Origin of the sequence: Cryptosporangium sp. NPDC051539, assembly GCF_044454545.1 — a bacterium.
Classification (GTDB): Bacteria; Actinomycetota; Actinomycetes; order Mycobacteriales; family Cryptosporangiaceae; genus Cryptosporangium.
In genome coordinates, this window is sequence record NZ_JBITDV010000021.1 from 1 (window position 1) to 55,011 (window position 55,011).

At 68.8% G+C, this 55,011-nt stretch carries 47 protein-coding genes, 28 tRNA genes and 3 pseudogenes; 20 read left to right on the forward strand and 58 right to left on the reverse strand.

All coding sequences use genetic code 11. The annotated features are described in order from the left end of the window. Window positions 1-245 precede the first annotated feature (245 nt). The 3 genes and pseudogenes from ACIBZJ_RS41160 to ACIBZJ_RS41170 all read right to left on the reverse strand — a co-directional run bounded on the left by ACIBZJ_RS41160 (window position 246) and on the right by ACIBZJ_RS41170 (window position 2,754). Window positions 246-1,694 carry an IS1380 family transposase gene (locus ACIBZJ_RS41160; RefSeq protein WP_395939072.1) on the reverse strand — a complete coding sequence of 483 codons (1,449 nt, stop codon included), beginning with the start codon at window positions 1,692-1,694 and terminating at the stop codon, window positions 246-248. A gap of 384 nt (window positions 1,695-2,078) precedes the next feature. After that, the gene (locus ACIBZJ_RS41165) at window positions 2,079-2,396 is read right to left on the reverse strand and encodes a helix-turn-helix domain-containing protein (protein WP_395939073.1); all 318 of its coding nucleotides are present in this window, start codon (window positions 2,394-2,396) and stop codon (window positions 2,079-2,081) included. Then, window positions 2,393-2,754, reverse strand: a pseudogene (locus tag ACIBZJ_RS41170) (type II toxin-antitoxin system RelE/ParE family toxin). Before ACIBZJ_RS41170 ends, ACIBZJ_RS41165 begins: the two are co-directional and overlap by 4 nt. Before the next feature lie 482 nt (window positions 2,755-3,236). On the opposite strand from ACIBZJ_RS41170, the pseudogene ACIBZJ_RS41175 reads away from it, so the two are divergent. Beyond that, window positions 3,237-3,601 (forward strand): annotated as a pseudogene (locus ACIBZJ_RS41175) (ABC transporter permease); the annotation flags it as partial. 105 nt (window positions 3,602-3,706) lie between these two features. Next, entirely contained in the window at window positions 3,707-5,665 is a 1,959-nt protein-coding gene (locus ACIBZJ_RS41180) for an NACHT domain-containing protein (protein WP_395939074.1), read from the forward strand. A gap of 405 nt (window positions 5,666-6,070) precedes the next feature. On the opposite strand, the gene ACIBZJ_RS41185 is transcribed toward ACIBZJ_RS41180, so the two are convergent. Genes ACIBZJ_RS41185 through ACIBZJ_RS41200 form a run of 4 tightly spaced genes read right to left on the reverse strand, consistent with a single transcriptional unit; the run spans window position 6,071 to window position 11,334 of the window. Next, window positions 6,071-8,041 (reverse strand): acetoacetate--CoA ligase, encoded by a 1,971-nt coding sequence (locus ACIBZJ_RS41185; RefSeq protein ID WP_395939169.1) that lies wholly within the window; start codon window positions 8,039-8,041, stop codon window positions 6,071-6,073. A gap of 32 nt (window positions 8,042-8,073) precedes the next feature. Beyond that, complete coding sequence (locus tag ACIBZJ_RS41190) at window positions 8,074-9,486, reverse strand: amidohydrolase family protein (protein ID WP_395939075.1); 1,413 nt, start codon at window positions 9,484-9,486, stop codon at window positions 8,074-8,076. After that, the gene (locus ACIBZJ_RS41195) at window positions 9,486-10,454 is read right to left on the reverse strand and encodes a VOC family protein (RefSeq protein ID WP_395939076.1); all 969 of its coding nucleotides are present in this window, start codon (window positions 10,452-10,454) and stop codon (window positions 9,486-9,488) included. The genes ACIBZJ_RS41190 and ACIBZJ_RS41195 overlap by 1 nt, the downstream gene beginning before the upstream one ends. A 22-nt stretch (window positions 10,455-10,476) precedes the next feature. Beyond that, the gene (locus ACIBZJ_RS41200) at window positions 10,477-11,334 is read right to left on the reverse strand and encodes a fumarylacetoacetate hydrolase family protein (protein ID WP_395939077.1); all 858 of its coding nucleotides are present in this window, start codon (window positions 11,332-11,334) and stop codon (window positions 10,477-10,479) included. Window positions 11,335-11,480: 146 nt separating this feature from the next. Between ACIBZJ_RS41200 and ACIBZJ_RS41205 the strand changes: the two genes are divergently transcribed. From ACIBZJ_RS41205 to ACIBZJ_RS41220, 4 genes are all read left to right on the forward strand, one after another. Further along, the gene (locus ACIBZJ_RS41205; RefSeq protein WP_395939078.1) at window positions 11,481-12,215 is read left to right on the forward strand and encodes a FadR/GntR family transcriptional regulator; all 735 of its coding nucleotides are present in this window, start codon (window positions 11,481-11,483) and stop codon (window positions 12,213-12,215) included. Window positions 12,216-12,446: 231 nt separating this feature from the next. Beyond that, window positions 12,447-13,157, forward strand: a complete 711-nt coding sequence (locus tag ACIBZJ_RS41210) for a fumarylacetoacetate hydrolase family protein (RefSeq protein WP_395939079.1) — start codon at window positions 12,447-12,449, stop codon at window positions 13,155-13,157. A 17-nt stretch (window positions 13,158-13,174) separates the two neighbouring features. Beyond that, window positions 13,175-14,695, forward strand: coding sequence for an AMP-binding protein (locus ACIBZJ_RS41215; RefSeq protein WP_395939170.1), 1,521 nt, complete (start codon window positions 13,175-13,177; stop codon window positions 14,693-14,695). Between the two features lie 213 nt (window positions 14,696-14,908). Next, complete coding sequence (locus ACIBZJ_RS41220; protein WP_395939171.1) at window positions 14,909-15,598, forward strand: SDR family NAD(P)-dependent oxidoreductase; 690 nt, start codon at window positions 14,909-14,911, stop codon at window positions 15,596-15,598. A gap of 263 nt (window positions 15,599-15,861) precedes the next feature. Here the strand turns inward: ACIBZJ_RS41220 and ACIBZJ_RS41225 are convergent, their stop codons facing one another. Next, window positions 15,862-19,377: a TIR domain-containing protein gene (locus tag ACIBZJ_RS41225; protein ID WP_395939080.1), complete on the reverse strand. Its 3,516-nt coding sequence runs from the start codon at window positions 19,375-19,377 to the stop codon at window positions 15,862-15,864. 337 nt (window positions 19,378-19,714) lie between these two features. Here ACIBZJ_RS41225 and ACIBZJ_RS41230 point away from each other — a divergent pair, with 337 nt between their 5' ends. Continuing rightward, the gene (locus tag ACIBZJ_RS41230) at window positions 19,715-20,422 is read left to right on the forward strand and encodes a class I SAM-dependent methyltransferase (protein ID WP_395939081.1); all 708 of its coding nucleotides are present in this window, start codon (window positions 19,715-19,717) and stop codon (window positions 20,420-20,422) included. Between the two features lie 232 nt (window positions 20,423-20,654). Here the strand turns inward: ACIBZJ_RS41230 and ACIBZJ_RS41235 are convergent, their stop codons facing one another. The 3 genes from ACIBZJ_RS41235 to ACIBZJ_RS41245 all read right to left on the reverse strand — a co-directional run bounded on the left by ACIBZJ_RS41235 (window position 20,655) and on the right by ACIBZJ_RS41245 (window position 22,409). After that, window positions 20,655-21,455, reverse strand: coding sequence for a serine hydrolase domain-containing protein (locus ACIBZJ_RS41235; protein ID WP_395939082.1), 801 nt, complete (start codon window positions 21,453-21,455; stop codon window positions 20,655-20,657). Between the two features lie 47 nt (window positions 21,456-21,502). Then, window positions 21,503-21,880, reverse strand: a complete 378-nt coding sequence (locus tag ACIBZJ_RS41240; RefSeq protein WP_395939083.1) for a hypothetical protein — start codon at window positions 21,878-21,880, stop codon at window positions 21,503-21,505. Between the two features lie 397 nt (window positions 21,881-22,277). After that, on the reverse strand, window positions 22,278-22,409 hold the full coding sequence (locus ACIBZJ_RS41245) for a hypothetical protein (protein ID WP_395933060.1): 132 nt from the start codon (window positions 22,407-22,409) through the stop codon (window positions 22,278-22,280). Window positions 22,410-22,700: 291 nt separating this feature from the next. Between ACIBZJ_RS41245 and ACIBZJ_RS41250 the strand changes: the two genes are divergently transcribed. Next, window positions 22,701-23,426 carry a DUF5995 family protein gene (locus tag ACIBZJ_RS41250; RefSeq protein WP_395939084.1) on the forward strand — a complete coding sequence of 242 codons (726 nt, stop codon included), beginning with the start codon at window positions 22,701-22,703 and terminating at the stop codon, window positions 23,424-23,426. A 221-nt stretch (window positions 23,427-23,647) separates the two neighbouring features. Here ACIBZJ_RS41250 and ACIBZJ_RS41255 read toward each other — a convergent pair whose 3' ends face one another. Together ACIBZJ_RS41255 and ACIBZJ_RS41260 are read right to left on the reverse strand one after the other, a co-directional pair. Then, window positions 23,648-24,127 (reverse strand): hypothetical protein, encoded by a 480-nt coding sequence (locus ACIBZJ_RS41255; RefSeq protein ID WP_395939085.1) that lies wholly within the window; start codon window positions 24,125-24,127, stop codon window positions 23,648-23,650. A gap of 301 nt (window positions 24,128-24,428) precedes the next feature. Continuing rightward, window positions 24,429-26,090 carry a GGDEF domain-containing protein gene (locus ACIBZJ_RS41260; RefSeq protein WP_395939086.1) on the reverse strand — a complete coding sequence of 554 codons (1,662 nt, stop codon included), beginning with the start codon at window positions 26,088-26,090 and terminating at the stop codon, window positions 24,429-24,431. A gap of 573 nt (window positions 26,091-26,663) precedes the next feature. Here ACIBZJ_RS41260 and ACIBZJ_RS41265 point away from each other — a divergent pair. Beyond that, the gene (locus ACIBZJ_RS41265) at window positions 26,664-29,444 is read left to right on the forward strand and encodes a helix-turn-helix transcriptional regulator (protein ID WP_395939087.1); all 2,781 of its coding nucleotides are present in this window, start codon (window positions 26,664-26,666) and stop codon (window positions 29,442-29,444) included. An 80-nt stretch (window positions 29,445-29,524) separates the two neighbouring features. Here ACIBZJ_RS41265 and ACIBZJ_RS41270 read toward each other — a convergent pair whose 3' ends face one another. Further along, a complete protein-coding gene (locus tag ACIBZJ_RS41270) occupies window positions 29,525-31,909 on the reverse strand; it encodes a WD40 repeat domain-containing serine/threonine protein kinase (RefSeq protein WP_395939088.1) in 2,385 nt (794 codons plus the stop codon). A 402-nt stretch (window positions 31,910-32,311) separates the two neighbouring features. Between ACIBZJ_RS41270 and ACIBZJ_RS41275 the strand changes: the two genes are divergently transcribed. Continuing rightward, window positions 32,312-32,908: a hypothetical protein gene (locus ACIBZJ_RS41275; protein ID WP_395939089.1), complete on the forward strand. Its 597-nt coding sequence runs from the start codon at window positions 32,312-32,314 to the stop codon at window positions 32,906-32,908. 125 nt (window positions 32,909-33,033) lie between these two features. Here ACIBZJ_RS41275 and ACIBZJ_RS41280 read toward each other — a convergent pair whose 3' ends face one another. The 31 genes from ACIBZJ_RS41280 to ACIBZJ_RS41430 all read right to left on the reverse strand — a co-directional run bounded on the left by ACIBZJ_RS41280 (window position 33,034) and on the right by ACIBZJ_RS41430 (window position 37,964). After that, window positions 33,034-33,171, reverse strand: coding sequence for a WD40 repeat domain-containing protein (locus ACIBZJ_RS41280; protein ID WP_395939090.1), 138 nt, complete (start codon window positions 33,169-33,171; stop codon window positions 33,034-33,036). Between the two features lie 248 nt (window positions 33,172-33,419). Then, a tRNA-Cys gene (locus ACIBZJ_RS41285) sits at window positions 33,420-33,508 on the reverse strand. Between the two features lie 5 nt (window positions 33,509-33,513). Further along, window positions 33,514-33,587, reverse strand: a tRNA-Arg gene (locus ACIBZJ_RS41290). A gap of 13 nt (window positions 33,588-33,600) precedes the next feature. Continuing rightward, a tRNA-Tyr gene (locus tag ACIBZJ_RS41295) sits at window positions 33,601-33,682 on the reverse strand. 1 nt (window position 33,683) lies between these two features. Continuing rightward, window positions 33,684-33,758 (reverse strand) — tRNA-His (locus ACIBZJ_RS41300). Window position 33,759: 1 nt separating this feature from the next. Continuing rightward, window positions 33,760-33,833: transfer RNA gene (locus ACIBZJ_RS41305), tRNA-Val, on the reverse strand. Window positions 33,834-33,876: 43 nt separating this feature from the next. Then, window positions 33,877-33,949 (reverse strand) — tRNA-Asn (locus tag ACIBZJ_RS41310). Window positions 33,950-33,954: 5 nt separating this feature from the next. Continuing rightward, a tRNA-Glu gene (locus tag ACIBZJ_RS41315) sits at window positions 33,955-34,026 on the reverse strand. 15 nt (window positions 34,027-34,041) lie between these two features. Further along, window positions 34,042-34,114: transfer RNA gene (locus tag ACIBZJ_RS41320), tRNA-Val, on the reverse strand. Between the two features lies 1 nt (window position 34,115). Further along, window positions 34,116-34,192 (reverse strand) — tRNA-Met (locus ACIBZJ_RS41325). A gap of 18 nt (window positions 34,193-34,210) precedes the next feature. Next, window positions 34,211-34,283, reverse strand: a tRNA-Lys gene (locus tag ACIBZJ_RS41330). A 22-nt stretch (window positions 34,284-34,305) separates the two neighbouring features. Continuing rightward, window positions 34,306-34,378 (reverse strand) — tRNA-Lys (locus tag ACIBZJ_RS41335). Window position 34,379: 1 nt separating this feature from the next. Further along, window positions 34,380-34,466, reverse strand: a tRNA-Ser gene (locus ACIBZJ_RS41340). Between the two features lie 4 nt (window positions 34,467-34,470). Beyond that, window positions 34,471-34,544 (reverse strand) — tRNA-Pro (locus ACIBZJ_RS41345). 15 nt (window positions 34,545-34,559) lie between these two features. Continuing rightward, a tRNA-Arg gene (locus ACIBZJ_RS41350) sits at window positions 34,560-34,631 on the reverse strand. 5 nt (window positions 34,632-34,636) lie between these two features. Beyond that, window positions 34,637-34,710: transfer RNA gene (locus tag ACIBZJ_RS41355), tRNA-Ile, on the reverse strand. An 11-nt stretch (window positions 34,711-34,721) separates the two neighbouring features. Continuing rightward, window positions 34,722-34,807: transfer RNA gene (locus ACIBZJ_RS41360), tRNA-Ser, on the reverse strand. A 24-nt stretch (window positions 34,808-34,831) separates the two neighbouring features. Further along, a tRNA-Asp gene (locus tag ACIBZJ_RS41365) sits at window positions 34,832-34,905 on the reverse strand. Window positions 34,906-34,918: 13 nt separating this feature from the next. Beyond that, window positions 34,919-34,991, reverse strand: a tRNA-Ala gene (locus tag ACIBZJ_RS41370). A gap of 31 nt (window positions 34,992-35,022) precedes the next feature. Further along, a tRNA-Leu gene (locus ACIBZJ_RS41375) sits at window positions 35,023-35,095 on the reverse strand. 14 nt (window positions 35,096-35,109) lie between these two features. Then, window positions 35,110-35,186: transfer RNA gene (locus tag ACIBZJ_RS41380), tRNA-Thr, on the reverse strand. 14 nt (window positions 35,187-35,200) lie between these two features. Further along, a tRNA-Leu gene (locus tag ACIBZJ_RS41385) sits at window positions 35,201-35,273 on the reverse strand. A 121-nt stretch (window positions 35,274-35,394) separates the two neighbouring features. Further along, window positions 35,395-35,835 carry an HNH endonuclease gene (locus tag ACIBZJ_RS41390; RefSeq protein ID WP_395939091.1) on the reverse strand — a complete coding sequence of 147 codons (441 nt, stop codon included), beginning with the start codon at window positions 35,833-35,835 and terminating at the stop codon, window positions 35,395-35,397. Window positions 35,836-35,875: 40 nt separating this feature from the next. After that, window positions 35,876-35,948, reverse strand: a tRNA-Gly gene (locus tag ACIBZJ_RS41395). 16 nt (window positions 35,949-35,964) lie between these two features. Continuing rightward, window positions 35,965-36,038: transfer RNA gene (locus ACIBZJ_RS41400), tRNA-Thr, on the reverse strand. A gap of 175 nt (window positions 36,039-36,213) precedes the next feature. After that, window positions 36,214-36,286, reverse strand: a tRNA-Gln gene (locus ACIBZJ_RS41405). Between the two features lie 66 nt (window positions 36,287-36,352). Continuing rightward, window positions 36,353-36,426 (reverse strand) — tRNA-Arg (locus ACIBZJ_RS41410). Window positions 36,427-36,436: 10 nt separating this feature from the next. Further along, window positions 36,437-36,509 (reverse strand) — tRNA-Ala (locus ACIBZJ_RS41415). 5 nt (window positions 36,510-36,514) lie between these two features. Further along, window positions 36,515-36,586: transfer RNA gene (locus ACIBZJ_RS41420), tRNA-Pro, on the reverse strand. Between the two features lie 158 nt (window positions 36,587-36,744). After that, window positions 36,745-36,818: transfer RNA gene (locus ACIBZJ_RS41425), tRNA-Trp, on the reverse strand. A 519-nt stretch (window positions 36,819-37,337) separates the two neighbouring features. Then, window positions 37,338-37,964 carry an NAD(P)-dependent oxidoreductase gene (locus ACIBZJ_RS41430; RefSeq protein ID WP_395939092.1) on the reverse strand — a complete coding sequence of 209 codons (627 nt, stop codon included), beginning with the start codon at window positions 37,962-37,964 and terminating at the stop codon, window positions 37,338-37,340. Window positions 37,965-38,024: 60 nt separating this feature from the next. On the opposite strand from ACIBZJ_RS41430, the gene ACIBZJ_RS41435 reads away from it, so the two are divergent. Further along, a complete protein-coding gene (locus ACIBZJ_RS41435) occupies window positions 38,025-38,165 on the forward strand; it encodes a hypothetical protein (RefSeq protein ID WP_395939093.1) in 141 nt (46 codons plus the stop codon). 109 nt (window positions 38,166-38,274) lie between these two features. After that, window positions 38,275-38,940: a TetR/AcrR family transcriptional regulator gene (locus ACIBZJ_RS41440; RefSeq protein WP_395939094.1), complete on the forward strand. Its 666-nt coding sequence runs from the start codon at window positions 38,275-38,277 to the stop codon at window positions 38,938-38,940. Between the two features lie 382 nt (window positions 38,941-39,322). On the opposite strand, the gene ACIBZJ_RS41445 is transcribed toward ACIBZJ_RS41440, so the two are convergent. Continuing rightward, window positions 39,323-39,859 (reverse strand): helix-turn-helix domain-containing protein, encoded by a 537-nt coding sequence (locus ACIBZJ_RS41445; RefSeq protein ID WP_395939095.1) that lies wholly within the window; start codon window positions 39,857-39,859, stop codon window positions 39,323-39,325. Between the two features lie 63 nt (window positions 39,860-39,922). Here ACIBZJ_RS41445 and ACIBZJ_RS41450 point away from each other — a divergent pair, with 63 nt between their 5' ends. Then, window positions 39,923-40,849 (forward strand): alpha/beta hydrolase, encoded by a 927-nt coding sequence (locus ACIBZJ_RS41450; RefSeq protein ID WP_395939172.1) that lies wholly within the window; start codon window positions 39,923-39,925, stop codon window positions 40,847-40,849. After that, window positions 40,846-41,658: a CPBP family intramembrane glutamic endopeptidase gene (locus ACIBZJ_RS41455; RefSeq protein ID WP_395939096.1), complete on the forward strand. Its 813-nt coding sequence runs from the start codon at window positions 40,846-40,848 to the stop codon at window positions 41,656-41,658. The genes ACIBZJ_RS41450 and ACIBZJ_RS41455 overlap by 4 nt, the downstream gene beginning before the upstream one ends. Window positions 41,659-41,786: 128 nt before the next feature. Here ACIBZJ_RS41455 and ACIBZJ_RS41460 read toward each other — a convergent pair whose 3' ends face one another. Further along, window positions 41,787-42,014: a peptidoglycan-binding protein gene (locus tag ACIBZJ_RS41460; RefSeq protein WP_395939097.1), complete on the reverse strand. Its 228-nt coding sequence runs from the start codon at window positions 42,012-42,014 to the stop codon at window positions 41,787-41,789. Between the two features lie 191 nt (window positions 42,015-42,205). Beyond that, window positions 42,206-42,949, reverse strand: a complete 744-nt coding sequence (locus ACIBZJ_RS41465) for an SDR family oxidoreductase (RefSeq protein WP_395939098.1) — start codon at window positions 42,947-42,949, stop codon at window positions 42,206-42,208. A 19-nt stretch (window positions 42,950-42,968) separates the two neighbouring features. Here ACIBZJ_RS41465 and ACIBZJ_RS41470 point away from each other — a divergent pair. Both ACIBZJ_RS41470 and ACIBZJ_RS41475 read left to right on the forward strand, forming a co-directional pair. After that, window positions 42,969-43,178: pseudogene (locus ACIBZJ_RS41470) on the forward strand (hypothetical protein); the annotation flags it as partial. Window positions 43,179-43,191: 13 nt separating this feature from the next. Next, on the forward strand, window positions 43,192-43,389 hold the full coding sequence (locus ACIBZJ_RS41475; protein WP_395939099.1) for a hypothetical protein: 198 nt from the start codon (window positions 43,192-43,194) through the stop codon (window positions 43,387-43,389). Between the two features lie 23 nt (window positions 43,390-43,412). On the opposite strand, the gene ACIBZJ_RS41480 is transcribed toward ACIBZJ_RS41475, so the two are convergent. From ACIBZJ_RS41480 to ACIBZJ_RS41495, 4 genes are all read right to left on the reverse strand, one after another. After that, window positions 43,413-43,784: a siderophore-interacting protein gene (locus ACIBZJ_RS41480; protein WP_395939100.1), complete on the reverse strand. Its 372-nt coding sequence runs from the start codon at window positions 43,782-43,784 to the stop codon at window positions 43,413-43,415. Between the two features lie 78 nt (window positions 43,785-43,862). Further along, window positions 43,863-44,759 (reverse strand): RNA polymerase sigma-70 factor, encoded by an 897-nt coding sequence (locus ACIBZJ_RS41485; RefSeq protein ID WP_395939101.1) that lies wholly within the window; start codon window positions 44,757-44,759, stop codon window positions 43,863-43,865. Window positions 44,760-44,860: 101 nt separating this feature from the next. Then, entirely contained in the window at window positions 44,861-45,538 is a 678-nt protein-coding gene (locus ACIBZJ_RS41490) for a DUF998 domain-containing protein (RefSeq protein ID WP_395939102.1), read from the reverse strand. Window positions 45,539-45,552: 14 nt separating this feature from the next. Further along, complete coding sequence (locus ACIBZJ_RS41495; protein ID WP_395939103.1) at window positions 45,553-46,605, reverse strand: medium chain dehydrogenase/reductase family protein; 1,053 nt, start codon at window positions 46,603-46,605, stop codon at window positions 45,553-45,555. Between the two features lie 133 nt (window positions 46,606-46,738). Between ACIBZJ_RS41495 and ACIBZJ_RS41500 the strand changes: the two genes are divergently transcribed. Then, entirely contained in the window at window positions 46,739-47,467 is a 729-nt protein-coding gene (locus ACIBZJ_RS41500; RefSeq protein WP_395939104.1) for a TetR/AcrR family transcriptional regulator, read from the forward strand. A 247-nt stretch (window positions 47,468-47,714) separates the two neighbouring features. Here the strand turns inward: ACIBZJ_RS41500 and ACIBZJ_RS41505 are convergent, their stop codons facing one another. After that, complete coding sequence (locus tag ACIBZJ_RS41505) at window positions 47,715-48,068, reverse strand: cupin domain-containing protein (RefSeq protein WP_395939105.1); 354 nt, start codon at window positions 48,066-48,068, stop codon at window positions 47,715-47,717. 51 nt (window positions 48,069-48,119) lie between these two features. Here ACIBZJ_RS41505 and ACIBZJ_RS41510 point away from each other — a divergent pair, with 51 nt between their 5' ends. Next, window positions 48,120-49,091 carry a GlxA family transcriptional regulator gene (locus tag ACIBZJ_RS41510; protein WP_395939106.1) on the forward strand — a complete coding sequence of 324 codons (972 nt, stop codon included), beginning with the start codon at window positions 48,120-48,122 and terminating at the stop codon, window positions 49,089-49,091. A gap of 175 nt (window positions 49,092-49,266) precedes the next feature. Here the strand turns inward: ACIBZJ_RS41510 and ACIBZJ_RS41515 are convergent, their stop codons facing one another. Further along, on the reverse strand, window positions 49,267-49,398 hold the full coding sequence (locus ACIBZJ_RS41515; RefSeq protein ID WP_395933060.1) for a hypothetical protein: 132 nt from the start codon (window positions 49,396-49,398) through the stop codon (window positions 49,267-49,269). A 739-nt stretch (window positions 49,399-50,137) separates the two neighbouring features. Here ACIBZJ_RS41515 and ACIBZJ_RS41520 point away from each other — a divergent pair. Both ACIBZJ_RS41520 and ACIBZJ_RS41525 read left to right on the forward strand, forming a co-directional pair. Next, complete coding sequence (locus ACIBZJ_RS41520) at window positions 50,138-50,563, forward strand: hypothetical protein (protein WP_395939107.1); 426 nt, start codon at window positions 50,138-50,140, stop codon at window positions 50,561-50,563. A gap of 43 nt (window positions 50,564-50,606) precedes the next feature. Continuing rightward, window positions 50,607-50,798, forward strand: a complete 192-nt coding sequence (locus ACIBZJ_RS41525) for a hypothetical protein (protein ID WP_395939108.1) — start codon at window positions 50,607-50,609, stop codon at window positions 50,796-50,798. 368 nt (window positions 50,799-51,166) lie between these two features. On the opposite strand, the gene ACIBZJ_RS41530 is transcribed toward ACIBZJ_RS41525, so the two are convergent. The 4 genes from ACIBZJ_RS41530 to ACIBZJ_RS41545 all read right to left on the reverse strand — a co-directional run bounded on the left by ACIBZJ_RS41530 (window position 51,167) and on the right by ACIBZJ_RS41545 (window position 54,963). Beyond that, window positions 51,167-52,051: a type II CAAX prenyl endopeptidase Rce1 family protein gene (locus tag ACIBZJ_RS41530; RefSeq protein ID WP_395939109.1), complete on the reverse strand. Its 885-nt coding sequence runs from the start codon at window positions 52,049-52,051 to the stop codon at window positions 51,167-51,169. Window positions 52,052-52,120: 69 nt separating this feature from the next. Continuing rightward, the gene (locus ACIBZJ_RS41535) at window positions 52,121-52,525 is read right to left on the reverse strand and encodes a DUF4260 domain-containing protein (RefSeq protein ID WP_395939110.1); all 405 of its coding nucleotides are present in this window, start codon (window positions 52,523-52,525) and stop codon (window positions 52,121-52,123) included. 13 nt (window positions 52,526-52,538) lie between these two features. Then, window positions 52,539-53,399, reverse strand: coding sequence for an alpha/beta fold hydrolase (locus tag ACIBZJ_RS41540; protein ID WP_395939111.1), 861 nt, complete (start codon window positions 53,397-53,399; stop codon window positions 52,539-52,541). A 79-nt stretch (window positions 53,400-53,478) separates the two neighbouring features. Next, window positions 53,479-54,963 carry an FAD-dependent oxidoreductase gene (locus ACIBZJ_RS41545; protein ID WP_395939173.1) on the reverse strand — a complete coding sequence of 495 codons (1,485 nt, stop codon included), beginning with the start codon at window positions 54,961-54,963 and terminating at the stop codon, window positions 53,479-53,481. Between the last annotated feature and the right edge of the window lie 48 nt (window positions 54,964-55,011).

Genomic DNA, 55,011 nt, shown 5'->3' on the forward strand with positions numbered 1-55,011 from the left:
CGCCAGCACCCCAACCAAACCGGCCGTGACGATCATCCCAGCGACCAAGCCTCACCGGGTCAAACGGACACCAAGACCCTAAGTCACCGGTATTGGTACTAGCCTCGGTCATTCGCTAAGCGGCTGATCGAGTGGTTCTGGTCGTCGTTGTGTGGTGAGGACTGCTGGTCGGTCGGTGGTCATGCCGGTGGCCCGGCGCGTGGCCGGGTTCTCCTGGGCGTGTTCGTCGTGGCGCGGGGTGAGGGTCAGCCGGCGGGTCGGGGTAACGCGTTCAGTCGTGTGAATGCTCTGGTCAGGTCGTCGGTCCAGGGCCAGTGTTCGGCGATGGCCAGTCGGGTCTGCCGGGCGGTGCGGGTGATGCGGGCGGCGATGTGGAGCAGCCGGTAGCGCAGTTTCTTCGGTTCGGCGCGGGCGAGGTCTGCGTTCAGGAGCAGTGTGCGGGTCCAGGCGAGCAGGTCGATGCCGGTCAGTGCCAGCTGGAGCCAGGCCTGATTGATCGCGAACACGCGGGAGGGGAACCGGCCGAAGCCGGTGTCTTTGCCGATGCGGATGCGGTCCTCGACACGGGCGTGGGCGCGGTGGCGGGCCTCCAAAAATTGGATGCTGCCCTGGCCGGGTGGGGTGTCGGTGGCCACGAGTTGGTGCCGCCAGCCTTCGATGGTGTCGAAGATCGACAGTTGCGCGCCGGGATGCGGGCGTTCCCTGCGGACGAGGAAGCGGGTGCCTTCGGGGAACCCGTCGGCGGGCAGCAGGCCGGTGATCTCGCAGATCTGCGCGTGTTCACGCGGGTCTCCGTCGATGTCCAGCGCCGGGAACCAGTCGTTGGTGGCACGGATGGCGTCGCGGACCGGTTCGGTGATCGCGACGCCGACGGAGAACCGGATGTCCACGTGCTGCTCACGCAGGCCACGGATGTGGGCCAGGAACCCGTGGCTGGATCCGGCGGAATCCGATCGGAGCAGGATCGGGGTGCCGTGCCGATGCTGGTCGGGGATCTGGGCGAGGGCCTGGTCCAGGACGGTGATGTGGTCGGCGGTGGTGTTCGACCCGGCGCGGCCCTCGCGCAGCAGCCCCGCGAGGGCTTCGCCGGTGTTGTCCAGGAAGCAGAGCAGCGGGTGGTAGCCGAACGTCTTCTTCCAGGTGGGGGTCGCGGCTTCTTTCTCCGAATGGCAGACCACGATCGTGGCGTCCACGTCGAGTACGAGCCCGGGCACGTTCTGGCCGGCCACCACCGGTGCGGGCAGGTCGCCGCGGGTGTCGGCGTGCTGGGCCCACGCCAGTTCACGGGCGGCGGCTCGTGCCGTGCGCACCGCGGCCAGCGCCGCAGCGTCCAGCGCGGACAAGAGCCGCCACGCGGTCGGGTCCGAGGCCACAGGCCCGAACACCGCAGGCTGGTCGCGGAGCACCGCCAGATCGGAGATGGCTTCGCCGCCGTCAGCGAGCATCACGGCCACATCGACCGCGATCCGGCCCGGATCGTGTCCGCGTTGCCGCTGCCGCAGACCGGCGAGCGCCTGACTGAACTGGCCGGTCAGACCGGTCGCGTCGGCGAGATCGGCCAGCAGACGGGTGCCGGCATGGCTGACCACACCCCGCCCGCCACCAGTCACTACGACCCGCGGACGGGTTCGGGTAGCCTCCACCCTGCAAGTGCCTTCCGTGACGGGAACAACGGGACCTTCGACAAGCCCCATATTCCCAGATCAGAAGGCACTTCCTATTTCCGGCCCCAGCCCGGTGGACCGCCCCTAACGAAGGGGCGAGGTTAGCCGTGCTGGCCGTGGGCCGGGCGGGCCGGCGAGTTCAGGTGTGTAGGGCGTCAAACGATGCGCTAGCGCTCCGATCCGATGTGGAATCGACGGCGGATCGAACAGGAAAGGATTCGATGCTCTACGGTGCGGGTCGGCCTGCGTTTTCGCTGGCCCGCGCAGCGCTACACCCGTCAGTCCTCATAATCCCTTGGTCGTGGGTTCGAGCCCTACCCGCCCCACTACACGCCAGGTACGTCGATGTCGTACCTGGCTGGCGAGCCTGCCCGGCTGCGTAGCGGTCGTAGAGGATGGGATCTGTGATTCGCGTCAGGCGATTGCCGTGATGTCACCGTCGTCGAAGTAGATCGCCTGGTGTAGACGACCTCCGAGAGCGGCGGCGAAACGCGCGACTATCTCATGTCCGGAGACTTTGCCTTGTTCGATTTGCGAGATCCGGCCTTTGGTGACACCCATTCGGTCGGCGACCTGTTGCTGTGTAAGACCGCGTGAGCGACGGACTTCAGCGAGCCGGTGACCGATCGCGGCGGCGAGGAGTTCTTCTTTTCCAGCTTCGACGGCCGCCTCTCCGCCTGCGCGGGCGACCTGTTCCGCGCGGATGTCCTCCCAACGCACGTGTCCGCTCATCGGGCGTCACCTTCCTCTTCGCTGCGTTCTGCGAGATAGGTTTTGTAGCGCTGTTCGGCTAGTGGAATTGCTTCGGTGTACCAGGATTTCCATCGTCCGGATTTGTCTCTGCCGACCAGTAGGATGCCGGAACGCCACGGATCGAAGCAGAACAAGATCCTGACGGTGCCGGGTCGTAGCTCCTTCAGGTTCGGGAGTGTCGACCCGGTGATCGGTCCACGAGGGGCCGGCCGAGCCCAGGGCCTGTCTCGGCGAGGAGATCGATGGCCTGGACTACGCGGGCGTGGGCGGCTGCTGGCAGGCTGTCGAGCCAGTCGCCCACCTCGTTGACGAGATACACGTCCCATTGGCCGTTCATCCACGCACCGAGTATAGCAATCGGTATACCCGCTGGGCGAGGTGCGGATGGCTAGCGGATGGGCTTGGTCTGCCCCAGCGGTGGCAGAACGGGCAGGCGAGCAGCTACGTCGCGCCGGGCGGTGATCCCGGCGCGGCAAGGGTCTTTCACTTCCTGGTTAGGAATTTCGACTTGGCCGATGTCGAGCACGTATTTGCAGTATGCGCCGAGGTGTTCCCCGACGAGGGGTGCCGCCAAGAGCGCTCGCATCCTTGAGGATGTGTTCGACGACGAGTAGCCAGATCGACTCGCTAGCGATTCGGTCCGATATGGATTCCGTGCAAGAGTTACAGCAAAGTATTCGACGCCCTAGGATGCGCGCCGATTCGATCGCCGTGACGACGCCGCGAACGTTCGGTCCACGACAATCGCTTATGCCGCGACGAGTGTTTACCGTCGCCGTGGCGCCGGTTGGACGAGTCGAGCGATTTGTCGAGGCCGGCTGGCTCGGTGTGCGGTTGAGCGTGTACGTCTGCTTCGCACTGTTCGCACTGGGAATCGTCGCGCTGGGCTCCACCCGGGCCGGGCGGTCGCTGTACGCGATCGGCGGCAACCCGGACGGGGCCCGGGCCGCCGGTATCCGCACCGACTGGGTGCTGTGGATCGTGCTGGTCGTCGCGAGCATGCTGGGCGGTCATGCTCTCGGGTCGGCTGGCGTCGGTGGCCGCGGCGCAGGGCCGCGGCGCAGGGCAACGGCGCAGGGCCGCGGCGCGTCTTCACGGTGTCCGCGGCTGCGGTGATCGGCGGCGTGGGCCTCAACGGCGGCAAGGGCGCGGTGTTCGGGGCGTTCACCGTCATCCTGCTGCTGTAGGTGATCGATCGTGCTGAGGCTGGCGGGTGTGCCTGGCCGGGTTGAGTCTCAGGGGCAGAACCGGCACGATGCTCCACCGTGGACGGGCGGGCACGGCGCAGAATGCTCATCGTCCTCAGCGTCGTCCTCAGCCTGGTGCTCGGCGCGGCGATCAACCTCGTCACGAGCTCCGACGTTATTCCGGTGTCTTGGAGCTGGACGCGGAACGGTCCGCTGATCGTCGTCCTGCTCGCGGCGCTGGTGATCTTGCTGGTCGCGGTGGAGCTCAGCCAGGATCGGACTGCGCCGGAGGCGCGGCCCGCGGACCCGAATGATCCGGAGTGGTTCGCCGCCGTCGTCCGGGCCGCGTGGGAGTCGGAGGAACGACGGCGCCGGCTGCTGCACCCCGAGCCGATCCCGACGGCCTGGACGACGATCGGGCCGCCGATCAGCGACCACTGGGCCAACCTCCGGACGGACGGCGCCAACGAGCCCGTCAACGCCGACGGGGTGGTCGACGGCGACCACCCCGACGCGCTGGACGACCTGCTCGACGATCCGCGGATCCGGGGCCGGGTGGTCGTGCTCGGCGAGCCCGGCAGCGGCAAAACTGCGCTGCTGCTGCGCCTGGCCCGGGTGGGCCGGATCCGGCCGCAGGGCCGTGTTCCAGTGCTGCTCCGGCTGTCGAGCTGGGACCCCGCCGGGCAGAGTTTCGACGACTGGGTGGCCTCCCGGCTGCTGGCTGACTACTGCGTTGCCGCGCCCGTGCCGGTCGACCGGATCCTCCCGCTGCTCGACGGCCTTGACGAGATGCCGGCGGCCCGGCGCGGCGACGCGGTGCGGGCGATCAGCGCCCGGCTGCCGTCCACCGCGCCGTTGGTCGTGACCGCGCGTACGACCGAGTACCTGGACGCGCTGGAGGCCGCCGGAGAGACGGTGTTGCCCGGGGCGGTCGTCGTCGAGCTGGTCCGGCTCCCGGCCGCCGTGGTCGGGGACTATCTGGCGCGGGCTGTCCCGCCGGTGCACGCGGACGACTGGGCCCTGCTGTGGAAGCGGGACGCCGGCGGACATCTGACGGCGGCGATCGGCGCGCCGCTCTGGGTAGATCTGATGCGGGTCGCCTACAGCGACCCGGCTGGATCGCGCGATCCGGCCGACCTCTCGGGACTGACCGATGCGTCGGCGATTCACGCGCACCTGTTGGACGCACTGGTTCCGGCGGCATATCCGGACGCCGGGACCAGCGGGGGGAACTGGACCCGCGAGGACGCCCAGCGCTGGCTCACGTTCCTGGCCCTCGCGATGTGCACCCGCGGTACCTACGACATCGCCTGGTGGGAGCTGGTCGAGACGCTGCCCCGGCGTGCCCGCGTGATGTTCGGCCTGGTGATCGGGGTCTTGTTCGGACTCGGCGGAACCGCGCTGGCCGGGTGGAAGTTCGGCGTCCCGACCGCGCTGATCTTCGGTCCGCTGATCGCGCTCGGCCTGTCCGTGCGAACCGCCCCGGCGCGACGGCGAGTCCGTTTCCGGCGGAGCGGCCAGTCGGTGCCCCGACGGCTGTTCAATGCCTACGGCATAGGGTGGGTGACCGGTTGCGGGCCGGGTTACGCGATCAACCCGTGGCTCGGCATCGCGGTCGGCGCGGCCATCGGCTTCGCGTACGAGTTCACGACCGCCATGCGCGAGGACGCCGTGGACGTCACCATTCCGGGCGATCCGCGCGGGGTCGAGCGCGGCGACCGGGATCGGGCGGCGGTCTCGGGACTCCTCGGGTGCGTGCTCATCGGGCTGCCGGTGGGTGCGATCGCCGGGCCGGTGGCGGGTCTGCTCGCGGGGCCCGGATGCGGGGTGGTCCTTGCGGTCAGCAACAGTGCGTGGGGCCGATACCTCATCGCGCGGGCCTGGTGGGCGGCGTCCGGTGCGCTGCCGTGGCGGCTTCCGGCCTTTCTCGCCGATGCGCACGACCGGGGGGTGCTCCGACAGGTCGGTGGGGTGTACCAGTTCAGGCACGGATTGGTGCGGGACCGGCTGGCGGCACGCTGGACGACCAAACAGCACGATCGCAGCCCAGTGCCGCCATAGGTGCACGATGCTCGATCGACCACCTCGCCGCCGACGATTCACACCAAGAAATGTGGGTCGGCCCCAATACGCGGGGCAGGGGAATCCAACGCGTCCGCAGGAGTGCTGATATCCCGTTCGAAGCTCTCCGCGAAATCGAATCTCTGGGCCTGCTGAGAGTTCCGCTTCTACATCCCGCGGGCCCCGATGGAGACGGTCCGCCGCTCGATGCCGAAGAGCACTCGGGCACGCTTGGCCCCGATGAGAGCTCCGCTCGGCGGGCGAATCACGAGCGGGCGCAAACGTCCCTTCGTTCCAGTCGGAATCCACTCGGGAGCGCCGAGCGCGATCGCTCGAATGAAGGCCGGTCAAGGCAGACGTCGATCGCCCGGCCGCGCCTGGGACACGGGTCGCTCGGGACGTCGGTCAGCGCGTCGTGACCGATGTGCTCCGGCGGATCAGGTCGGCGCGGTACGCGTTCGCGTGCGCCGCGAACGCGTCGACCAGCGCTGGGTTGTCGATCGTGTCGGGATTGAAGATGACGGCGGGGTCTGCGCCGAGGAAGAGCCTCTTCAGGGGCACCTCGAGCTTCTTTCCCGTCCGCGTGTGCGGGATGCCTTCGACCTCGAACACCGCATCAGGTGCATGGCGCGGCGAGGCCTGCGCGCGGATGCGGGCCGCAATACGCCTGACGAGGTCCTCGTCGATCGTTCCGGGTGCGGCGAGGCACACGAAAAGGGGCATCCAGTAACCGCCGTCCGGCTCTTCGATGCCGAGAACCACCGCCTCGGTCACCTCGGGCATCGACTCGACCGCTGCGTAGATGTCCGCGCTCCCCATGCGAATACCGTTGCGGTTGAGGGTCGAATCCGATCGCCCATGGATGACCACGCTGCCGCGTTCGGAGATCGTGATCCAGTCGCCCTGGCGCCACACCCCGGGGAACGCGGAGAGATATGTTTCGGCGTAGCGCGAGCCGTCCTCGTCTCCCCACAACCGCAGGGGCATGCTCGGAAGAGGTTGGGTGATCACCATCTCTCCCACCTCTCCGATGACCGGGTGACCCTCGTCCGACCACGCCTCCAACGCGACGCCGAGGCATCGCGCCGACAGCTCACCGGACCAGACCGGCAGATCGGGCGACCCTCCCACGAAGGCCCCACAAATGTCCGTTCCTCCGCTGATCGACCAGAGAGGCAGCGGCCCGACCTCATCGCTGACCCAACGGTGCAGGTCGCCCGGGAGCGGCGAGCCGGTGCTGCCCATGGACCGCAGTGACGACAGGTCGAACTCCTTCCCAGGTCGAACGCCCGCTCGGCGGGCCGCACCGAGCAGGCCCGGACTCGACCCGAAGTAGGTCACGCCGAGCCGTTCGACCAGTTGCCACAGGCGCGACGCGTCGGGCCACGTGGGTGAGCCGTCGTAGCAGACGATCGCCGCGCCGGTGGCCAGCGTCGACACCAGCAGGTTCCACATCACCCAACTGGGCGAGGTGTGCCAAAGAACGACATCCGACCCGGACAGGTCCCAGTGCAGCCCCATCTGTTTCACCGTCTCGAGCAGGATGCCGCCGTGGCCGTGCACGAGTCCCTTCGGAAGTCCCGTCGTGCCCGACGAGAACAGCACCCACAGCGGATGGTCGAACGGCACCGGGATGCCGGTGACCGGTGCGGCCTGGAGCGCATGTGACCACGGGGTCGTCCCGCTCAGCGGGGCGCTGTCGAGACGGTGGACGAGGACGACGTCGCGTACGGTCCGCAGCGCTCGGCTTATGTTCGTCAGCTCGTCCCGTCGACTGTGGTTCCTGCCGGCGAACCGGTAGCCGTCGGCGGCGATCAGCACGACCGGCTCCAGCTGACCCAGTCTCGCGATCACCGCCGGCGACTCGTAGTCCTGACCCACCGAACACCACACCGCCCCCAGCGACGTCGTCGCGAGGAGCGCCACAACTGCCTCGGGGGTGTGGGGGAGATATCCCGCCACGACGTCTCCGGCCCCGACGCCCAGACCGGTCAGATGCCCGGCGAAGGCTCTCACCTGGCGGCGCAGCGCGGCGCGGGTCAGACGCTGCTCCCGTCCCGTCTCGTCCACGCCGATCACCGCCACGTCGTCGGACGAGCCCTGGGCCAGCAGGTACTCCGCGAAGTTCAGCGTGGACCCGGGAAACCACTGCTGGTGCGGCATCGGGTCGGCACTGCGCGCGGGGACGTCCTCCTGGCGGGAGCCGACCGCGAAGTAATCCCAGATCGCCTCCCAGAAGCGGCCGTCGTCCTCGACCGACCAACGCCGGAGCGCTTCGTAGTTCGGCGCCGCGACGCCGCGGGTCGCCTCCACCCAGTCCGTGAATTGCCGGATTCGGGGCCTGGGGCGGTCGCTGGTGACGGGGTCCCACACCATGAGGCCGTCGCTGTCGGGCACTCCGGTCCGCCTCAGGCCGTGATGTCGAGTTCGTAATCGATGGCTTCCAGGAGCCGATCACGCGACTCGACGACCTCACGACGCAGCCGCGCGGCGTCCTCCACGAGCAGCTTGCCGCGCCACTTGCGCGGCCTGCCCGCGACGAAGACCGTATCGACGCTGCGCGCGTCGGCGCCGAGGACGACCGTGGCGACCGCATTGTTGAGCGGGAAGTTGGTGAACTCGCCGGCGTTGATCAGAACCAGGTCGGCCTCCTTACCCGGCGTGATCGACCCGGCCCGATCCCACACACCGTTCGCCTTCGCTCCGGACACGGTCGCGAACTCCAGCACGTCGCGCACTCCGATCGGCGCCGGGGCGTCCTCGTCGCCGCGAAAACGCCGGTTACCCGCCTGCATCCGCTGGACGTTCAGAGCCATCCTCATCTGGGTGAACATGTCCGAGGACAGCGAGCATTCGACGTCGATGCTGAAGGCCGGACGCAGCCCGACGTCCAGCGCCTTCTGGATGGGTGAGATCGACTCGAAGATCTGGAGCTGCTGATCGGAGGTGACGGCCAGCGCGACCTGTCCACCGGTATCGGCGATGGTCTTCCAGGCAGCGTCGTCGAGTGCGCCACCGTGGATCCACGTCAGATCCGGGCCGAGCACGCCTTCCTTGCCCAGCCGCTGGATGTGCGCGGCGGCCCCTGGTCCCTGTGCTCCGTCCACCGAGATTCCGACGCCGAGGTCGCGCGCCTGGCGAATTCTCTCGCCCGAAAGCAGTACGTCGCCTTCGATCGTCGGCAGGACTTGAGGCATCAGTCCGATCCGCAGGGTCACGAGCGCGTCGTCCGACGGGAAGTGCTCTTTCCGCACCCGCGTCAGGTCCGTCAGCCAGTTCGGATCCCACTCGCCGCCCATCGGCGGCGAGGAAGCGATGACGCCACGGGCGCCGGAGTCCTTCCATGCCGTCACTACGGCATCGGAGTACTCCGGAGAACGCATGTTGTGGCTGAAGTCCAGCACGCTCGTCACGCCGGCGTCCAATGCGCCGAGGGCGGCGAGCTTCGTGCCCAGGTACATGTCCCGGGGGTGATACGCGGGACCGAGGCGCATGTGCGCCAGCGCGAAATATTCCATGACGTCGACATCGGCCCACAGCCTGCGCATCTGCGTCTGCCAGCAGTGCCGGTGAGCGTCGATCATTCCGGGAATGATCACGTGGCCCGACGCATCGACGATGCTGGCCCGGGACCGGGTTGCGGTCTCGCTCAGGTCCGCGCCCACCGCCTCGATCTTCGCGCCGCGGATCAGGATGTCTCCGACGGCGAGGTCTCCCACCGTCGGATCCATGCTGACGATCGCCGCACCACGAATGAGCACGGGTCGATCCGGGGCGGCAAGCAGTTCGTCCAGCAGCTGATCACCCGTCGGCATCGTCATCACCGCCCACCCTCGGTGACGGAGTGGGCGCCGACCAGGTAGCCCGCCAGGTCCTCGGGGGCCAGCATGGAGGCGGGAGGTGGGGGACCCCAGGCGTACATGGCGTGGGCGGCGTCCCAGACCTCGGGGCGCCAGAGCGCATCGTCGACGATGCAGTCCATGTCGGAGTAGTACTCGGAGTAGTTGCCGGCCGGGTCCCTCAGGTACCAGAAGAAGTTCGAGCCGATGTGGTGCCGGCCGAGGCCCCATACGTGGCGATCGGGGTCCTTCTCCAGCATGGCGGTCGCGCCGCGACCCACCTCGTCGACGTCGTCGACCTGCCACGAGGTGTGGTGCAGGAATTGAACCGGGGCGCTTTGGACCGCGAGGTTGTGGTGGTCCGTGGAGCACCGCATGAACGCGGCCAGGCCGGGCACGGTGTCGCTGACCTTGAACCCGATGCCCCGCTGGAAGAACGCTTCGGACGCCTCCTGGTCGGTGGAGCCGAGGACGACGTGGCCCAGCTTGCGGGGGCGAACCGGTGCGTCACGCAGGATGCCGGGGGCGCGTTTCCCGACGCGGCCGACCGCGCCGCGACTGTTGTACGGCGGGGCCGGGTGGGGTTCTTGCGAGATGCGGTCCGCGATCTCGACCTGCACGGTGACGCCGGTCCCGGGATCGGTCGCGCGGAGGCCGGCCGGGGTGCGCTGCGGGGTGACCCCGAGGGAAGTCAACGACGCGGCGACGCGGTCGAGGTCGTCGGCGTCGTCGGCACCGACACCCAGCTGCAGTAGCCGGCGGCGTGCGGAGCGAATGATGCGGAGCTGATCGCCGCCGTCCGAGGTGGAGAAGAGGTGCTCGCCACCGGCCGGGGAGCCGCCGTGCGCGTCGGCGGAGACGGGCAGGAGCCCGAAGTCGGTGTAGTAGGCCGCAGTCGCTTCGGGGTCGGGTACGCCCATGACGATCTGGGTCAGGCGGTGCAGTGGCACGACGTTGTCCTTTCTGCGTTGTTCAGGAAATTGCGGCGACGAAACGTTGCCGCAGTTGGCCGATACCGGACACGTAGCTCACGAGCTCGTCACCGGGAGCCAGCCGGCGTGGCGGCGTCCGGGCCACACCGACGCCACCCGGCGTTCCGGTGAACAGCACGTCACCCGGCAGCAACGGCAGCGTCGCGGACACCTGGGCAATCATCGACGGGACCGAGAAGATCAAGTTGCTGGTCCGGCTCTTCTGGACCTGCTCACCGTTGACGAGGCAGCCGATCTCCAGGTCGTCGCGATCCTCGACCTCGTCGGGAGTCACCAGCCACGGGCCGATCGGTCCGAAGCCGGGAAGTGACTTACCGAGGCTGTATTGGGGAGCAGGCCCTGCCGTCTGCAAGATGCGCTCGGAGAGGTCCTGTCCGACGGTCAGCCCGGCGACGCTGCTCCAGGCCCGGTCTTCGGGGACGCGGTGGGTGTACCGGCCGATGACGACGACGAGCTCGACCTCCCAGTCGACCCGTCCGCCCTCCGGTAGCTCGACAGCGCTGACCGGCCCCGTCAGGCAGGACGGCCACTTGGTGAACAGGACATTCACGGCGGTGGGTTCCGCCAGGCCGGCTTCGGCCGCGTGGTCGGAGTAGTTCAGCCCGATCGCCAGTACCTGCCGGGGCGCCGGAGCGGGTGGACCGAGGTCCTCCACGCGGAAGGGCTGCCCGGCCGAGGGATCGACGCCGGCCGCCCACCCGACGAACTCCGTCCAGTCGTCGTAGATGCCCTGCGGGTCAGGGCCGAACCGGGCGTCGCTGGCCCGCTCGACGTCGAGGGCGACGGCGCCCGCGCGGTCGATCAGGGCCAGCCGCCCGGAAAGGTTGGCGATGCGCATGAGACCTCGGTTTCTTAAACCAGCATGGTGGTTTACGCTCGACCACACTCGCATGTGACCTGGGCGACTTGTCAAGAGCGCGAGCCGAAACCACCATGCTAGTTTTTTCGGGTCACTCACAGGAGTAGCGACAGGAGGTCCTGGCCGTGGTCCGCGAGGTGCAGTCGACGTCCGCGCTCACTCGGCCCGAACAGGCGGCCGAGCGGCTCGCGGCGCTCGCCGCGGCCGCTGAACCCGGCGATCGCCTGGGCACGAAGGAGGAGATGCGTGCTTACTGCGGGGTCTCGGTCGGCACCTTCAACGAGGCGCTGCGTCTGGTGCAGGCCCGCGGCGTGGTCGTGGTCCGGACGGGACGGGTCGGAGGTCTGTTCGCCAGTCACCCGTCCCCGACGGTGCGCCTCGGGCACGCCGTCCTCGCGCTGGACGCGGACGCGGCCGCGGCGTCGGTGGTCGACGCCGGACGCATCCGGGACGCTCTGGACCCCCTGATGGTCGAGCACGCAGTGCGGTTCGCGTCGGCCGAGGACCTCGACTCGATGCGGCGGGAGTTGGCGCGGATGTCGGCCGCGGCGGACGGGCTCGACGCCCTCGGGTTCATGCGCGCCAACTGGGCGCTGCACGTGGCCATCGCGAAAGCGAGTCCCAATGCGATGCTGCGCTGCTTCTACACGACCATGATCGAACTCATCGAGTCGCACACGACGTCGGTCGAGCCTGCCGTCGATCAACGGCTCGCCGACGGACTCGCGAGGCGGTACCGGATCCACGTCGCGCTCGTCGACGCCATCGCCGACCGTGACGAACCCCGCGCGATCGCGCTCATCCACGAGCACAGCGACACCACTGCCGGCGGCGAGACCGGCTCCGGCGACCAGTCCTGAACGGAAGGTGTATTCATGCGGTGGAGCACTGTCCTCGACGACGAGGGCGACCAGCGCGTCGGGTTATGGAGCCGACAGGGCCTGCACTTGGCTCCGAGCGGCCTCTCACTCCTCGACCTCATCGTCTCCGACCGGCTGGAGGATGCCGCGGCCGAAGCACTCGGAAGACCGGCTCAGGACTTCGGCGCCGTCCTGCCACCGATCCCCCAGCCGCCGTCCATCCGTGACTTCATGGCGTTCGAGGACCATGTGAGCGCCGGCTTCGCCGCGATCGGCCTCGAACTCGATCCGCTTTGGTACTCGCTGCCAGGGTTCTATTTCACGAATCCCGCCGCCGTCCACGGCGCGGCCGAACCGATCGCCATTCCTCCGGGAAGCACCGCGTTGGACTACGAACTCGAGGTGGCCGCAGTCATCGGACGCGAGGGCCGAGACCTCGACCCACGCCAGGCCCTCGACCACATCGCCGGCTTCATACTTTTCTGCGACTGGAGCGCGCGCGACCTCCAAGGCGTGGAAATGAAGCTGAACATCGGCCCCGCCAAGGGAAAGGACTTCGCGCACAGTGTCGGACCGTGGATGGTGACGCCGGACGAGTTCTCGCCGGACGCAGCGATGAGCGCTTCGGTCAACGGCCGACCCTACAGCGCCGGCCGACTCGACAGCTTGTATTGGTCGTTCGGTGACATGATCTCCTACGCGTCCCGGGGTACCCGCGTCGTTCCCGGTGATCTCATCGTCTCCGGCACCGTGGGGACCGGATGCATCCTCGAATTGTCGAGCGTGCACGGCGCGGAGGCGTTCCCGTGGCTCGCGGCCGGCGATCGTGTCGAGCTGGCGGTCGACGGCCTCGGAAGCATCGAGACCGTCATCGAACCCAGCCGCTGCCCGAACCCGCCCGAACCCGCCGATGGCCGCGCACCGGCTGGTGCGCCGCGGTGAGCCCGTCGCCGAGCACGATGATCGCTGCCCTGCTCGCGAGCTACGACGTTCCGGACGCCACCGTCGCCGACCTGCTGTGCGACCGGCACGATCCGGACGCGGTCGCGTTCACCTTCGTCGAAACCGATGGCGCCACGCGCGACGTGGCCTACGGCGAGTTGGCCGACCGCTCCAAACGACTCGCGACCGTGCTCGCGACCAGGGGGGTCGAGCGTGGGACCCGGGTCCCGGTGCTGATGGGCAAGCGGCCCGAACTCGTCGTCACGCTGCTCGCGATCTGGCGTCTCGGTGCCGTCCACGTCCCGCTGTTCACGGCATTCGCTACCGGAGCGATCCGGATGCGCGTCGAGAGCTCGGCGGCGACACTCGTGATCACCGAACCCGCCCAACGCGTCAAGCTCGACCCGATCGCCGGTGTCGACGTGCTCGAGGTGGGTCCGGCACTCGACCGGCTGATCGAGCACAGCGAGCCGTTCGCCCCCTCCGTGGCCGTGGGCGGGGACGGAACCATGATCCTGCTGTTCACCAGTGGCACAACGGGCAGGCCCAAAGGGGTCACCGTCCCGGTCCGCGCACTGGCGGCTTTCCACTGCTACCTGCACTACGGCCTCGATGTCACCGAGGACGACGTGTTCTGGAACGCCGCTGACCCGGGTTGGGCCTACGGCCTGTACTACGGGATAGTCGGTCCGCTCGCCTGTGGACGCCGGAACCTGCTGCTCAACGCGGGCTTCACCCCGGAGTCCACGCTTGAGGTGATCAAGGCACTCGGGGTCACCAACTTCGCCGGAGCACCCACCATCTACCGGGCGTTGAGCAAGAGCGGCGAATTCGCGCCCCTCTCGCTGCGGCGAGGTTCGTCGGCGGGCGAGCCGCTGACGCCCGACGTCGTGGACTGGGCTGCCCGAGCATTGGGTGTCGAGATCCGCGACCACTACGGTCAGACCGAGCTCGGCATGGTGATCGGCAACAGCTGGCACAACGACATCAGCAAGCCCCTCAAAAAGGGCTCGATGGGCCATCCGATGCCCGGTTACAGCGCCGGAATCGTCGAGGGCCAGATAGCCGTCGACATCCCGCGCAGCCCGCTCTTCTGGTTCACCGGCTACGAGGGCGAAGCCGGGAAAACAACGGAACGGTTCACCCCCGACGGGCGGTGGTACCTCACCGCGGACACCGGCCACGTCGACGAGGACGGCTACTTCTACTTCACTGCTCGCGACGACGACGTCATTCTTGCCGCCGGTTACCGCATCGGCCCCTTCGACGTCGAGAGCGTGCTCATCACCCATCCGGCAGTAGCCGACGTGGCGGTGGTCGGGAGGCCGGATCCCGAAGGCGTCCGGGGGGAGATCGTCGCGGCGTTCATCGTCCTGGCCGACGGCGCCAACCCCGGCGATGAGCTCGCCGAGGAGCTCAAGCGCCTGGTCCGGGACGGATACTCCAAGCACGCCTATCCGCGCGCTGTCCACTTCGTCGATACCCTTCCGAGGACGCCGAGCGGGAAGGTGCAACGCTTTCTGCTGCGGCAGCGCTGACCGATATCACGGGGCGCGGGAAGCACTGAGCGCTGTAGCGGCCAGGCGACACAGAGGCCACCGCGGGGACGATTCCCAGGGTGGGATGAGGTCGGGTCACCGACGTTTCACGGTCGGCATTTAATCCGCCCAAGCCGAATCGGCCTGAGTGAGACGTCGATTCATCATTGACTGGAGGAACCAGCCATCCCTCATTTCGGCCAGCATATCGTTATCATCGGCGGCACCCGCGGGCTCGGCTTGGAGCTGGCGAGAGCCGCACACGTACTAGGGGCTCGGGTAACGGTGGGAGGGCGCGACCGGGAGGTCGCCGACGAAGCGGCACGCTCCGTGGGCGAGGAGTGCCGTGCGAACGTCTGCGACTTGACCGACTGGTCCTCGATCGAAACGTTCATCTCGGCGTGCGGACCGATCGATCACCTCATCCTCACCGCCGTTGACCGAGACGTCCGGCCACTCACCGACTACCGCCCCGAGGAGAGCGCGCGCGCGATCCTCATGAAAACGGTTGGCTACGCGACGGCGATCCACCATGCCCTGCCGAGATTCCGGCCGAATGCCTCGGTGGTGATGTTCGGCGGATTGTCGGCGTGGAGACCGGCACCAGGATCGACGACTCTGTCCACGGCGAACTCTGCCATTATCGGACTGATGAACTCTCTGGCGCTGGAGGTCGCCCCGGTTCGCGTGAACACGATCGTGCCGGGCGCCGTAGGAGACAGCGCCGCGACCCTCAATGCGCCGCCGGAGAACCGAGGCGCGTTCGAAGCTCTTCGTACGCGCACTCCTACCCGGCGGCTCGTGACGACGAAGAACGTCGTGGCGGCGACCTTCGCCCTTCTCGACAACGACGGCATCAACGCGTTGCCGCTGGTTGTCGATGGCGGAATCATCCGGACATGACGCCTGATGCGCCGCCCCTACGACTGCTACTTCCGTAAACCAGGCTTGCGGCTGGCGCCGGCACTGGGCAATGGCGGGGCCCGAGGAAATCACCAGCTCAAGCGCGAACGTCCGCACATGCCGCGGTGTTCTCGTGCCGCGGTGCGATCGGTGGTGAACGTACGGTGCCTGCTCAGTCCGGATAGCGTGCTCGGGCGGCGTGGTACTTCTCTGGGAGGGCGTCGAGGTCGGCGGCCGTGGTCGCGGCTGTCATCACGACCTGGCTACTGGCTGAGTGCAGGCGGTGTGGTGGCGTGTGGACCGAGCTCTTCGTGCCACCAACGCTCGTACGGCGCGGGCGGGTTAACGGTCGGCGCGCGAAGGAACTCGTGTAGCCGAGCCGCGAAGTTTCCTTTGGGTTGGCTGTTGGATTCGTAGGCGGCTAGCGTTGTGAGGACGTCAGAGAAGGTATCGTCGGCGATCTCGGCGACGTCGATCTGTTTGTTGATCGCCGCCAGTGTCTCGTGGAGATTCGACGGTCGGGTGTGGTGGACGAGGCGCAATGCGAGGCGCCGGATCTCGACCTCGATGGCCAACGCAGAAGCGTCGCTCGTTGCGCCGGTGAATGGGAGTACCTGGTGCGCGTGGTTCAACGCGTCGGTAGCCGCGGCGTGGTCGCCAGCGGTCATTGCAAGAGCGGAAAGCCGGACTAGTGCATCGGCGAGCCGGGGTGCCTCGGTGGCGTGCTCGGCCCAGGCGGCTACCTCTAGCTCGTAAAGCTCCCGCCGTTCCTGATCGCTGGCTGCGTTGGCGGCAGCGTTGGCGAAACACACTGCGCTGTTGGAGGACCGACGGTCCGCACGGTAGATCGCTGCGGCTTGACGGTATCGGTCGACGGCATCGTGCGAATTTTGGGTCGTACTTGCTGCGGTGAAATGGGCCGAGGCGCGGAGATCAGGGTCTAGGCGGGATGGGAACCGCCGGGCGGTCTCCATGGCAATGTCGCCCCAGCCGGCTGCTCCGGATCGGTCGCCGGCATTCCGGGAGAAGTTCGCGGCGTTGATCACAGCCGGGAGCGCGGCGGCGTACTGGTGGTCCTCACGAAGGATCCGTGCGGCCTCCGCGGCCGCGGAGGCCGCGTCCGACCAGCTTTCTTGCCGTGCAAAGAGTCGACTTCGGTGGAACTCGGCTTCGGCGGCCTTTCGTGGCAGGCCGCCTCTGCGCGCAAGTTCAGCGGCCCTCGCGTAGCTGTGGTCGGCTTGCCTGGCCTGTCCGGGATCGCGTGCCAGGTGCTCGGCGTATCGACTGGCCTCGTCAGCGGCGGCACCAAGGCCCTCGTGGCGCGCCTTGAGGTCGAGGATGCGCTCGCTGAGCGCGTCGACCTCGTGACGGTCGCCGGTGGCAGCGGATGCACGCCGGAGGTCGGTGGCCAAGTCGTAGGCCAGGTCGGTCCAGCCTCGGCGGTCGGCCAGGTCGAGCGCCCGGCGGAAGCGAGTCGGCGTGGCGTCGAGCACGACATCGAGCTGCCGCTCGCCAGAGTTGTGGACGGCGAGTTGGCTATGTAGATACTCAGCATGTCTTCGCTGGAGTGCGCCGATCTCGTCGGGACTTTCCTCGGACTCAAGCTGTTCCGTTGCGAAAATACGTACCAATTCGTAGAGGCTGTAGACGGGATGGGGTGACCCGTTCGCGTCTGGAACGAGCGTCCGGCGAAGAAGGCATCGGTCGTAGAGCCGGGCGAGGATGATCCCGGCCGCGGATACCGTGCAACCCAGGACGGCAGCGAGTTCTTCTGCGGTGAAATCCGGTCCGGTCAGCGCGCCGAGGTAACGAAACGCTTGGCGGGTTTCGTTGTCGTCCACCCACGCGTTGCCAGGCCGGGGACTCGCCGAGGAGACCAACGCCCGGTAGCTGATGTCCAACGATGTGCGGACGCCACGCAGCAGACTCTGCTGGCCTTCGTCGAGATGCGAGAGCCGGGATCGTTCGTCGGTGAGATCCGCGACGAGGGCGCCCAGAGTGGCCGGATCGTCGGGGTCCCAGCCAGGGAGGCCGCCGATCAGCTCGAGTGCTAGCGGCAGGTCTCCGCAGTAGAAGGCGATCCGATCGAGCATCTCGGCTGATTCGGTGGGGATCTGGTCGGGTTCGGTTCCCCTGTACAGCGCGAGCAATCGAACGCTGTCGGCGCGCTCCAGAGGCGTTGCTTCGCCGGTGACGTTGGCCGGGTGCGGTCGCTTCCCCCTGCTCCGCGAGGCAAAGACCAAACCCGAGAAGGGATTTGCGGGCACCATCGGCGCGACGTGCATCGCGTCGTTGACATGGTCGAAGACGACAAGAACTCTCTCGGTGGCGATGTAGTCGAGTAGCAGCGCGAATCGTTCATCGTCGTCCGAGGCGCCACTGAGCGTCAGGCCGAGGGCATGGGCGAGTTCGTCGGCGGCGTCGCGGAGTCGCCAAGTCGGCGTCGACGAGTCGGCCTCGGTCGAGCCGAGCAGGTCGATCCGGTAAACCTCACCAGGGAAGTCGTCGGCGACCGCGCGAGCGACTTCGGTGGCTAGCGCCGATGTGCCGGCCCCTGGCATTCCGCTCAGCCACAACATGGCGACACCGAACGTGCGCCGTGTTTCTCGCAAACGGTCGGCGAGGTTCGCGACGAGGGCGTCGCGTCCTACCCAGAAGGCCGGCCGTGGCGGCAGCATGCTGCGGCCACGCCATGCGCGTCGACGGGCGGCGTCACCGGCTTCTGGCCACTGATATCCAGGGGTATAGGCATCGGCGACCACAAGGTGCGGTTCAACACGAATGGAACCGTTCGGCTCATGGACTGCGTCGAGCACCCCGGATACCGGAGGGTCCAGCGTCGCGGCGAGATCGTCGCGCAGAGTGTCCCGCCAGTGCTGGCGGTGATCGATCGATCCGACGATCAGTTCACTCAGCGCCCTCGACGCATCCTCGCTCCTGCCCGCGGCTGGAGGTATCTCGAGGAGCGCCGCGGCGAGCGCGGTACGAAGTCGCTCTAGAACGACTTGTCCAACTTGAGGACCGGTCGGCCAGTGCGTGCTCCACAGCTCACAGGCAGGAATGTGCTCCCGCAGATCGCTGAGGAGGATTCGAGGGTCGAGCCCCCGCCTCGCGAGGTGTTCCCGGAGTTGTTGGCCGGTCGTCTCAGGAGCGGAAGATGTCACACGTTCGACGGCGCGGACGATGATCGCGTCCGCGTCCAGGGCGGCATGTTCCTGGCCGCGGGCAGCACGATCCAGTGCCCGAGACAGCTCAAGGACGCCGCTCGACAGTTCAGCCATTCGCGGCCCAGTCGGCAGACTCGTCCCCGAGCCAGGGAACGGCGGTCGCGTCGGCGGCTTCGTACGGCCGTGGATCGCGGCCTCCACACCAGTCAAAAGCACCTGCTCGGCTTCACGCTCGGGTAACCCGCACAGGTCGATTGCCACGATTCCCGGCAGCAGGCCCCTATCGGTCACTTCTCCGATGCGAACGGGCACCACCGAACGGTTGGGAGTGAGTAGATCGGGCCTCAGCGCTGCCTGCCATTCGGCAGAGGCTGCCGACCCTGGAGACCTATCGAGGTAGGCCTGCGAGAGGACGGCGATGACTCGGTGCGACGTCTTGATCGCTTGGTCGACCAACGCCAGCCACGAGGTGCCCGGCACCATGTCCCAGACCTGGATCAGCACCCGATAACCGGCTTCCTCAAGTACGTGAGCGATCCACTCCGCCCACGCCTCGTCCACCGCGGTGTAGGACACGAAGAAGTCGGCCTCGACGCCGCGCCCATCCCCCACAGTGCACAGACTGCCACCTGAGGCCCGCCTGGTGCCACGATCGAGGAGAGGAGCCCTCGCCGGCCGCGTTGGTATCGATCGGCACCTCCCAGAGCAACGGGATCGGCGGGACTGTCACACGAATATCCGCTCGTGTCGTTGACATTGCGGCCACCGACAATGGTGGATTTGGAAACCGGACTAACGCTCATGCCGCGAGTGGGGCGCCGGTTCGTATCGCCCCGGCAGAGGCCGTGTCGGCCGGCTGTCGATGACGGCGCCTCTGCGGTCGGACCGACAAGGGCATGGGCGGCTACGGTGCTCTCGGCCGTACGGCCGGCCTTGCGACACTGGTGCGGTGAGCATCGACCGGCGGCTGAGGCAAGTCCGGGAGACACGTGACCGGCTTCTCCGTGAGGGTCCGGCATGGACGCGAGGACCGGACCGGGACTTCGAGATCGTCACGCTCCCGGCCCGCGACTGCGACCTGCTGCGGGATCTGCTCATCGCCGAGCAAGCCGAGACGGTCGTCGAAATCGGGCTCGCGTATGGCAGCTCCGCCCTCGCAATCGCCGAGGCGCTACTGACCACCGATCCCCGGCAGCCCCGGCTCCTCGCCGTCGATCCGTTCCAGCAGCAGGCCTTCAACGACGTCGGATGGGACCTGCTCCGGTCTGCAGGTGCAGACTCGATCACCAGCCTGCTGCGGGTGCCTTCCTCGGTGGCCCTGCCGCAGCTACTCAGCGAGGATGTCCTGGCCGACGCCGCGTTCATCGACGGCAGCCACCGGTTCCACGAGGTGTTCCTCGACTTGTATTTCCTCCGCAAACTCGTCCGGCCAGGCGGCCTCATCGTCCTGGACGACGACTGGACACCGTCAGTGCGAGCTGCCGTGCGCTACTACGAACGCAACCTCGGATGGACAGCGATCCAAGACGCCTTCCATCAGGGCAGCCAACAGCGGATCAACAACGAACCGGCCGCTGAGCTCGTGCCCCGCTGCCGGGCAGTGCGATTGCCCGATCCCTCCTTCGAACCGCCCTTCGACAATTTCCAGCCATTCTGAACGCGCTCCATTCCTGAGCGTAAACAGCAGTCAGCGAACAGGCCTGCTACTCACTCAACTGGCACCCCTTGATGTCAAGACGCGGCTCGGGGGCGGGTCGTAGGGTGGTTGGTGGCGGGTCCGGGAGGTGACTTCTCCGAAGAGCCGCTGTGGGAATGCGAGCCGGTCGCGCTGGAGCCAGTAGCCGTTTCCCGGTGTCCTCCCGGGCCCGTCGCTGTGGTGTCGCTTGTGGTCAGAGCGTCGCGGAGCATGGTGCGGTAGACGACGTCGGACAGGCGCCGTTTGAGCGCGCGCATGGCTTCCGTCGACGTTTTGCGCGGTCGTAGTAGGCGCGTCCCTCGGTCTGATTGCGCAGCCGGACGGTGGCCATGAGGTGCAGGACCCGAACTGCGCCTTGGACAGGAATCTGGTGATCTTGCCGACCTCGGCCAGCAGCCGCGCTGCCCCGGACGGGCCGATGCCGCGCAGCTCGAGCAGGCTGGTGCTGGTGGCGCGCACGAGTTCCTTCAGCTCCTTGTCGGCGGCCTTGCTGCGCTGATGGCAGGGCGTGCAGTGGGGAGACGATGCGGGTGTGGTCTTGGCCCAGTGATCGGCGGCGGTCGACCAGGGTGCGCAGTACCGCGAGTTGTTCGTCGCCGATGACAGGGTGCAGGTCGGCCATGCGGGTGCCGACCAGCCCGGCTTGGTGGGTGAGGAGCCAGCGCACCGGGATCTTCTCCTTGCCGGCGGCGGCGAACTCGGGCCAGTACGTCGCGACCGGGGCATCCAGATCCAGCTCTCGGCGCTGGGCCAGGAGGTGCGCGCAGCCGGCGACGATGCCCTTGGTGGCCGACATGACCATCTGAAGGGTGTCGCGCTCCCACAACCGTCCCGTGGCGGGGTCGGCGACTCCGCCCCACAGGTCGACCGCCGGCCGGCCGTGCTGGTAGACGGCTACCGCGGCGCCGATGTCGCCGTGGTTCTGGAAGTTGGCCGTGAAGGCATCGCGGACACCAGCGAACTCGCGGGTGGTGTGACCTTCGATTTTGGGCATGCGTCATCGCCTCTCGTCCTGCGGGAATGTCTGGATGCGGGAAGCGGTCAGGCGCGCCAATGGCCGAGCATCCAGGCGCAGGCCCCGGCTCGGGTCATTTGCGGGCTCTGTTCGATCAGTGCGTCGATCAGGCGCAGGGCCTCGTTGGTGGACAGCCCGTGGGCACCTGCTTCCTGCAGGTACTCCTGTTGGGAGGCAGACGGCCTGCCGCCGCCGGCGCCGCGCCCTGGCAGACCCTCGCGCCAGCGTCTGAGCTCAGCTACTCGCTCGGGCCGCCAGCCCGGGATGCCGTCGATCTCCACGTCGGGCTCTGGGAAGGCGTGCTCACCGCCGGCCGGGTACCGGGAGCGCCATTTGTGCACCGCGTGCCGGGTGACACCGAGTTCCTCGGCCACTCTCAGCACGCCGAGGTAGTGCACGGTCACGGGGCACCAACTCGTCCGTGGGTCGACCTGCGTTGTCGGTCTCATGACTACCACGCTTCCACGCCGGATCTCCGGAACGTCGTCTCTTGTGCGGACGACGTTATAAGGCAGTCAAGAACCTTGTCAACGACAGAGACAATGTTTTCGGGAGATGATGGCTGTCCGATGGGGTGCAGAGATAGTCGAGCGTGGACGCCAGATGCTGGATCGCGCGCGAGATCGTTCTTCTTCGGCACCCGCCAGCGTGCAGGTCGACACCCGCAGGGACCACACCCGCAACGAGTGTGGTCACGACGCACGCTCATAGCCGCGGATGGATTGTTGGGCCGCTGCTGACCTGGACGTGGTGCGGCCCGGAGCGCGGGTTTCGCGTTCCGGGCCGGGGGTGCTGGGTGGTTCAGTTGCAGTAGTTGTAGTCCCAGCAGTCGTTGTAGTGCTTGCGGTGGTGGCGGCGACGGGGGCGGCAGTCGTAGTCGTACGAGTTGTCGTTGCAGTCGTACGAGTAGTCGTAGTCGTAGCAGCCGCTCATGTCGTCCAGCCTCCTGAGGTTGTTCGGCGGGGTGTGTCCCCGTCCTGGAACTAGGTTCTCGCCGGACGCGCGCCGATTCGATCGTCGGGATGACGCCGCGAACGTTCGGTTCACGACACTCGCTCATCCCGCCAAGCGTTCGTGAGTTGGTGCGTTACCTGTGGAACCGTCAACGATCGCCGCGGTTCCCGCTGGGCTTCGGCGAGGGGCGTGCCGCATGATGGTCGAATCGGTTGACGGCGGCGGTGCCGTCGGTGGCGGGCGGGTGCGAGCGTGAGCAGGTCGTCGGTCGTGGCCGAGGTCGTAGCCCGCATGCGGCAGCGACTCGATGACCTGCCGACTGCAGCGCAGCATAGGGCGCCGTTTCTGGCGACCTATCTGCGCACGACGGAGGCGGTTGGGGAGGCGGTCGCTTCCGGCTCGTTCGAGGACCCGGAGTGGGTAGAGCGATGGGACGTGGTCTTCGCCGAGCTATATCTGACCGCTTTTGATGCCGACCGGCGCGATGATGGCGGGGCGGTGCCGCGGCCGTGGCGGTTGGCCTTCGCCGCTCCGGCTCGGTTGCCGGCACTGCGGCATGTGCTACTGGGCATCAACGCGCACGTCAACTACGACCTGCCGCAGGCGATGCTGCAGGTCATCAACGTCAACGACTTCGCCGACCGAGTATTGCTGGCCCGGCGGCTGCGCGACCACGAACGAATCGATACGGTGCTGGCCAGTCGCGTGCGGGCCGAGAACGACCAGCTGGCCGCCCACCAAACCCGGGTGGACCGGTTGCTCGGGCCTCTGAACCGGCTAGGCACCAAACGATTCCTGCGCGAGGCTCGGCAGAAGGTGTGGCACAACGTCGCTGAGTTGCACGCGGCCCGGCTCGCCGGCGACGAGGCTTATCGCCGCCGTCTCGCCGAGTTGGAGGTGCTCAGCGCCGCTCGGATCGCCGATCTGCTCGCACCGGGGCCGGTTCTGCTGCGGTTGGCGGTTGGCGGTTTCGGCGTGGCCCTTCCTCCTGAGTGAGCTGGCCTTCGCTTGTGACTTCGAATCGACTGGCCGCCCGGGTCCGCTCGGACAGGCGAACGGCTACGAATACGCACTCGCAGTGAAACGGAGCGCCGCAAACGTATGTCGGCGGGTCTGGTGCTGGCCGGTGGCCGAGCGGGCTGGCAAACCGGCGCGAGGCAGTGCCGCCGCCGGACCGGATCGGCGACGCGTCGGGCGGGCCGAGCACGACCAGGACGTTATTGATCCGCCGCGGGTCGCGTCGGCACGGTCGTCCTCGCGTTGAGGAACGCCTCGCCGACGTTGTCGATCAGGGAACCGCTGTCGCCGGGCCGGGCGACCAGCACGACCCGGCACGGCTCCAGGCCCACCACCGGGACGAACGCCAGGTCCCGGCGCAGCGTCCGGCCGTCACCGTCCGGCGCGAGGCTCAGCGCGTCGCCCGCCGCCACCAGTTCGAGCTTGTCCTCGACGGTCGGCCCGGCCGGTGCCGGGCGGCCGTCGGGCCGTCGGTCGATGCACCAGAACGCGTCCGCGTCCGGAGCGGGGTAGCGGACGAGGGGTTCGTCGGCGAAGTCGGCGAGGGTCACCGACGCCCGGCCTGGCGTCACCACCAGGTTGCCGCTGTGTCCGATCGTCAGCGTGCCGGGAGCCGCGGCGGAGCGAGCCGCGTTCGCCGCGCGTTCGGCCGAGCGGAGCAGGGCCTGGGCCTCCGGCAAACCGGTCCGGGACTGACCTCGGGTTGGGTGGTGAGGAACCTGAGAGAGGCGTCGGCGTCGCTCAGGGGCGGGTCCGCCAGCCCCGGTCAACCTCCCATGCCCCGCCAGGACGCCGTTCGCGGGTCCACCACAGGTCACCGTCCCGGCAGACCTGCACCTCGAGGTCGCCGCTCCTGCTGATCCCGGCGCACAGGACACCGAGTGCAGCCAGCTTGCCTCGTGCAGCGAGACCAATGAATCGCTCCGGCACCAACCGACCGCCGGAACGAGGCACCGGCCGGGTCGCGCCGGAACGGCCGCGTCACCGCATTTGCTGAGCCACGGTTGGTTGCCGATCGGCGGGGGCGTCCACCGAGGTGACCCGGCCGCGTCCGCCCCGCTTCGCCCGGTACAGGTGTCGGTCAGCGTCCGACAGCAGTTCAGCGAGGTTGCCGCGATCACCGCGACGGAGTCCCAGGCTCACCGAGACACGCAGGCCCGGAGCCAGTTCGTCCCACGCGTGGTCCCGGACGGCGTCGATGATTTGCTGCGCGCGTGCCTCCGGCAGCCCGGCCGGTGCGTCGGTCAGGACGACCACGAACTCGTCGCCGCCGAGTCTCGCGGCGAGGTCCGTCACCCGCACCTGTGCCGCGAGCACGGCGCCGATCCGGCGGAGAACCTGGTCGCCGACGTCGTGTCCGAAGGTGTCGTTGATGCCCTTGAACAGATCGACGTCGAGCATCATGACCGCGATGTCGCCGGAGGGCGGGTGGGGCTGTTGCTCCCCGCCCTCGATAGTGCCCCGGTGTAGCGCGTCGAGGAACGCGTTGTATGCGCGCCGATTGGCCAGTCCGGTCAGGTCGTCGACCAGCGCTTGCCGCCTGAGCTGCTCGTGCTCCAGCCATTTGTGCTCGATGTCGATCGACGCGCGCATCGAGCCCAGCCGATCGACCCGGGTGTTCCAGCGCAGCCTGGCCAGTTCCCTGGCGTACATCAACGCGGGTCCGGCTTCGTCGGCGCGGTGGGCCGCCAGGCTCATCGCCAGCAGGCGCGCGTGCGGAGGTGTCGACGGGGCGAACCGGTCCGAGCAGGCGGCGGCGAGCGACGCGGCGCGGCTCCATTGACCGGCACGGGCGGCCCGCACCGCGTCAGCGAGCACGGAAAGGGCCAGGTTCGACTGGGTGCGCAGGTCGCCGGGTCGCACAGCCGTCCGGGGCGGGTCGGGGACGGCGTGCTCACCGGCCAGGGCGGCGAGCACGCCCCCGGAGGCGTACAGGTCGGCGACCCAGGTGCTCGGCCACTCGTGGTCGACGCTGCTCATCGCGCTCGCCCTCGCGCCGCGCGCCAGCGCCGCGGCGGCGTCCCACGCGTCGACCTCGGCCAACGCACAGGCCCAATCCATCACGACGTCGATCCGGTTCACGGTGACCGCGCGGCGCTGCCGGTGCGCGACGTCGGTCCAGATCCCTCCGCCCTCGGCGTCCAGCGCCGCCTCGGCCAGGTCGTAGTGCTCGATCGCCAGCTCCCACAGGCCCAGGGCGTGGAAGGTCGAAGCGACGTCGATGTGCGCGGCTGCCCGGTGTACGGCCAGGCCGGTCGCACCGTCCAGCAGCCCGACAGCGCGGACGAGTGGGCTGATTCCGGAGCCGTCCGGAGTCAGCTCCTGCCGCGCGTCGGCCCGGCGCAACGCGCTGGTGGCGTGCGCCAGCGCCACCAGCCCCTGGTCGCCGGCGGTCGCCGCGCAGGACAGCATCGCCCGCAGGTGTTCGGTGTCGTCGACCCCGATGTCGCGGGCAGCCAGCGACCTGGCGAAGTGCAGCACGCAGCGCACATCCGCCCAGTCCTGGTCACGTGCGCAGGCATCGAGTACGTCGATCTCGGTGGTGACCTCACGATCCTGGGCGGCCTCCACCAGGGCGTACGCGCAGACGAGCGCGGTGGCGTGAGCGTCCGCAGCGCTTGACTCGGGGGCCGTCGGCTCCACTGCGCGCCTCCCTCCGCCTCCCCATCGGCCACAGCCGCCGCCGCATGAGCCGAGCGGGAACATAGTGCCGCCGCACCGGCACCCGGTGGACCCGGACAGACGCCGGCGGCACCCGGGGCACGGCCATGCCAGCATCCGCGCCGCCGCTCACTGCGGCAACAGTAGGCAACCGGTTCGATCACTCAACAGGGACGACGAAATCCGGCAGCCCTCTTGCCTCGTACCGCCCTGCTGTCTGGTTCAGCAGGCCAGAGAGCCGATGCGCCTCGTTGGAGTGGCCGCCGAGGAGGCCCGGCACGATCGACGCGTAGTCCCTCAGACTGAGGCCTCAAGCGAAAATCAGGGTCGGGGCCACCGCGACGGCGTCGGTCGATTCTCCTCCCACTCATCGGTGGCAGCCCCGAGCCCGCTGAAATCGGACCTGTTCGGCCTCCGAGGCAATCCTTCGGTGTTTTGGGGCTATCTCGGCGAGTCCGGACCTCCGTTGTGCCAACAATTGACGTATCCGGCCAGCCATCGAGGGGAATCCCCTAATCTTTTGTAGACGGATCCGCGGTGGAGAGGACCGAACGCGTGAGTCCGAGGGGCCTGGCGCCCGTGGCCGAGCGGCTCGTCGGGCGGGATCGTGAGTTGGCGATTCTGCACGAGATGATTCACGGTATCGATGGCCGGGCGGGCGCCCTGGTGATCTCCGGTGCGCCTGGCATGGGCAAATCCGCGCTGCTCCGGCACGCGGCCGCTGCGGACGGTGTGCGCGTCGTGACGGCGCGTGGAGTCGAGTCGGAAATCACGCTGCCGTTCGTGGCGCTGGCCGATCTGCTGCTGCCTTTGCGTGAGTTCTTCCCGGCCCTTCCGATCTCGCAACGCGTGGCCTTGGAATCAGCGCTGGCGATCTCGGCTGAGGTACCGGGGCCGCCCAATCCGTACGCGGTCTGCGCGGCGACACTGACGCTGATGGCCGTAGCCGGCGAACAGCAACCGCTGCTGGTGCTGGTCGACGATCTGCACTGGCTGGACTCCGGTTCGCTGCAAGTGCTCCAATTCGTCGCGCGGCGGCTGGGCGGGGAACACGTGCTGATCGTGCTGGCCGGAAGAGACGTGGAGGAGCAGTTCGGGGGACGCGTAGACCTGCCGCTGCTGCAACTCGAGCCGCTGACCACCACCGAGGCCGTGCGGCTGGTGCACGAGCGGACGCCCGAGGCGCGGCCGCACGTGGTCGACGCCGTGGTCGAGGCCGGTGGCGGCAATCCCCTTGCCCTGGTCGAGATGCTGGCCGCCCTTCCGCCGACGCAATTGCGCGGCGATGAACCATTGACGTCGCAGCCCCCTCCTGCGGTCCTTCTCGACCGTGCCTGGGCCGAGCGCCTGAGCGGTCTCCCGGCGTATACCAAAGAGGCGCTTACCCTCGTCGCCGCTTGTGAGGATGCGAGGTTCGAGCTGATCGAGACGGCGTTGGACGCCGCGGGCCTTCCGATCGATGCCTTGGCCCCGGCCGAAGAACTCCGCTTGATCCTCAGCGAAGGAGACCGGTACGCATTCCGGCATCCGGTCCTGCGTGCGGTCGTGCTGCGCACGGCGTCGGCAACTGTCCGTCGAACGTCGTTCCGGGTCTTGGCCGAGGTCACGACGGGCGCTGTCCAGGCCTGGTACTTGGCCGCGTCCAGCACCGGGCCGGACCGGGGAGCCGAGGTGGGATTGGTCGCCGCGGCCCGCGACGCGCACGCCCGGAGTGCATTCGGCACCTCCGCACGGACCTGGCGGCGCGCCGCGGACTTCGCCTCCGGCCCGCCGCGGCGGGTCGAATTGCTCATCCAAGCCGCCGTGGATGCGATGCTCGCCGGCTCCTTCCGCGACGCGATCCGGTGGACCGATCACGCGGCGCACATCGCCCCCGATGCCTGCCTGCGAGCGGACGTCGGGCTGGCACGGGGCCGCGCCTACGCGTGGTCAGGAGATCCAGACCGTGCACTGAGCGTTTTGCTGGACGCCGCAGCTGACGTCGACCCGTACGACCCCGATCGCGCCGAACTCCTCCGCGCCGAAGCGGTCTTCCCGGCCGTGCTGGCCGGCGATATGCGCAGGGCACTGAAGATCAGCGATGCCTTGGTGGCCTCCGACCCGGAGGGGCCCGCGGCGAGCACGGTAGTTCCACGAGCATTCGCGCTCTGCCGGGCCGGTGACGTGGCCGGCGCCGAGGAGTGCCTGACCATCGCGATGCGACGCCTGGCCGATGCCGAGCCGCTACGCAATGCGGTCAGCTTCGACACCGTCGCCGAATGTCTGATCAGCCTGGAGCGCTTTGATGCCGCTCGCGGCCTACTGGACCGGGTCGTGCAATCCGGGCGCGTCGAGCATGTCCCGGTCGTACTCCCGCATGCACTGTCGACGCGGTCGAGGCTGGAGCGGTGGACCGGGCGCTGGGCCGCCGCGCACGCCGATGCCAGCGAGGCGCACCGGTGGGCCACCGAACTAGGAATGCCTACGGTGCGCGGGCTCGTCGCGACAGAGCTGGCGATGCTCGACGGGGCATGCGGTCGGCTGGGCGCGTTCGCGCAGCACGTTCGGGAGGCCGAAGAGGTCCTCAATACGGTGTCGATGGGCGGCCTCGAGATCTGGCTGCTCGCGGCGCGGGGCCTCGAGGCGCTCAGCCGAGGCGAGTCCGTCGCTGCCGCCGGCCACCTCGACGCCGCCTTCGTCCGCGCCGATCGGGGAGGCCTGGCCAACCCGAGCGCTATGCCGTTCGCCGCTGACCGGGTCGAGGCGCATTTTCGCGCCGGTGACCGGGAACGCGCTCTCGACGCTCTGCAGTGGCTCACGGACGGGGCCGCACGCACTGGCCTGTCCTGGCAACGGGCGGTCACCGCGCGATGCCGCGGCTTGCTCAGCACCGAGCGGGACGAGGCGCTGGAGTTCTTCGACGTTGCGCTGGCCGCTCACGAGGAGGCGACGATGCCGTTCGAGCGGGCCCGCACCTTGCTTTGCCTCGGGGAGACTCTGCGCCGGTTCCGGCGTCCGGCCGCCGCTCGCGAGCCGCTGACCGACGCTGCCGACCTGTTCCGGCGGCTGGGCGCGGCGCCGTGGACCGAGCGGGCCGAGACCGAGCTCTCAGCGGCCGGGCTGCGGCCGGTTCACAAGGCTGAGCCGGCTCCGGCCCTGGCGCAGCTGAGCCCGCAGGAGTGGCGGGTGGCGCAGTCCGTCGGGAGCGGGCTGAGCAATGCGGAGGCCGCTTCGGCCCTGTTCCTGTCGACCAAGACCGTCGAGGCGCACCTGACTCGCGTCTACCGCAAGCTCGGCGTCCGATCCCGGTCCGAGGTCGCCCGGCTGCTGGCCGTGCACGAGCAACTGGAGTCTTGAGCGGCGGTTCGGTCGCCGAGGCAACGACGCCGAGCGCGGCGGGCCGACGCTGCGACGGCGGCCCGCCGCGCACCAGAGCCCTAGGAGAGTCGGTAGAGAACGACGGATCCGCTGTCGTCGGTGGCAGCTAGCTGATCATTGTTGGGGCTGAACACCACGCAGCTGACGTTTCCGGCCAGTCCGGTCAGTGGCGAACCGATCTGGGTGTGACTCCTGACGCTCCAGAATCGGACCAGGTGATCGTCCGAGCCTGAGGCGAGCCGGCTGCCGTCCGGGCTGAAGGCGACCGCGCTGGCTGGGGCACCGACGTCCAGCGGGGCGCCGGACTGCTGGGCCGTGGCCACGTTCCAGAGGCGTACGGTCCTGTCGTCGCTGGCCGATGCGAGCACGGTGCCATCCGGGCTGAAGGCCACCGTCTCCACCCAGCTGCCGTGACCGGTCAGCGGCGCGCCGACCTCGGTGCCGGTGGCCGGGTTCCAGAGGCGGATCGTGCCGTCGTTGCTGCTCGAGGCCAGGCGGCGGCCGTCCGGGCTGAAGCTGACCGAGCGGACGGTCTTGGTGTGTCCGGTCAGCGCCGGGGTGAGCTGTGCATGGCTGGTGACACTCCACAAGCGGATGGTGTTGTCGGCGCCCCCGGAGGCGAGCCGCGTGCCGTCCGAGCTGAAAGTGATCGCGGCGATGCCGGCGGTGTGGCCGGTCAGGGGCGCACCGATCTGGGCTCCGGTCTGCACGTTCCACAGCCTGATCGTGCGGTCGCCTCCAGCGGTGGCCAAGGTCCGGCCGTCCGGGCTGAAGGCGACCGCGTTGACGCCGTCGGTATGACCGGTGAAGGCAGGGGCGGCCGGTGTTCCCGTTCCGGTGTCCCAGAGCCGGACTTTTCCGTCGCTGCCCGCGCCGGCTACCAGCTTGCCGTTCGGGCTGTAGGCCACCGCATTCAGTGTTCCCGCGAAACCGGTCAGGGCGATCACCTGGCGTGCCTCGGCCGAGCGTGGTGTGGCTGAGGCACGTATCGGAGTCGTCGCGGGTGAGGGAGGAGCAGAGGCCTGCCGGTCCGTCGCTGCGGGCGCGGCCGACGCAGCGCGACGAGGTGCGGCCGCGGGCGACGTCAGGGTGTCGGCGCCGTGTGATCGGGCCAGACCCCAGGTCGTCGTAGCCGTGACGACCAGCGCCGCCACGACACCCGCGCTGATCATCGCGGTGCGGCGCTTCCTGCTGTCTCGGCTCGCCCTCGCCACAGCGATCCCGGTTCCGGTGATGCCGGTCTCGGCCGCCGGAGGTCGGGGGTTCGGGCCGGAGCTGACACCGTCCGTAGCGCCTCGGCCGGTTGGCCGACCGTCGCCGACGCCCCAGCCGGCGGCGGGCGGCTCACGGAGGAGGCTGTGATGGACGCGTAGGGGAACTCCCGCGCGGTCGATCCAGCTCGGGCCGAGCCCGTCGTGAGCGGCCCGGGAGAGATCGTGGGCGAACTCGCGGGCCGAAGCTTGCCGGTCCGAGCGGTCCTTGGCCAGCGCCCGCCGGACCACGGCGGCGAGGGCCAGAGGGACGTCGTCCATCGGAGCCGGCGGTTCGTGCAGGTGGTACTGGATGAGATTGAGGAAAGACACCGATTTCGGGAAAGGCGTTCGGCCGGTCAGCAGCCGGTACAGGGTGACGCCCAGGGCATAGATGTCGGTGCCGGGGCCGACCCGCTCGCCACGGATCTGCTCCGGCGAAACGTACATCGGCGTGCCCATGAATCCAGCGCTGGCCGACATTCTGCTGTTGTCGAAGAGCTTGGCGATGCCGAAGTCGCAGACTTTGGGCACGCCGTCGGCGGTAAACAGCACGTTCTCCGGCTTGACGTCCCGATGCACGATGCCCCGCTCGTGGGCCGCCTGGAGTCCGTCGGCAACGGCCAGCGCCCACGCGCAGGCGACCTCGGGCCGCGGCAAGCCCTGCTGGATACGCGCCGCGAGGGTTCCGCCGGTCAGGTACTCCATCACGAGGAGCCGTAACTCCTGACGCTCGGCGTATTCGAACACTCGGACCAGATGGGGATGGTCGAGCTCGGTCATGATCTGGGCTTCGGTCAACGAGCGAGCAGAGACCGCGTGCGCGTCCACGTCGGGGAGGACCACGGCTTTGATCGCTCGAGCCGCGTTCAACTGACGATGCCGGCAGGCGAACACCAGCCCGAACCCGCCTTGGCCGATCAGCTGACCGATGTCGTATCCCGGCAGCGCCGCTTCCATCCGTGCTCGATTGATGTGCATTGGAAAGGCCGTCCTCAATGAACCGACGTCGCTCGCCGCCGTTGACCCGAAGGGAGGCCCCGGAGCGAATGCTCCGGGGCCTCGTGCCACTAGAGAAGAATTAGCCCAACGGGCCGTCGGCCCAGATCGTGGTCCGGCGGGGACGGGATGCGCCGGTGTCGTAATTGGTGAACGTGTAACCGTACTCGTAGGCCGACGTTTGATTACCGGCACTGCTGTGGGTGCTGTATGTCCCGGAGTTGCCGCTCGTGTTGCTCACTTGCTTTCTCCCTACTTTCCTCGAGAAGTGGTGTGGCGCAATGGAGATTGCCGCGCTGGGAAATGGCTCCCGGTCAGCAAGGCGACAGCCGTTGTGTTCGCTGGCGGACACGGCGGCCGCGAACCCCCGCTGATCAGCTGATTCTGCCAGCGGAGGCTGAGCATGCGGGCCCGCCGGCCGGAAAGAGTAGGGATTTCCCGTCGATAGTCCGCCGTGACGTGCCGGACGCGTCAGCGATCCGACCTGACACCGATATCCGGACCGACGTTGTCGCCCCGTGCGGCCCGGGCGTGAGGGATATCCCTGTAGCGAGACAAGTCGATGCCCGGCCAGACTCGGACCGGCCCTCCACTGTGATGCTGCGCACCGAGGCGATCGCGTCATTCCACCCGGCACCAGCCGGCAGAACTACTCAAGTCCGCCGCGGCCTGCTGCAGGAGGATTTCGGCATGACGACTTCCACTGATATCTCTCGTGTTCCGGCCCCCGCGCGGCGGCCTTGGCGGCTGCCGTCTCTAGCGGCCATTGCGACCACCGGCATAGCTGTGTTGTTCACCTACCTCGCTCTGCACGATCCGCCCGGTGTCGTGAGCGCAGGCGGCAACGACGTCGACACCGATTTCGCCAACGATCAGTGGGTCACGGCCGGCTTGCTGCTAGCCGTGCCGATAGTGCTGATCGGGTTCCGATCGGTGTGGCTCGGATTGGCGTCAGCGCTCGCCTGCGGCGTCACCCAGTTCGTGATCGCTGAGGTCGTGGTGGAGCGCTACGCGACGTCCGACTGGAGTGATGGCTTGGAGGGATTGGCCTATGTGTACGCGTTGCTGGTCACCGGGTCATTCCTCACCGTCGCCCTGGTCGGCGCCGGGGTGGGGCGCTGGCGCCGGCGGGCCGCAAGCCGGCGCGCCGGCACCACGGCGACGGAGGGACCGCAGCATCTCGACGTCCCTTGACTCAGACCTTTCGACCAACTCAAGCAGGGAGTCACCTTTGCCGACGTACCGGATCCATCCCGCCATCGGCATCGCTCGGCTGGGTAACAGCGCCGACGCCTATGACGGGCAGTTCGGCCATATCCTCATGCGTGACCCCGAGGGCTCTCCCGGAACGGGCCGACCCGCCACAACCGCACGGTCTCGGCCGCGCCGGCGGTGGCCAGCAGCCGCCCGTCCGGGCTGAACATTACCGACGTGACGCCGCTGGTGTGGCCGGCCAAAGGGTCACCGACCGCACGGTCAACGACGGGTCGGAGAGCAGATCAGCGAACACGGAGCGGGCTCGTGGACGTATTCCCGGCGCGGATCGGGGCCGGTTCGTGAGTCGATCGTCTACTCGTACGGGGGACCGAGCGCGATGGGTCCACCGTGCGGCGGTCCAACGGCAATCGGGTGCGGCGAACGACCGAGCAGCGCTGACGGCGCGTCCCCGCCCCTGGAACCCGGGGCTGCACAGTGGATGGCGACGTGGAGCCCGAAGTCAGAATCGAACTGACGGCGCCGGCTTCGCGGCGGCTGCTTTGCAGGCAGCTCCCTTGACCACTCGGGCATTCGGGCTGGCGCACCCCCGGCCGGAGTCGAACCGGCGACCCCCAGGTCCGGGACCTGGTGCTCTCGTCCTCTGAGCTACCGGGGCATCGTGACGTACGTGCGGGCGGAGGGATTCGAACCCCCTCAGCGCGATGGCGACCGGTTTACAGCCGGCTTGGATCTCCCATTACCTGCACCCGCTTGGGGTGACCGACCGGGATCGAACCGGCGTCTCCAGGGTCACAACCTGGCGCTCTCCCATTGAGCTACGGCCAACGTGCCCGCGGACGGTCTCGAACCGCCGAACCTCCCCGGTGTGGGCGGGGCGCTCTTCCAGCTGAGCTACACGGGCAGCGCGGACGACGTGGTCCGTGCGAACATCGGGACTGGCCCGGCTCCCTCGGTTGGACTCGAACCAACACCGTGACGGTTAACAGCCGCCTGCCCTGCCGATTGGGCGACGAGGGAATGCGTAGCGCGTACGGGATTCGAACCCGTTCCTCCCGGATTGAAAGTCCAGTGGCCTACCTGTAGCCGAACGCGCCATTGGTGGTGCTACGTGCCCCGAGACGGGTTTGAACCGCCGACCCCCACCTTGTCGAGGTGGTGCTCTACCCTCTGAGCTATCGGGACGTGGACGCGGAGACGGGACTCGAACCCGTGATCTGCTGGCTCATGAGGCCGCCGGGAACGCCGCTTCCCTACTCCGCGAAGGTGCGTGCTGCTGCGTGCGCCGCCTCGGGATCGAACCGAGGACCCTCCGCTTAAGAGGCGGATGCTCCACCGACTGAGCTAGCGGCGCATGGTGTTGACCTGCGAATACGTGCGCCGCCCAGGAGTCGAACCCGGGACCCTCCGATCAAAAGTCGGCAGCTCTGGCCTCTGAGCTGGCGGCGCGTGGAGGAAGGCAGAGGAGTCGAACCCCCGGGGTTGCCCCCGCCTCCGGCTTTCGAGGCCGGCTGCCCACCGCTGGACGGTGCCTTCCGAAGTCGGGCTGGCCGGATTCGAACCGGCGACCTTCGCGTCCCGAACGCGACGCGCTACCAAGCTGCGCCACAACCCGTTCGTCGTGCGTGCGTACCCCTACCGGGATTCGAACCCGGATCGTCGGCTTAGGAGGCCGCGGCTCTGTCCGTTGAGCCATCGGGGTGGGTGTGTCGCCGGGAGGACTTGAACCTCCTGCCTTCGCGGTATCAGCGCGACGCTCTGACCGGGTGAGCTACGACGACAGGGTGCTGCGCGGAGAGAGCGGGGATCGAACCCGCGCGGGCGTGGTGCCCGTCGACGCCTTAGCAGGACGTAGCCTTGCCGCTCGGCCACCTCTCCAGCGGCGCGCTCGAGCGCGCGCTGCGCCCCGGACCGGGTTCGAACCGGCGACCCCCCGCGTGACAGGCGGGTGCTCTTTACCGCTGAGCTACCAGGGCATTCGGTGCTGCGTGGACCCAGCCGGACTTGAACCGGCCGCCTCCTGCTTGCAAGGCAGGCGCTCTACCCGATGAGCTATGAGCCCGTCGCCGGCGCGGACGCCTGGCGGTGGTGCGTACCCGGAGCGCGATTCGAACGCGCACTGGCGCGGGTCTGAGCCGCGTGCCTCTGCCGTTGGGCTACCCGGGCGTCGGGGGTGGTGCTGGAGCCGGTGACAGGAATCGAACCCGCGTCCGCCGCTTTACAAGAGCGGTGCTCGACCAACGTGAGCTACACCGGCGAGGTGGTGCTGCGTGCCCTCGGCGCGATTCGAACGCGCACTGGCGACGTCCTCAACGTCGTGCCTCTGCCGTTGGGCTACGAGGGCAGGTGCTGCCGGCGGAGGATTCGAACCTAATGACCCGGGTCAGAGCCGGGCAGGCTGCCTCGACCTCAGCCCGCATCAGGCCGGGCGGCGGGGGAGCGAGCCCCGCCGGCCCGGCACTGTGTCAGCGGAAGGACAGCGCGTTCCAGCTCGGGATCACCGGGGTGGTCCGGAGGGGCATGCGCGCTTCGGACGGCGTCCGGTCGCCCTTGCGCTGGTTGCACGGTCCGCAGGCGGCAACCGTGTTGGACCAGGTGTTCTGCCCGCCGCGCGAGCGCGGCAGGACGTGGTCGATGGTGGTGGCGTGCCCACCGCAGTAGGCGCAGTAGCGTTCGTCCCGGACGAGGACGCCAGGCCGGGACCAGGCCGGGCCGCGGCGGTAGCGCCAGCGGGTGACGACGTACCGGACGAGCCGGACGACCGTCGGCCGCGGCCAGCCGCCCAGCGTGCGGGCCGGATCTGCTTCGTGGACCTCGGCGACCTGGCGGACGAGCATCCGGACGGCGTGGCGGAGGGTGACCCGGTGCAGTGGCCCGAGATCGGCGTTGAGTACGAGCACGTCCACCGGATCCTCCTTCCTGTTCGTGGCCGGCGGGATGATGACGAGCGGCTGACCGGTCTCGAACCGGCGACCTCGACCTTGGCAAGGTCGCGCTCTACCAACTGAGCTACAGCCGCGAAGGGTGGGCGTGCGAGCCATCGCCGGGGTTCGAACCCGGGGCCTCGCCCTTACCAAGGGCGCGCTCTGACCTGCTGAGCTACGACGGCGAACGGGCCGCGGCCAGTCAGATCGGCCTCTGCCGTCGGGCTACCGGGGCGCGAACCCGAACGAGGAACGGCGCACCAGGGATCCGTCGGTCGGCGGCGGCGCCGGAGGCCTGACCGGCCCGTCCGCGTGCACGCGGTGGCGGGCCGGCTCGCCGAACACCCTGGTGGCACCGAGCTCCGGGAGCAGGAATCGAACCCGCGTCCACTGCGTCCAAAGCGCAGCTGCCCAGCCAGCAGAGCATCCCGGAATGACGAGCCGCTGCAGGGAGTCGACCGGTGACCCACGCCGGGGCCCTGTCCGCGCTGGCGTCTCGCATCCCCGGACGGAATCGAACCGCCGACCCCCAGGTTCGTAGCCTGGTGCTCTCATCCGCTGAGCTACGGGGACATGAGGTGCGTGGACCTGGACGGATTCGAACCGTCGACCCCCGCTCTGCCGAAGCGGTGCGCTACCAGCTGCGCCACAAGCCCAGACGTCTGGGAACCCGGAGTCGAACCGGGTGTCTTCCGCTCCCAAGGCGGACGGGTTTCCGGCTCCCTCGTCCCAGATATCGCCGGCGCGCCCCGCCCGAGAAGGGCGGGGACGCCCGGCGTTGCGCCGACCCGGCCGCGGTGCTGCTGCGGCGCCATCGGTCGGCGTCTTCGTGTGTGCCATCCACTGTGCAGTTCGCAACGATCAGGTCCGCCGGCAGGCCGGGGCAACGCGCATGGATGACAGGGTTCGAACCTGCGACATCCGGTTTTGGAGACCGGCGCTCTACCAAATTGAGCTACACCCACCTCAAGGAAAACAATTTCCGGGCAGCACGAATAAACAATTGGCGATAAAAGAAAACCGCCCCGTTCCCGGTGGGGGAGGGGCGGCACAAGCGCGGCGCGGATGCGCTAGCTTCGCCACCCTCCTCGGTGGGATTCGTGCTCGTTGCTGGCCCGATAGGGCATCGTGCCGGGTCGGCCGGCACACGGGACACCGACGCTGAGCAGCCGAAACGGCCACTTAGCGATCCTGGTGGTGCCCAACATGCTGGTCTCCTGGCTCGAACGGTGGTGCTCGGTGCTGGCGTTGACATTACGTCGCGGCACATCGACCGCCCAAATCAATTATGGGGACGCTCACCACAATGGTCAATGGGTGAGGAAACTGCCTCGACGTTCTTCCGCAGGTCCTGAACAGAAATAGTCAAGGACACGTAATTGTCGCCGGTGGACCTTGTCCCGGTGTAGGCCACAGCGTCCCGGCTCGACCGGACAGCGGGCGTGCGCGTCCCGCCAGGCGCCGGCCCAGCGACGCCGCGGTCGTCACTCGGCGAGGCTGGGTGCTTGGCGGGACCAACGGTGCGCGTCGAGTTCCTCGACGATGAAGCGTGCGACGTCGGTGCGGGTGATGCGCCAGCCGCCTTTCGGTGTGCTGTTGTCGGTGGCCCGGTAGTTGCCGGTGGGCTCGCGATCCTGGAGGTAGGTGGGGCGTACGAAGGTCCAGTCGAGGCCGCTGTCGCGCACGATCTGTTCCATGCGGGCCATGTCGGCGTACAGGTCCGCGCCGATGGGGCGGATCAGGCCGCGGTACCACCAGGTGTGGTGGGGGTCGTCGTGCCGGACACCGACCGAGGTGATGGCCAGTAGCCGCGTGACCCCGGTGGCGCGCATCGCCGACACGGTCGCGCGGGCGCCGTCGGAGTAGAGGTTGTGCGCCGTGCGGCCGGGGGCGCCGATGGCGCAGACAACTGTGTTGTGACCTTCGATCGCGACGCGCAAGCTGTCCGCGTCGCGGACGTCGGCACGCTGCACGCGCAGGCCCGGGGCCGCCGGGACGCTTGCGGGGTTGCGGACGGCGGCGGTGACGCGGTGTCCGCTGCGCACGGCTTCCGTGACGATGAGGCGGCCGGTGCGGCCGGCGGCCCCGAGAACGACGACATTGATGCTCATGCTGCTGCGTTCCTTCCAGTGGCGGGGAGGGCGAGCACGACGAGGGCGCAGAGCACGCACGTGACGGCCACCGTGAGTGAGCTGATGACCAGGGCGTGCGCCGCCAGGTCGGACGTGCCGGCGAAAATCGGCCCGCCGATCCCGGCCAGAGCGCTGACCGGCCCCCCACCGGTCACCGAGGCGTCCGCCGACAACCGGTAGCACTCCGAACGGGAGCGCGTAGCCCGCCGTCAGCCACTGCAAGGTGGCTTCCGTCCCGCCGAGTGCAGCGCGTACCGAAGGGCCGGCGACGGTCATCACAGAGGCGGTCGTGGCGGCCGCGCTGTCACTGATCGACGAGGTCGGCTACGGCGCGGTGACCATGCGCCGCGTAGCGCAGGCCCTGGATACCGGCCCGGCGTCGCTCTACGTCTATGTGGCCGACCGCGACCAGCTGATGGCCGAGGTCCACGACCTTGCACTGGCCGGAGTCGACTTGCCCGGCCCGGCCGACGGTGACTGGCGGGCCCGACTGGAACTGCTTGTCGGCCGCGTCATCACCACCTTGGGCAGTCACGACGACCTCGCCTTGGTCGCGCTCACCCGAGTGCCGACCGGGCCGCACGCTCTACGCATCCTCGAGGCGACGATGACGCTGCTACGTGCGGGCGGCGTCGACGACAAAGTTTGCCCCTGGGCGGCTGACCTGCTCGACCAGTACGTCACCTCGTCAGCCTTGGAACTCGCCGCCCGGCTGCGCGACCAACGAGCCGTGGCGGCGGCCGAGGGTGAGGCCGAGGCTACCGAGGAAGCCATGTCCGAGGCCGCCAGATCCGAACTCGACGCCGTCTACGGCGACCTACCCGCGGATACCTACCCGACCATCCACGCCCTGCGCTCCGCCATGACCACCGCGGGTCGAGATAACAACGCCTATGCCACCTGGAAACTCAGCGTCGTCATCGACGGACTGCTGAGCCATCGCCAACCGTTGTAGAGCGCGATCGTCAGTGCCGGACGCGTCGCCGTGATCTCTGAGCAGCGAGCCGTTGGACGCCACGTTCTCGTGGATCGGGTCACCTGCGCGCGAGCCCGGCTAGCACGCCGCTGGTGGGCGCGGACCATGGTCCGGTCGACCGAGAAGGCCCAGGTGATCAGCCCTCGGGCTGGGCTCGGGACCGCTGGCTCCTGTGCGGGGCAATCGCGGCCTACTTCACCCTCGGCGTGCTCACCGGCGTCGCCAGCCGCAGCTCCGACCTGCAGAGAACGGTCTCACACGCCGGCCCGGGACGACGTCTGACCGGGAGTTGTCGTCCCGTGCGACGGGGCCGCGCCGGCAGGTCCGCGCTGAGGGGCGGGTCTCCGGCCGCCGTCCACCGTTAGTGGGTCGTGGGGAGATCCGGTATCACGACGAGGTTGACGACGCGGCGGGTCCGTCCGTCGTCGCGGGTGTTGCCGGTCCGGCTGACCACTGCGTGTTCGATTTCGTGCACCATGGCGGTGAACTCTTCGTCGGTGAGCCACACGGCCGCTTGCCGGTAGACCACGCCGTCCCGGTGGGGGTCGGCGTCGTCATGGGCGAGGTAGCGGTCGAAGTCGCCGATCAGTGATGCCGCGAACGTGGTGTACGCACGCCGGTGTTCATCGCGGGTCATCGTCGCGCGGGCGGTGGCGTCGACCACGGCCTGCTCCTGGCTCACCCGGTAGCTGCGTTCGACCGTGCCGCGCACGCGCCGCTCGTCGACGACCTCCAGCACTCCCGCGTCGACCAGCACGGCGATGTGCCGGTACATCGTCGCCGGCGGGATGTCCGGGAGACGCTCCCGGAGCTGGCCGGTGGTCAGCGGATCGGCGTCGAACAGCGCTTGCAGGATGCGCATCCGGACCGGATGCAGGAGGACGTCCGCGGTTGCCATCACCCGAGGATTCCACATACGATAATGTTCTCAGAGTTGATAATGTTCTTAGAGATGAGAATGATGGCTGAGATCGAGATGACTGCGGTGGCGGACGACGGGCTGCTCCTGGCGGGTGCGCTGGCGCTGCCCGACGAGCCCGGCCCGCACCCGGCAGTCCTGTTGCTGCCCGGCTCCGGCCCTCTGGACCGCGACGCCAACACGCGTCGGCACCGCATGCAGCTCGGCCCGCCTCTCGCTGCCGCGCTCGCCGCTAACGGAATCGCTTCTCTGCGGTACGACCGACGCGGCACCGGTGCCACCTCCGGCAACTGGCGCGCCACCGGCTTCATCGCCACCCGCCGAGACGCCGAGGCGGCCCTGCGTGCGCTGGCAGACCGACCCGAGGTCCGCGCCGACGCGATCGGCGTCCTGGGACACAGCGAAGGCGCGGTGCACGCCATGGCGCTCGCCGCCCGGACCTCGGACGTACGGCCGACGGCGGTGGTGCTGCTGGCCGGGTTCGCCCGGCCGGGCGAAGACGCGCTGCGCCGGCAGGCCGAGATGATCGCCGGCAGCCTTCCCGCTCCCGTGCGGCCGCTGCTGCGCACACTTGCCGACCGCTATCTGGCTCGAGCCGCCGCGACCAGTAGTGACGTGGCACGCATCGCCGGGATACCGGTCAACGCCCGGTGGCTGCGCGAACTGCTGGCCCACGACCCTCGGCCGGACCTGGCCACCATCCGGGTACCTGTCCTGGCCATCACTGGTGACAAGGACATCCAGGTCGATCCCGCCGACCTCGACGAGATCCGCCGGTTGGTACCGGGCGAATCCGAGATCCACCGCCTGCCCGGCCTGACCCACCTCCTGCGCCGCAGCGATGCCCGGCCGTCGCTACGCACCTACCCCCGGCAGCTCCGGGAACCGATCGACCCCGATCTGGTCACCCGCGTCACCGGCTGGCTCACCAGCCGACTTCCGGCAAGCACGAAAGGGACGACGCCGTGAAACTCGGCCTCTTCTTCACCGTCACGTTCAGCACGACCTGGGCCTGCTGGCTCGCGGCCATCGCGCTCGGCGGATCGCCGACGAGCTTCCCCACCGCCGTCCCGTACCTGCTGGGTGGCTTCGGCCCGGTCTACGGCGCGATCGCGGTCCGGATACGCCGGGGACGGCGTGGCGAACCGATGCCCGCGCGCACCGTGCCGTGGTGGCAAGGCCCGCGACTGCTGTGGGCGCTCCCTCTTCTGGTGCTGGCGTCGGCGACGGTACTGGTCGCCGCGGTACTGGCTGATCTCCTCGGCGGCCCGGCGGTCGATCTCACCGAAGGCCGCGAGCTGATCGCCACAGCCGGCGGCATCGCGCCGTTCCTCGTCGGCATGCTCGTCGCCGGTCCGCTGGCCGAGGAGCCCGGGTGGCGCGGAACCGCCTACCCGCGGTTACTCGCCTCGATGAGCCGCATCCGGGCCGGCCTGCTGCTCGGTGCCGTCTGGGCCGTGTGGCACCTACCGCTGTTCTTCATCTCCGGCACGGTGCAGGCCGATCTCGGGCTGGTCAGCTGGAGCGGGCTGATGTTCACCCTCAGTGTGTTCCCGATGGCGCTGCTCACCGGGTACGCCTACGAGCAGGCCGGTGTCGTCGCGGCGATGGCGGTCCATTTCGGAGTGAACACGACGATCGCCCTGCTCACTCTCACGTCGCCGGTCCCTCTGGCCGCCGTGCTGACCGTTTTGGCCGCCGCGGCGATCGTGCTTCTCACCCGCCAAAAGACGCGCGAAGCACCTCGAACAAGTCCCGTCGCCGCGGGCCGGCTCTGAGCCGGGGGAGCGGAGATGGCACTCTCAGTCCTTGCGTCCGGAGGGGTCGGCCGGCCGTCCAGCGCGATCTCGATCGACGTGGCCAGATGTGCGGCGCGGCCGGCGGTGCGGACCCCGGACCGGACTGGTCAGCTCCTGCGCTGGTCCCGGAGCCATGGCCAGGTCTGCGGGCCGACCTTGCCGTCCTCCCTCAGACCGGCGTCGAAGAGTTCGTTCTGCATCTCCTGGAACTGCTTCGCCTTGCTCTGGGACGTGGGCCCGAAGACGCCGTCGATGGTCAGGGTGAAGCGGTAGTGCTTGAGCAGGCACTGGGCCTCGATGCCTGCGGCGGAAACGCCGGTGGCCGAGGGCTGCACCGTGTTTCCGGAGTAATAGCCGGCGTGCCAGTCACCGCGGCTGTCCTGGCTCCAGTTGCAGGCATACGTGGCCGACGCGGAGGTCGCAGGTCGCCGGGCCTGGTGTCTACGCCGCCATGTGCGTTTCCGCTTCGAAACGCTCACGGCGACGATCAGGCCGGCGACCTCGGCCGCTCGGTGTCCGCGCCCCGCTACTGCCGCGCGAGCCACTCGTCGAACGTGACTTCTCCGAGTTGCGCCTGGGCGCCCGGGAGCAGCGTCCGCTCGCTCATCCGGATATTGAAGTACGGAGCCTGCTCATCCGTGATGACCTCGCGCGGGTCACCCTTCGCCGCGAGGGCCTTACGCACGAGCGCGTCGAGCCCGAACTGCTCCGGGCCGCCGATCTCGCGGATCCCGTTCACCGGCTCCGCGACTGCCGTACGGCCGACGCCGGCCGCGACGTCGTCGGCCGCCATCGGTTGGAACAGGGCGGACGGTAGCCGGACCGCGCCGTCCACCGTGCTGAAGTCCGCGATCACCGCGACGAACTCGAAGAACTGAGTGGCGTGCACGATCGAGTACGGCAGACCCGACTCACGGATCAGCGTCTCCTGCGCGGTCTTGGCCCGGAAGTAGCCCGATTCCTGAAGGCGGTCCGTGCCCACCACCGACAGCGCCAGGTAGTGCTCGACGCCGGCCTTCGCGGACGACTCGAGCAGGTTCGTGGTGGCGGTCCGGAAGAAGTCCATCGCGGGTCCGTCGTCGAAGGACGGCGAGTTCGAGACGTCGACCACGACCGCCGCGCCCTCCAGCGCCGGGCCGAGTCCCTCGCCGGTCAGCGTGTTCACGCCGGTGCTGGGGGCGGCCGCCACGGCCTGGTGTCCGTGCTCGGCCAACGTGCCGACCAGCTTGGATCCGATCAGCCCGGTTCCGCCGATTACCACAATCTTCACGATCGTCCCTCGATTCGAGATGGGAGACGCCACCGACGGCGGCTCTGCTCTCCCAGACCGGACAGCGCTGCGATCTGTGACGCGGCCGCGTCTGTCACATCCGCCGGGTGGTCCCGGACGGAGAGCGCGACGCCATCGATCGAGGACTTCCGCGAGCACGTGCAGTGGGCGCCCGATCATCGAGGTCACCGACCTCTCCACTGCGCTCCGGGCCCTCGACGAGATCGTGGAGCAGGGGGAGGGTGCCGCCCATCACGAGGTGTGGGACGGCGCAGCGCAACCCGCGTCTGGCGTTCAACGGCGAACCGGATCTGCTCGGCAGCGCGGTCGGCGCCGTGTACGGGCTCAAGAAGCAGGCCCAGTCGCTGCTGAGCCTGCCGGCGGGCGACGGCCGGACCGCCGGCCCGACGTTCGAGTACGTTCCACCCGCACAGCGCTAGCCCAGCGCGTCCGGCTAGCCCGTTCACGGTGCGTCGGAATGCCACCCCCGCAACTTGGCCGGGTTGAGCACGATCCAGAGCGCCGAGATCCGGGCCTCCACCGATGCGAGGGCGACGACCGCGATTGCCCGGCCGGCGCGGCGCAAGGCCAGCCCGGCGCGGCCGTTCACGGCCTCGACCGTCAGCTCCCCGTCCGGCGCTCGGCACAGCAGGAGCTCGACCAGGTCGGCGACGTCGTCCGCCCCGCGGACGGAACTCAGCGCGGCCGGCAGCAGTCCACCGCCGTCGCAGATCGCGACGGCGTCCGGATCGAGCGCGGCCCGCAGAGCCGCGCCGCTTCCCGTCCTACAGGCCCAGACGAACCGGTGGACGATCTCGTCATGCTGGTCGCGCATGCCCGCACCGGGTCCTCTGTTCTCTCGCCGTCACCAGCCAGGACCGGCTAGCGCGCCGGTTCGTGACACGGACGGGTCTCAGGAGACCGCGGCGATCTTCTCCGGGTTCACCATCCACAGCACCTGGTCGACGCCGTCGGCCGACGCGCTGATCGTCAGGACCCCGTAGACGCTGCCGCCCCGGCGCAGAACGGCCGCGGTCTGCCCGTTGGTCTGCGCCCAGCCCACCTCGACGTCGTCCCAGAACCAGCCGGAGATCGCCGCGAGGAACTTCGTGACCCGAGCGGCCCCGGTGATCGCCGTGCGGGCCACCTGGTGGCCCCCGTTGCCGTCCGACAGGCTGGTGACGTCGGGGGAGAACAGCTTCTCCAACCCGGTGAGGTCGCCGGAGCGGGCGGCCTCGAGGAACGTGACCAGCAACTCGCGCTGCGCGGCCGGGGAGACCGGCGTCCGCCGTTCGGCGGCCATGTGTTTGCGGGCCCGGCTGACCAGCTGGCGCACCGCCGGTTGGCTCGTCCGAAGGATCTCGGCGATCTGCGCGTACGGGTAGTCGAACGCTTCGCGCAACACGTAGGCGGCGCGTTCGTGGTCGGACAGCTTCTCCATCAGCAGTAGCGCCGCGAACTCCAGTGCCTCGCCGCGCTCGGCGCCCAGGTACGGGTCTGCGCTGGTGTCGACCGGCTCGGGCAGCCACGGACCGACGTAGGTCTCGCGGCGCGCCCGCGCCGACGTCAGCGCGTTGATGGCCAGCCGGGTCGTCGTCGTCGCGAGGAACGCGGCCGGGTTCCGTACGGTGCTGCGGTCGTAGGTCTGCCACCGCAGCCAGACGTCCTGTACCAGGTCCTCGGCCTCGGTGGCGCTGCTGAGCATGCGGTAGGCGATGCCGAACAGGCGCGGCCGGACGCTCGCGAAGACCTCCGCGGCCGTCTCCAGATCGGCGGCGTCGTTCGGGACATCCACCTCGGAATCCGTCACCCGTGTTCCTCGCCCGGTCGTGTCCTCTGCCACGAAGCTACCCGGTGCCCGGTCACGCCGCTTCCGTGCGAGACGGAGAGATGCGGTGCAGGTGCGAATCGCTAGGCCTGACGACGGGGATGCGCCGCGGAGGCCCGCGTGAGCGCGAGGCCGGTGAGCAGAGCCCACAGGAGGTAGCTGTAGAGGGAGATGCGTTCGGCCAGTCCGGTGGGCGTCCATCCGTACGTGAGGGGGATGTTGAGCAGCCCGATGCAGCCGAGCACGATGCTCGCGATCGCGAGCCAGCGGGGGAGCCCGAGGGCGCTGCCCGACAGCCCGCTGACGATGGCCAGCGCGTTTCCGGCGATGATCGAGAGGAATGCGCCGACCAGATAGAGCACCAGGGTTCCGTCGTCGAAACGCGCTGGGCCGAGCGGGAACGCGGCGAACAGGAGCAAGGCGACTGCCTGGGCAACCCCGAGCCCGGCGGTCGTCCGTCGTTTCCAGCCGGTCAGCCGTCGGCTCTGGGCGACGCTCGCGGCGGCGACGAGCGATCCCGAGACGACCCACGCGATGCTCATCAGCCACCACAGCGGCGAGGAGATCACGAAACCGCGGAACTCGCCGACGAACGGGTTGCCGAGGAAATTGACGTAGTCGTCGAGATAGCTGTACGGACGCCGGTTCCATGCGGCCGCGACGACGGCCTCGGAGATCAGGCTGATGAGGGGCGCCGCGACGAGGGCCGGCCCGGCCCACCGTGCGACGGTGCGGGGCGAGTTGGCCGTCAAGGACGACACGGGTGCTCCGCGGCTCACGGGACCAGGAGGATCTTGCCGAGGGCCGTGCGGCCGGAGGACTCCGACAGCTCCATCGCCGCGGTGACCTCGGTGAGCGGAAAACGGGCAGCGATCTGCGCGGTGAGTTCGCCGTCCCGGAGCAGGCCGAAGACGTGCGTGAGATCGGTACGGATGCGGGCCAGGAACGCCGCCCGCTTGACCGAGCCCGGCTTGCCGGCGCCGGCCCAGACGTTGTAGAAGCTCGCGTGCTTGCCCGTGGGCAGGGAGTTCCAGTACGTCAGTTTGGTCAGCAGCACCAGGAAGGTCAGCAATACGGGAGTTTTGTCGTCGAGGTAGCTGGCGATGCTGTACGAAACCAGCGTCCCGGTGCGGTTGAGCAGCCGGTAGGAGCGGTCGAGGCTGGCCCCGCCGAGGTGATCGAACACGGCGTCCACCCCGTCGGGCGCCAGTTCCCGAACCCGGGCCGCGAGGTCGGGGTCGTGGTAGTCGATCGGCTCCGCCCCGAGTGCGCGCAGCGCCTCGTGATGGCGTGGGCTCGCGGTGCCGATCACGCGGACGCCCGCCCGCTGGGCGAGTTGCACCAGGATCGTGCCCACCCCGCCGCTGGCACCCAGCACGAGAACGGTCTGCCCGGCTCGCACCTTCGCGCTGCCGTGCAGCATCTGGTACGCGGTCAGCCCGTTGACGACGAGCGTTTCCGCCTCGTCGGCCCCGACTCCGTCGGGTACCTCCACCAGTTCGGCGGCGGTCAGGAGGACTGCCGTGGCCCAGGCGCCGGTCTTGGTCAGCGCGGCGACCCGCCGGCCGATCAGCGCCTGGTCCACGTCGGAGCCGACCGACTCGACGATGCCGACGAGGTCGTAGCCCGGCACGAACGGGAACTTGGGCTGGCCTTGGTAGCGGCCCCGGCGCATCGCGCTTTCGGCGAACGACACCGCGGTGGACTCCACCCGCACCAGCGCCTGGCCGGCCGCCGGCGCCGGAAGCGTGCGTTTCGCCAGCCGCAGGCCCGATGGCGCAACCTTGCCCGGCAGTACCACCTCGGAGGTGGTCACGGCGGTACTCATGGCGGGCTCCTCAAATTCGTTACGGTCCATCATTCTGCGAACACCGGTAACTATGCGCATGTCCATCGCTCAGCGTCAACCCGTCGCAGAGCGATGATCAATAACTAAGGGCTTAGACCGTTACGATGCGACGATGGTTAACGAACCGCAGGCGATGAACCGACGTGAGCGGCTGCGGGCACAGACATTCCAGGAGATCGAGGACGCGTCCTTCGCGATCATCGACACGGACGGTGTGCACGCGTTGTCGATCGCAGCGCTGGCCAGGAGCATGGCGATGTCCGCGCCGGCGGTGTACCGCTACTTCCCGTCGAGGGACGCGCTGCTGACGCACCTGATGACCCGGTCCTACCGGCAACTCGTGACGGCGATGACCCAGGCGCTCGAGGGCAGCGGCCCGGCACCGCGCACCCGGGTGCGGCTCCTGGTCGCTGCGTACCGGGAGTGGGCTCTCCGGTACGGGCACCGGTACGGAATGCTCTTCGGCCAGCGGGGCGCGGGCACACCCGAAGACGTCGGCGCACCCGAAGACGTCGGTGCCCGGACCCCGCTGGATCAGGCGATGGCCCTGCTCGTCGATCTGCTGGCACCCCTGTCGGACCGCGCGTCCCGGGAGGACTCGAGCGGCGACCGGACGCTGGACGGGCAACTACGGACGTGGGCCCGGACCCAGCAACGGCCGGACACCACGCCGCGGACTGCGCGCACCGCCATCGCCATCTGGACGCGCGTGCACGGAATCGTGAGTCTCGAACTCACCGGCATGCTCGACGGCCAGTCCGTCGAGGCGCAGCGGCTGATCGACCTGGAGGTCGACAACGCGATCGAACTGCTGACACCGACCGGCCCGCGATCGCTGTGAGTACCGCGTCCTGCGGATGACTTCGACGACGAGGCGCCGGCCGGTCGGTCACCGTCCCGCTCCACCCGTTCCGGCCCGTCCAGCCGGTACGGCGCTGACGAGAGGTGGTCGCCAGAGGACGTCCTGCCTCGGCGGCGTAGGCGTCGAACGCCGCTGCACGCCAACGGCGATCATCGGGTCGTTGTGGGTTCGGGGATCCGGCGTCCGTAGGCCCCCGAGGACCTTGAAGCCCGGCTACGGCACCCCGTCAGTCAGCGTCGCTCCACGACGGCTTGCCGCCGGCCGCGGTGGAGGTCACGTCGGGACCGACCAGCAGGAAATGGGCCTCCTCGCCGTCGACCCGTGGGCAGTGCTCGACGCCCCGCGGGATGACCAGCAGGTCACCCGGGCTCAGGTGCACGTCACCGTCCCGCAGTTGGATCGTCAGCTTCCCGGACAGCAGCAGGAAGGTCTCGTCCTGATCGTCGTGGGAGTGCCAGTTCGTCGACCGGGTACCTTTCGCGACCTTGAACAGGTTTCCGTTGGCCACGGCGAGCGTCCGCTGGGACCAGAACTCGGTGAGCCCGGCCGCTTCGTCGGCCAGAGCGAACTTGGTGAGCATGCACCGATACTGACCGGGCCGCCGGCACCGTGGCCTTGAGAGGAATGACCAATGCCGCTGAGATCCTCACATCGGGTCGTTCTCGTCGTCGACGAGCAGTCCAACCCCTTCGAGGTCGGCTGCGCATGCGAGATCTTCGGCGGCCCGCTCCGACCGGAGATCGGCTTCCCGCTGTACGACCTCCGGGTGGCCGCCCCGCGACGGTCGACGCCCATGCGCGACGCGCTGTTCAGCATCGGCGCGGTGGGACGCCTCGACGAGATCGACGGGGCCGACACCGTGATCGTGCCGAACCGGCCGGACGTGCAGACCCCGGCCCGCCCGGCCTTGGTCGCCGCGCTGCGCCGCGCCCACGACCGCGGCGCGCGTCTCGTCGGCCTCTGCACGGGTGCGTTCACCCTCGCCGAGGCGGGCCTGCTCGACGGGCGCCGGGCGACGGTCCATTGGACCTTGGCCGAGGACTTCCGGCTCCGCTTTCCCTCGGTGCGCCTGGAACCCGACGTACTTTTCATCGACGACGGAGAGCTGCTCACCTCGGCCGGTAGCGCCGCCGCACTCGATCTCGGCCTGCACATCGTGCGGCGCGACCACGGCGCCGAAATCGCCAACCACGTCAGCCGCCGTCTCGTCTTCGCCGCCTATCGTGACGGCGGGCAGCGTCAGTTCGTGGAACGCCCGGTACCGCCGGCCACCGGCCAGTCCCTCGCGACGGTGCTGGCCTGGGCCCAGCAGCACCTGGACCAGCCGATCACCGTCGCCGCGCTCGCCCGCCGGGGCAGCATGAGCGCGGGAAGCCTGCACCGCCGCTTCCGCGCCGAACTCGGCACCACGCCGCTGGCCTGGCTGACCGCCGAGCGCGTCGCCCTGGCCTGCCGTCTGATCGAGCAGGGCGCTCCCGGGCTCGAGACCGTCGCGCGGCACTCCGGACTGGGCAGCGCAGCCACCATGCGGGCCCTGTTCAAGCGGCACATGGGCGTCAGCCCGGCTGACTACCGACGCCGCTTCACCGCCAGGGCGGGATAGCTCGTCCCGTGATGGCGAGCGTTTTCGCTCTCCGAGGCGGCGCCGATGTGGGAGTCGTCGACGGCCGGATCGGGGCCAAGACGTCGGGCGGCATCCCGGCGCAGACGTGGAGCGGCCCGGACGTGGAGCGGCCCGGAGCGCGGGTTTCGCGTTCCGGGCCGGGGTGCTGGGTGGTTCAGTTGCAGTAGTTGTAGTCCCAGCAGTCGTTGTAGTGCTTGCGGTGGTGGCGGCGACGGGGGCGGCAGTCGTAGTCGTACGAGTTGTCGTTGCAGTCGTACGAGTAGTCGTAGTCGTAGCAGCCGCTCATGTCGTCCAGCCTCCTGAGGTTGTTCGGCGGGGTGTGTCCCCGTCCTGGGACTACCTTCTCGCCGGACGCGCGCCGATTCGATCGTCGGGATGACGCCGCGAACGTTCGGTTCACAACACTCGCTCCTCAGCGTCGAGGAGCCCATCGGACCACCTGCCACGTTCACGGCACTCGACCACTTCGTGAACCGCCCGTCGCGCTGGGCGACGTTTGCAGTGTTCACAACCGCCGCGCCCTTCGGCGAGAACGCCACCGGTCGGCTTCCGGACCAGGTCGGCCGGGGTTCCGCCGCTGCGCCGGACGGCTCTCCGACCGTCGCGGAGTCCCTTGCAGCGCGGGCCGACGTGGAAGACTCTCCCGCCTCCGGGGACTGCTACTCGCTTCGGGCAGCCGAGGACCGACACGCGACACTCCGCGCACTGACGCTCCGGCAGCAGGTGAATGCGGTCGTCTTCGCCGCGGCCACCAGGCGCGGTGTGGAGACCGGGATCTTCATCGCCGAGGAGGGCGACGTCGTACTGCAAAGGCAACCGGCCGAGCTGGCTAGCCTGAGGCGCGCAGTGACCAGCCGCAGCCTCGACACCCCGTCGCACAACGAGCCACGAGGACGCCGAGAAGTCATGGGGCCCCACCATGGCCGGCAGTGGGCCTGTGCCCACAATTTGCGCCCCACGAACGCTCCGCGCGCAGGTCGTCGTAGCGCAACCGGCGGCCACGCGAGTACCGTCGCAGGGCGCGCTTGATCTACGTTTCAAGGGAGGGAATCAAGTTGGCTCATATCGAGGTGGACGAAGTCACCAAGCAGGTGATCTCATTCGCCGCCAAAATGGACGATGTTTCCGAAGGGGAGATCATTCGGAGACTAGTCGGCAGATTCGCCCTGCAGCCCGAGCCTGATCCAGGCGAGTCCGGCGTCGCAATCTTGGCGATCTACGAGGGACACGAGGTCAGAGCACGGTTCTACGGCCCGGCTCGAGTCGTGATCTCGGACGGCCCCTTGGCGGGACAGTCATTCAAGACCCCCACCGGCGCCGCCCGCGCGGTTGTCCGTCACTACAACCCTCAAGTGAACGACAACCGCAATGGGTGGACGTTCTGGCAGTTGGACGACGGCGAAGGCCCACGGTCATGGCTGCAGACACTGCGCCCGACGGGCGACCGCTGACCGCGACGCACCCCCCTGAGCCCGCTTCGCCGAAAGGACATCGATGAATCAGCGGGAGCAACGCCCGTTATGGGCGGCGGTGATGCTATTGGCAGGATCGTTGGCCGGCGCTGCGGCCGGCTGGCTGTCGTGGCTGGCCAGCGACAACGTCCCGACAGCACTGCTCGCCGGTGGTGGGACTTTCGCCGGTGCGGTCCTACTCCTTCTTGCACTGTTCAACTTCGTCGCGGGTTGATCGTCGGTGAACGGCGGGAGTGGACTCCCGCCGTCTCCCGAGCGTCGGCTCCGATGAGTACTCACCGCTCGCCTACCGAACCGGCCGACGCTCGTCGCACGTGGGCGCGCTCCGGACGACGGCGGACGCGCCGGACGGGAGTGACTGCTGCGGGTGCGTCGCGTTCCGCGTGGTCGAGTGGGCCGCGAAGCAGCACCACTCCGGTGGGGTGGTGCTGCGAGCGGAAGTGGCCACTCGTGCCAGTGGGGAGAGATCGCACGGCGTCGGGAGGAGCCACCGAGCAGTGTCCGCTGTTCGTCGTCGGCGATCGCGCCCGCACGGCCTGGCCCAGCGGCCGGTCCGGACGGGCCGGGCGGCGACGCCAAGTCTCAGCTCGTTCCCTTGCCCGCTGGTTGCGAGGGGCCGGCACCAACAAGGGGTTCGCCCGGAGCCAGCAGTTTCGTCCATCGGCCGCGCGACGCCAGCGCGGCCGCGACGACGGCGACGACCGAGACGAGAACACCGCCCTCGCCGAGCCATGTCTGTGCACCGTCGCCCGTCGTGGCGGGGTCGAAGGCGCTCTGAATGATGCTGTTCCAGGCGGCATGCAGAACCACCGCCGGCCAGATGCTGCCAGTTTCGAGGCGGACGCGAGCAATCACGAAAGCCGAGGAAATAGTGGTCAACGCGAAGCCGACCAGCCCGATGATCTTGGATCCGCCACTGTTCACGACATAGGAGCCGGTGATGATCAACGGCGCGTGCCAGAGCGCCCAAATCACCCCGCTGGAGAGTACCGGGCGAGGAACGCCGGCCTCGATGAGCCGGGTCAGCAGGTAACCGCGCCAGCCGATCTCCTCGCCGGTCGTCGAGAGGCAGGCGACTGCCGTTGTGACAGTTGCCCCGAGCAGGAGGCCGGTGAGGAAACCGTGGGGTGGATCCGTGTATTCAGCCAATCCGGTGGCCCAGGCGATGCCGTAGGCGATCAGCCCGATCGCGATTGGATACGCTATCGCGGCCAGGAGGATTCGCAGGGTTCGCCATCCGCCGAATCGAAACGACACATCGCGGAATCCTTCACGCAGGAAAAGTCGGCAGATCACCGAGGCGAGCGCGACCGACCACATCAGGGCGAGGAACCACCGGGTGTCGTCGGTCTCGACAACGATGGCAACAAAAATGAGGTTGAAGATCGCCACCAGAGATAGGAACAGCACCAGCCCCCGGCGTGCCTTCATCCGCCGATCGTGCGTGGAGCCCATCGCAGTGGTCATGAAAGCCTCCTGGATTCCGCCCGGCGTCCGGCGAAGAGTGAGTAGATGGGCCAGCGAGGACGTGACCGGTCAGTGGTTGCCGTGCACGCCCAGGTGCGTCACAGCGAAGCTGTGGTCGTACTTGAGGCCGTACTTCAGGACGCGGTCGACGCCGATGTGGAGCAGGCCGACCGCCCCGGCCACGGTGAGCGCGTCGACCTGCCAGACCGCTCCGGCAGCCAGCAGGGCAAGCGGCAGCAGCGTGGAGTGCGCGAGGTTGTAGATCCACGCGCCTGTCCGCGCGCCCGCGAGATAGCCGAGCCAGGACAGGTCGGGAGCGAAGAACAACGCAGGGATCAGCCACCAGGAATGTGTCGTGGTGGCGAAGACGACAAGTGCGGCCACTCCGACGGCCAAGGCTTCGAGCCGCAGCCACACAAGCGGCCGGCCGGTGACCACACCCGTCACTCCGTCGTGGTCGGCGGAAGGCGTCATGTCCGTGGAGGCTCTAGCCACGGGTCCGGTCGGCGAGGAACGCGACGATCAGGTCAGCGACCGCCTCGGGATATTCCGCGTGAGGATAGTGACCCGCGTTCGCGAGCATCACGTACCTCCCCGTACCGGCCGGCATGTGCTCGACGATCGCGGCGGCCTCGGCCTCAGGATCCGGGAAATCGGAATCCTCCCGGCCCATGACCACCAGCGCCGGGCATCGGATGTCGGCGAGCTGTGCGCCGGCCTGCGTCAGCGTTGCCGACGAGGCGGCCATCTTCTGTGCCGCCTCTTTCCGGCCGGGTTCGCGCAGATTCGCCTCGAGCCCGGCCAGCCAGGCGTCCCAGTCGGCCGGCTTGCGCCCCGGGTAGGCCAGGTCGAGGTACTTCAACCAGCTCTTGAGACTTCCGGTGAAGGCAAACCGCCCGAGCAGGATCGCGCCACGGCGGTACCGGCGGTCCCGTAAGAAGGTGGTCAGGCTGTAGGCCGGCGGCCGGGTGAAGGGATCGATCTCCACGATCGCGCTGACCGCATCCGGTGTCGTCGCTGCCGCGATCGTCACCGCCCCACCCGAAAACGACTGTCCGACGAGTACCGCGGGGCCGCCCAGAGCACCGACCACCTCGAGCAGATCCGTCGCGGTGTCCGCGTGGTTGTAGGAGCTGAAGCCGGTACTGGACGCGCCGTGCCCCCGCAGGTCGACGCTGACGACGCGGTACCCGGCCCGAGCGATCAGCGGGGCGAGCAAGCGGAAGGAACTGCGGCTGTCGGCCATGCCCGGGCACAGCACCACGAGCGGTCCGCGCCCTACCGATTCGTAAGCGATCCGGCCATCCGGCACCTCCACATAAAACACATTTCCGGCATTATTGCTCACGATTCTCTCCGTTCGAGGTGGATCCGCAGGGGGTGTCAACCAGATCGGCGGCAGATCCTCAGCGCGAGAGCTTCCCTGGTCAGAAGAACTCACCGAGGTATCTCGTCACGGCCGAGGCGTCGCCCGCGTCCGAGATGAGTCCCACATAGCCGTCGGGACGAACGAGCACGATCGTGCGGCTACCGGCGTCATATGTCCGGCGCAGATGGTCGGCGGAATCGACCAGGTCGCCGGGGGCTGTCGCGTCGTCGGTGACCCGGAGCCTCTGGACCTCGAAGCGGGGGGTTGCGCTCTCACCTGCGCCGCCGAAGCACAGCAAGACGAAGTGTCCGCCGCGCACCAGGTCGAACAGTCGTCGATCGCCTTCGGGCGTCACCAGCCCGGTGGCGTCCGGTGCGCGGTCGCCGGCCCGGAGGGCGGCGGAGTCGTCGCGGTCGTCATGAGCGAGCACCGAGCCGCGATATCCGATATCGAGTTGGATCGTGCCGGCATCGCGGCCGGTCGGCAGTTCGTTCGTCTCGATCGCCGTGTCGAGGCGCGAAGTCGACAGGCCCAAGACGTGCGCCGCGACCGGTCGTCGCTCGGACTCGTAGGTGTCGAGCAGGTTCGGACGGGCGCCGTCGACCACCGCGGCAAGCTTCCAGCCGAGATTGACGGCGTCCTGGATTCCGGTGTTCATTCCTTGGCCGCCGGCGGGCGAATGGATGTGCGCGGCGTCGCCGGCCAGGAGCACGCGCCCGTCGCGATAGTGGTCGACGAGGCGGATGTTGGCACGCCACAGCGACGACCACGTCGGCTCGTGCAGGCGGAGGTCGGCACGACCGGTGCGCCGATCGAGGATCGCCTGCAGGTTCGAGAGGCTGAGTTCCGCGTTCTGTCCCGGCGAGATTCCGGCCTGGAATTGAAACGTGCTGGTTGCCGGCAGTGGGCAGAGCGCGACGATGCCCTCGGCGTGGCGCCAGATCCGCCACGCCTCCCGGTCGAGCCCCTCAACCCGGGCGTCGGCGACGATCATCCGTACGTCGTCGCGGGTTTCGCCCGGGAAGGCGAGGCCGGCCTGCTTGCGGACGGTGCTGTGACCGCCATCGCAGCCGACGAGCCACTGGACGGTGAGGGTGGCCGGCTGGCCGCGGTTGACGATGTGGGCGGTTACGCCGTCGTCGGTTTGCTCGAAACCGCTGAGCGACGTGCCGAACTCGACTTCGCCGCCGAGCTCGGACAGGCGCGACCGCAGCACCTCCTCGGTGCGCCATTGGGGGATGATCAGGCTGGTCGTGTACGGGATGTCGGGACGGCCGGCCAACGCGTCGGGCACGGCGCCGCCGGGCGTCACCCGGCCGTCCGGAGCGATCGACTGGATCGGCATCGCCATCCGGCCGCCGGCGAGCACCTCATCGATGAGGCCGAAATCCTCGAAGACCTCGAGCGTGCGTGGCTGGAGGCCCTTTCCGCGCGAGCCGGGCGCCGGCGCCGGGGCGGCCTCGATCAGCCGGATGCGCACGCCACGGCGCACGAGATCGCACGCCAGCGTGAGCCCGGCCGGCCCGGCGCCGACGATGAGCACGGTCGGCGCGCCGGACGAGAACGCGGTGTCGAACAATGCCCACCTCGC

Excerpts from the sequence above, each read along its gene's own strand:
- ACIBZJ_RS41160 (WP_395939072.1), bottom strand. The coding sequence starts at position 1,694 with ATGGGGCTTGTCGAAGGTCCCGTTGTTCCCGTCACGGAAGGCACTTGC.
- ACIBZJ_RS41165 (WP_395939073.1), bottom strand. The coding sequence starts at position 2,396 with ATGAGCGGACACGTGCGTTGGGAGGACATCCGCGCGGAACAGGTCGCC.
- ACIBZJ_RS41180 (WP_395939074.1), top strand. The coding sequence starts at position 3,707 with ATGCTCATCGTCCTCAGCGTCGTCCTCAGCCTGGTGCTCGGCGCGGCG.
- ACIBZJ_RS41185 (WP_395939169.1), bottom strand. The coding sequence starts at position 8,041 with ATGGTGTGGGACCCCGTCACCAGCGACCGCCCCAGGCCCCGAATCCGG.
- ACIBZJ_RS41190 (WP_395939075.1), bottom strand. The coding sequence starts at position 9,486 with ATGACGATGCCGACGGGTGATCAGCTGCTGGACGAACTGCTTGCCGCC.
- ACIBZJ_RS41200 (WP_395939077.1), bottom strand. The coding sequence starts at position 11,334 with ATGCGCATCGCCAACCTTTCCGGGCGGCTGGCCCTGATCGACCGCGCG.
- ACIBZJ_RS41210 (WP_395939079.1), top strand. The coding sequence starts at position 12,447 with ATGGCGTTCGAGGACCATGTGAGCGCCGGCTTCGCCGCGATCGGCCTC.
- ACIBZJ_RS41215 (WP_395939170.1), top strand. The coding sequence starts at position 13,175 with ATGATCGCTGCCCTGCTCGCGAGCTACGACGTTCCGGACGCCACCGTC.
- ACIBZJ_RS41235 (WP_395939082.1), bottom strand. The coding sequence starts at position 21,455 with ATGCCCAAAATCGAAGGTCACACCACCCGCGAGTTCGCTGGTGTCCGC.
- ACIBZJ_RS41245 (WP_395933060.1), bottom strand. The coding sequence starts at position 22,409 with ATGAGCGGCTGCTACGACTACGACTACTCGTACGACTGCAACGACAAC.
- ACIBZJ_RS41275 (WP_395939089.1), top strand. The coding sequence starts at position 32,312 with ATGCTGCGCACCGAGGCGATCGCGTCATTCCACCCGGCACCAGCCGGC.
- ACIBZJ_RS41430 (WP_395939092.1), bottom strand. The coding sequence starts at position 37,964 with ATGAGCATCAATGTCGTCGTTCTCGGGGCCGCCGGCCGCACCGGCCGC.
- ACIBZJ_RS41445 (WP_395939095.1), bottom strand. The coding sequence starts at position 39,859 with ATGGCAACCGCGGACGTCCTCCTGCATCCGGTCCGGATGCGCATCCTG.
- ACIBZJ_RS41450 (WP_395939172.1), top strand. The coding sequence starts at position 39,923 with ATGGCTGAGATCGAGATGACTGCGGTGGCGGACGACGGGCTGCTCCTG.
- ACIBZJ_RS41480 (WP_395939100.1), bottom strand. The coding sequence starts at position 43,784 with ATGCGCGACCAGCATGACGAGATCGTCCACCGGTTCGTCTGGGCCTGT.
- ACIBZJ_RS41495 (WP_395939103.1), bottom strand. The coding sequence starts at position 46,605 with ATGAGTACCGCCGTGACCACCTCCGAGGTGGTACTGCCGGGCAAGGTT.
- ACIBZJ_RS41500 (WP_395939104.1), top strand. The coding sequence starts at position 46,739 with ATGGTTAACGAACCGCAGGCGATGAACCGACGTGAGCGGCTGCGGGCA.
- ACIBZJ_RS41505 (WP_395939105.1), bottom strand. The coding sequence starts at position 48,068 with ATGCTCACCAAGTTCGCTCTGGCCGACGAAGCGGCCGGGCTCACCGAG.
- ACIBZJ_RS41510 (WP_395939106.1), top strand. The coding sequence starts at position 48,120 with ATGCCGCTGAGATCCTCACATCGGGTCGTTCTCGTCGTCGACGAGCAG.
- ACIBZJ_RS41515 (WP_395933060.1), bottom strand. The coding sequence starts at position 49,398 with ATGAGCGGCTGCTACGACTACGACTACTCGTACGACTGCAACGACAAC.
- ACIBZJ_RS41525 (WP_395939108.1), top strand. The coding sequence starts at position 50,607 with ATGAATCAGCGGGAGCAACGCCCGTTATGGGCGGCGGTGATGCTATTG.
- ACIBZJ_RS41530 (WP_395939109.1), bottom strand. The coding sequence starts at position 52,051 with ATGACCACTGCGATGGGCTCCACGCACGATCGGCGGATGAAGGCACGC.
- ACIBZJ_RS41535 (WP_395939110.1), bottom strand. The coding sequence starts at position 52,525 with ATGACGCCTTCCGCCGACCACGACGGAGTGACGGGTGTGGTCACCGGC.